Genomic DNA, 57,671 nt, shown 5'->3' on the forward strand with positions numbered 1-57,671 from the left:
TGTAGAAATGCTTGTACTGACAAGAAGAACAGATGAAGCGATTAAGATTGGTGATGACATTGAGATAACCATTCTCGGGATCGAAGGAGATCAGGTGAAGCTTGGGATCAATGCCCCTAAACAGGTGGAGATTCACCGTAAGGAAATCTATCTTTCCATTAAACAGGAAAACAACGATGCGGCGAATCCCAGCCTGAATATCATGGACCAATTAAAGGCACTTAAAAAATAAAAAACTATTAAACATTTAACCCCTAAAGACGATATAAATGGTGAGCAAACGAGAAAGATGTTTGACGGCCGCAATCGTCTTTTTTGTTTGAAAACACACCCAACCACAAGGACGTGGGCGGGCACATTTCAAGGAGGAAATTTAAATGCAAATCAATCACAATATCGCAGCGCTCAACACGTTCAACAAATTAAACAGCGCAACAAACGCTCAATCTAAATCAATGGAAAAATTGTCTTCAGGTCTTCGTATCAACCGTGCTGGAGATGATGCCGCAGGGCTAGCAATATCTGAAAAAATGCGTGGACAGATTCGTGGGTTGGATCAGGCATCTAGAAATGCTCAAGATGGTATTTCAATGATTCAAACGGCTGAAGGTGCATTGAATGAGACTCATGATATTCTTCAGCGCATGCGTGAACTTTCTGTACAAGCTTCCAATGATACTAACACATTAGATGACCGCCAATCTATAGGTGATGAAATTTTTGAACTAAAAAAAGAGATAGATAGAATCTCTGAAACAACTAAGTTTAACGGTAAAGGTTTATTAAATGGTGATATGTCTACTTCTCAGGATGCCACGTCAACAGCTAAACTAGGTGTTGCTATTGGTGCTGCTGTAATATCAAAGGTTGATGTAAGTGGAGCTGTAGCTGGTACATCTTATACTTTTGCAGATGGTACAGCTGCTGATGGTAAACTCACTATGAATGCAACTGTAAATGGAAAAACGGTTTCTGAAACAGTAAATGTTGGAGCCAATAGTCAAACTTTAAACTTTTCAAGTCTTGGAATTAGTATTGAACTTGCCGGTACTGAAACTTCCACAAATATTGAAGCTAATCTAAGTGGTAAAACCATTGTAACTGCTACTGGAAGTGGAAATGCAACTTTCCTTGTGGGAAGCAATGGAGAAGCGGCTGAAAAAATCACTGTGGATTTTAAAAAGATGGATACAACAACTTTAGGTTCTGGTGGTGCTAATAACATTGCTGATAAAGTAACTGATAATACGGCAGTTAATACTGTTGGTAAAGCGGATGCACTTACTGCTGTATTAGATAATGCTATTAAGCAAGTATCTCAACAACGTTCTAATTTAGGTGCTAACCAAAACCGTTTAGAACACACTATTAACAATTTGAGCACATCTTCTGAAAACCTAACTGCTGCGGAATCTCGTATCCGTGACGTAGATTATGCTTTAGCTGCCTAGGCAGTGACAAGCACAGTCGTCCTGGCTGGTAACGGTCGGCGATCATAATCGGGTGAATTGCTGGAAACCCCTTAAGCTTTTCTTGCCACAACGTAGTTGGAAACAACAGGCGTGACGGCTTGAAAAAAAGAAAAGATTGGGCAATCAGCAGCCAAGCTCCTGTCTTGAAAGAGTGGAGAAGGTTCAACGACTAGGATAGACCATCTAAGGCAACTGCTATGATGATGAAATCCGTAGGTGAAACAATGTATCATCAGCATTGTGAATCCGAAGTGCCCGGCCCCTACTAGATTGCTGGAGGGTGAAGATATAGTCTGGTCATTTATGAAAGTAAATGTTCGCACGATGGCGAAAGAAATGATGAACCAAACAAAGAATTCTATTCTTTCTCAAGCAGCACAAGCAATGCTGGCTCAAGCAAATCAGCAGCCGCAAGGAGTTCTTCAACTTCTTCGTTAATTTTTACAAAGGTCCTGGTATTTTCCAGGGTCTTTTTCTTTTCCCTCAATTCCTCCATTGGTCCTACCTCCACCGTCTTCAATTTCCCGAATTTCCGCCGATACAATATGTAGAAACCAAATGGGAGGAGTTCATTTGAGTATTCATCCGATTTCTTCAGTTACGCCTGTCAATCCAGTATATAACCGAACGCAAGGCGAGCCTCAGTCCCAGCAGCAGGATCTGTCATTACAAGAAAATGGCTCAACTCAACCAACCAAAAAGGAACTCCATGACATTATTAATGGGATCAATAACATACTGATTCCCTCACATACGTCATCCAAATTCGTTTTCCACGAAAAGCTGAACGATTATTATGTTCAGGTGGTGGACGACCAGACGAATGAAGTGGTACGAGAAATCCCGTCCAAGAAGTTTTTGGACATGTATGCCGATATGCTCGATTTTATGGGGATATTCGTGAATCGGAAAATTTAAAGCGAGGTGAAGTGAATGAGTACATTGCGCATCAGCGGTTTGGCCAGTGGAATGGACGTGGATTCCATGGTCAAAGAAATGATGAAGGCTCAGCGCCTGCCGCTCGATAAATTGAATCAAAAGAAACAAATCCTGGAATGGCAGCGGGATGACTACCGGTCAATGAATACACTGCTTTCAACCTTAAAGGATCTGACCTTCTCGATGAAGCTAACGTCTTCCTACCGGTCAAGAACAGTATCTTCTTCTGATGAGAGCAAAGTGACAGCAACCGCCAGTTCAGCCGCCAATCAGGCATCCTATACTATTTCTTCTGTTGAAAAGCTGGCGAGTGCAGCAACCAAGGTAAACGGTGGCTCTCTTTCCAAATCCGCTTCTGACAAAATTGATGCCAACGCCGGACTGTATGATCAAATGGCGAAATTCGAAAGCTATGCCGACAGCACCAGCACGGGCTTTGACTGGAAGCAGGGAAGCATTGAAAAGGAATCGATTGCAGTAACTTCTGCAACCGACACGCTGCAGTTCAAACAAGCCAATCTCGACAGTTCACTGCTCTCCAGCAGCATTATCAAAGTAAACGGTAAGGACTTTCAGGTAGTAGATTCGTTAACAGATCCGAAAACACCAGGACAGGTCATGGTCGGCCAGGACGGCAGGCTGACGTTCAGCGAGCAGCTGGCACCAAACAGCTCAGTGTCTGTTACTTATTTCACGCCTGACCATACAGATACCTTTACAGCCTCCGGGGAAACAAAAGTTTTTCAGCTGACGAAGTCCTCCATCGCCCAGGGATCTTTATCTTCCGTAACCGTAGAAAAAGCAGATGGAACAAAAGACTCCTACAGTATTGTGACGGATAAAAGCCTTCTAACGAGTGGTTCCAACAATGTGTATGTAGACGAAAAGACAGGCAAGCTTTCATTTGCAGACAACGTTGAAAAGGATGCAAAAGTATCCGCGACCTACAAAGAAAACTTTTTTACCTTTGGCATTCAAACATTCAATACCGAAGGAAAAGCGGTCAACCAAACCTTTGCGGTCAATGGAGCAACCTCTTTAAATACAGTCATCAATCAAATAAATACGTCCTCTGTTGGGGTAACTGCGTTTTATGATACCCAGACCGACCGGATGACACTTACCCGGTCACAAACCGGGAACTTCAATCCTGCTGGTGATGAAATTATTACATCAGGCGCATTTTTAACGTCTGCGGCCCGGTTTGATGATACGGCAACAGAGAGCGGGGGAGAAAATGCCGTTTTTACGGTCAATGGACTCAGAACGGAGAGAAACGCCAATACGTTTGCCATGAACGGCGTTACCTTTACCTTGAAGCAAACCTTTGACACAGGAACGGTTTCCCTTGCGGTTGGAAATAATGCCGATGATGTGGTAAAAAACATCAAAAACTTTGTCGATAAGTACAATGAGACGATTTCCAAGATCAAGGATAAAGTCTCGGAAGAACGCTACAGAAGCTACCAGCCGCTTTCCGACGAAGAGCGGCAAGGAATGACCGACAAACAGGCAGAGCTTTGGGATGAAAAGGCGAAGAGTGGCTTAATTAAGGGCGATACAGTTCTTAATTCCGCTTTAAATGACATGCGCCAAAACCTGTATGCAACGGTATCTGACAGCTCGATCAGTTCAAACTACAATCAGCTTGCGAAAATCGGGATTACCACAAGCGCCAATTATCTTGAAGGCGGAAAGCTCGTCCTTGATGAAGCGAAATTGAAAAAATCGGTCGAGGATGATCCGTCATCGGTGGAAAAGCTGTTTACAGCAACAAGCTCTGTCAGCAGTGAAAACGGCTTGATGCAGCGTTTGTACGATACACTAAATAATTCGATGAACAGCATAAAGGATAAAGCGGGATCGTCTTTGCTTGTAAACAATCAGTTTGTGATCGGAAAGGAATTAAATGATTTGAACACAAGAATCGATGCCTTCAATAAGCGATTGACGCAAATTGAAGACCGTTACTATAGCCAGTTCACGGCTATGGAGCAGGCGATTCAGCGTTCGAACCAGCAGAGCACGTACCTCTCCCAGTTTTTTAGCAGCTGATTCTAACACCCAATAAAGGAGTAAGATCATGAGTTTACCCAATCCGTATCAGTCGTATCAGAACAACTCGGTTCAAACGGCATCGCCCGGCGAACTGACGCTGATGCTGTATAACGGCTGTTTGAAGTTTATACAACTATCAAAGCAAGCCATTCAACATAAAAACATCCAAGAAAAGAATATGAACTGCCTGAAAGCACAAAAAATCATTCAGGAGCTGATGGTCACCCTGAACATGGATGCTTCGGTCTCCGGCACACTTTTGCCGATGTATGATTATTTGAACCGCCGGCTGATCGAAGCCAACATTCAAAGCAATTTAGAGATTTTGGATGAGGTGGAAGGTTTAGTGAAGGAATTGCGTGATACGTGGAAGGAAGTTATCCAGATCAACCGACGCCAGCAATATGGACAGGGTGGTCGTGTCTGATGGGAACGATTTCACGTCTTCTTGAAATCACCCAGCAGTTGAGCGCTCATGTGATGAAAGGACTCCCGAAAGACGACCGCGAGCCTTATATCCAGCGTGTGAATGAACTTCTTGATCAGCGGGAAGCCTTGCTGGAGGATATTCCGGCCCATTTTACAGAGGAAGAAAAGCGTCTCGGGCTCGTCATTCTTCAATTGAATGAAGGCTTTGAACCAGAACTTGATCGTCAGCTGAATGAAATTAAACGAGATATTGTGCTGATGAACCAAAAGAAAACCCAGTCGGCGCACTATGCCAATCCGTATGCCTCGGTTTCGGGTGACGGGATGTTTTTTGATAAAAAGAATTGAACATGAAAAAAAGAGCAACAACCTCAATGGCCGTTGCTCTTTCTCTTATTGGTGGTTTACCAGGTTCACATGATCTGCTTTTCCATCTTTGCCGATGATAAATTCCAGTTCAAAATCACCGGTTTCATAAATGTAGCCCGTTTCTCCCGTGTTTGGAAGATGACGGATGTGGTCCGCGCTACCAATTTCATCACCGAGCATTTTCACAGTAAGCACTGTAATAGATGGTGTTCAGTTTTTCTGCAGCCTCCTTTTTCGCTGTGCTCTGATCGGACGCTGTGGCAGATGCAGCATGTGCTGTGTCGTTAAAGGAGATCATGCCTGTTCCTAAAACGGAGCCTGTGAGCAGTGAAGCTGTCATCAGTAAATTTGCTCGTTTTTTCGGTAACATTGTATCCCTCCTATAGATAGTTCCTTCCACGTTTGTTAAAAGAATTGAAACTTTAATTTACTGCCCGTTCCACCAGTCTTGCGTAGGCGAGTGCACCTTCTGGTTTAAGATGCACTCCGTCTTCATAAAAATAAGATGATTGACCGTTGCTCGCCTGGTTCCAATTGACAAGCTTGGTGTGCGGATGATGGGAAGCCACTTCCTGAATGGTTTGGTTGACTTCTTTTTCCCATGGACGCGGCACCTTGCTGTTAATAAGGACAATGTTCTTATCCTTGCCTGCATCATTCAGTACACTGATCAGCTGTTGTTTAGAAAAAGGGCCATTTGTTCCGAGTCCAATCACAATGGTATCACCGAGACTGCCCTTTGCCTTCATCTGATCAATGACTTTTGGCGCGTCTGTCAGCTGCCTTCCGATTTTTGCATCCACCGTGGCGTCCGGGAATTTTTTCTTCAGATAAGGAGCCACATTGACCATGACGGAGTCGCCAATAACTGTAATTCTGTGGTCTTCTTGCTTTGGAGCAGGTGAAGGCTTCGGATCCTTTTCAGGGTGCTCCTTTTCATTATGTGATGGTTTTTTCTTAGGTGTTTCTGGTACAGGATGAACATATTTTTGAGCTTCTTTTTTCTCCTGCGCAGCTTCAAGTTTTTGAATGCCGGGCACAACAACCGTATATAGCATGATCAGAACAGCAACGGCTGAACATCCCAGAATGGATTTCTGAAATAGGGTGGCCCTTTTCCATGAAAATGCTGTTACTTCCCGTTTTTCCTGACCCGTATTTAATGCACTTCGCCGCACAGGCTCTTCAATAAAGTGCCAGGAAATGGCTGCTAAAAGAATAATTATCCCAAACTGTACCCATCCAAGCCAAGAGGAGTGCTCTGCCGCCTGTGATGGTTGGGTGAGCACAATGACCGGAAAGTGCCATAAGTAAATGCCGTATGAACGGACACCGATCCAGCGAAGCGGCTGCCACCCCATGATAGCCCCAAGCTTGCTTGCGGGGTGGGCAAGTGCTGCGACAAGAAGAGCCGTACATATGGATAGCAGCACCATGCCGCCCCGGTACAAAAAGGAATCAAACTGGCTGGTCAGCATAATCAGCAGCAGAATACCAACAAGGCCAATGGTTCCTGAAATGTCCAACGCAATCCTGGGTTCTCTTGGCAGATGAATGGAAAGCTTTCGGCTTGGCCAGATCAGAGCCAGTGCGGCACCAATAAACAGTGAAAAAGCTCTCGTATCGGTTCCATAGTACACACGGCTTGGATCCTGTCCGGGTGTATAAAGAACTGCCATCAAAACGGCAGAAAGTACTGCAGCTCCAAGAATGAACCGCAGGATGATTTTTCGATTACCAATAAACCGCAAGCCAGTCAGAAGCAGAAGCGGCCATATTAAGTAGAACTGTTCCTCTACCGCCAGGGACCAGAGATGGTTAAGTGGTGACGGCGGTCCGAATTGGGCAAAATAGGAGACTTTATGAAAAATAAGCCACCAGTTGCTGACGTATAAAAGAACAGAAAGCACATTGCCCCAGAGGTCGAGCAAAAAGGAACGCTCAAACATCAGGATCCATAAAATCACAATGAACAGCATGGACAGCAAAGCCGGCAGCAGTCTTCGTGCTCTTCTGATCCAGAACTTCTTGAAATCTATTTTTTCAGTCCTGAGGTATTCGGTTGCAATGATGTCTGTTATCAGGTAGCCGGATAAAACAAAAAAGATACCCACACCCAGCAAACCGCCAGGCGCAAAGCCAAGGTTCAAGTGATAGGCGATCACCGCCAGCACTGCCAATGCTCGTAACCCGTCTATGCCGGGCATATACCTTTTGCTTTTTTGGGTAGGTTCAGGCATGCAATTTCCCCCTAACCAAAAAAAGGTTGTTTTGATTATATGTAAACGCTGCTTCCGCTATATTTACGCTGTTCATTTTTTGCGGAAAGCCCTTGGTGATCAACATCATCGTTCTCCCTTCAAATAAGCAAGTCTTTTAATCTCCCATAATAGTTTAGTGCTTTTTAGAGAGGATGGAAACAAACCGTTTCTACTATTTTCGACAAAAGTTTTTGCTAAAAACTGCCGAAATTCAGGGGAATATTTCCTATCACCCACTATAGTTCATTTGGTTTTTAACATTCAAGGATTATAATGCCCATCCAGCGGGAATGGGAGAAATGTCATGCGTAAGAGGTAAAAATATCTAAAAGATGCAAGATATTAGTAAAAATGACTAGTTCATAAGGCAATATTCCTTCTTTACAATAGGAAGATAGAGAGAAGGCAGGCGGTGAAACGGATGTTAATTGATAAACAAAAGTACAGAATGCAGGCAGAAATGCTCGATTGGTATTCGGGAAAAGTATCCGAATCCATGAACCAGCTGGATCAGTTGGGAAGAGAACGGACAAATGTTCTTGCGAAAGCTCAGAGCTGGGAGAGTAAAAGCAAGAAAACCTACCAGCAGATCATGTCGGAGGCAGGAAGCACCCATTATTCAGCAGCAGGTACGGGAGAGCAGTTGAAAGAAGCTTTGAAGCGTGAAGCCAATCACTTGAGGCAGTTTGCAAGCGAATTGGAGAGGAAGGAAAAGCTGGAAGAAGCAAAAAAGCTTGAAGAAGCAAAAAAGAATCATAGCTCTAGATAAATTTTGTTCTGGGGTTATTGATTTACTACATAGGTGTTAGGAAAGAAAAACAAGCATGGGTTGTTTAGGGTCAATTTTTCGCTTCACCTTATTGTTGGTCTGTCTGCTTCCCTTAATGTGGACAGGCTTTTTATCTATTTATACATTCTTTACCGCTTTGTTCGGCGGAAGCTGGGGCAATTTTGGCAAGGCGTTTTTCATATGGATGATTTTAAGTTACATCATCGGCTGGCTGTTTGATGCCAAGTGGGAGGATACCGATATGGGAGATCCTTTTTTAGGTGTTGTCCTGGAACTCTGCAGCATCATGGTCTATCGTACGGTCAACCGGGTGGGCAGGATGGTAACCAGAGGGTAATTAATAAAAAATGCAATGGTAGCAAGAAGTTGTCTTAGGGAAGAGTGTCTCTAAGACTTTTTAATTTTCTCTAATTTCACCTTCGTTTCTACCCATTTAATTTCCAAAAGTGATGTATAATGTTGAGGATACATAAAATGAATAAGGATTCATCTGCTGGAGATGAGGCAAAGCGAGGTGTGACATGAAGGGTTCAGAAATCATTAAGGACTTATTCGAACTAAAAGAAAAGGGATATATAAAGTATGACGATTATTTAAAAGTGGTGGAAGGGATCAATCGCTACGAAAAAGACCAGCGGCGAATTGCTGAAGGAAAAGAACCATCTATACAGACGAGGGAGGAACAGGAGCCACAGTTTGAGAAAGAAAAGGATTTTGTTCAACCCGTTCAACAGCCCATTCTCTCCAGTACTGCGCCGGCTGCTCAGCCTTTGCCAAAGTCAAGGCCAAGGCCTGTTCCGACAGCTCCACCAAAACCAGCGCTGAGTGCTGAACAAAAACGCGAGCGCAATCTGACACTGCTTATGGCAGCAGGTGTCATTCTGTTGTTGATTGGCGGTCTTACATTGGCAACCAGCCAATGGGAAGTGTTTACGCCGTTGGCCAAAACGATGCTTGTTGGCGGAATTGCCGCTTTGTTTGGCGGATTGGGGGCTCTGTCTCAACGCGTGCTGCACATTAAAAAGACGGCGTTTGCTTCCTTTGTGCTTTTTGCGCTCTTTCTGCCAATCACGATCTTGTCTGCAGGGTTTTTTAAGCTTTTCGGCAGCTGGCTGAGTTTTTCTGGTGACGGGAAGTATGTACTGGGTGCTATTACAAGTCTGGTATGTCTGCCGATTTATTGGAAGTTTGCTAAGTCCTTCGGCTCCAGGCTGTTTGTCTGGTTTACGCTCATTGCTTCGGGCATCTGCTATGGATTTATTCTTCTCGCGCTTGGTGCGGAGAAGAATGTGTTTTACTTTTTGTATGCGCTTGGAAACGGGGCTTATATTTATCTGTATCATTTGCGGAAAACGAAGGACAGGGAAGATATCTATCAAAAGGTCCTTCCTGTCTTTATTCAGACGAACCTTATTTTATCATCGGTCCTCATTATTGTTTCCTTTGAACAGCCGCTGTCCCAAAGCTTTAATTTAATTTTGACCGCTGCACTGTATTTGGCGATGAGAATGGTCAACAAGCGGGTGGAGTATGAACTGCTTTTTATGGCATTTATCTCTTACGGTTTGTACCAGCTCGTTGAACAGGCGGCAGTAGCAGGCTTGGCGCTTGTACTGATTCCTGTGGTGCCGGTTGTTCTGCTTGCGGTGGCGCGCTTTTCAAAAGGCGATTTGAAAAAGTACTACCACGTCTCCAACGCAGTCGTATCGGTCATTGCTTTTTTACTCGTGACAGGCAAAGGACTTATGCTCTCTGGGGGAGAAGGAAGCGTATGGATGCTGCTGGGGTATCTTGTGGTTGCCGGAAATTTCATTTATCTAAGCTATAGCACGGCGTTTCGTTTGTTTTCGTACCTGGCGTCCTTTTATATTTTTATTGCGTCTTCTGAGGTATATCACCTCACCAGCTCAAACGATATGAAGCATTGGGCGCTGGCAATTGGATTATCAGGACTGGTGACCTATGCGGCAGGTCAATGGATCAAACCTCTCCGGCGTTCGGGATTGTTTGTAGGAGGCGCCTTTCTTCTGGTCGGTTTTGGGTTTACCCTTTTAATTCCGGAATATTGGCAGATGGCACTGCTCTCGCTTGTTCTGACAGGGTTGGCAGCACGGCACTACCGGCTTGAAGAGGATCTTGCCAAAAAGATGGCCAGTGCAGGCGTTTCCGTCTTTGGCTTTTTCACAGGATTTTCGTCGGGGATGGCCTTGATCCCTGATCCGGACAGGGCACTATCGATCGGGATTGGAACCATTCTTCTGGCGGCTCTTTATTATTGGAGAAAGAATGACAGAATCCTTGGACAATATGCGGTGATGGGAGCCATCTTTGCTTCCTTCATCAGCTTCCTGGCTTCGTTCAGTACGGTGGCCGATTGGGTTCGGCTTTTGTGCAGCGTGTTGTTTGCGTTTATGGTGTTTGTCGGTACACGTTATTTTAAGCAATATATTGGGTTTGGCATCGTGCAGGCGGGCTTGTTCTTTGTGTTTTACTCTTTCCTTCACTTGATTGCAGAACCCGTCAATGAACGGCTCACGCTTATTATTTTGTCCGCTCTGCTGTTTGTTTCGGGAGAGGCATTAAAACGTGCGGACCGGCAAAGCCATCTTCCAACGCTGGTGGTCAGCCAGGCGGCTCTGCTGTATTCAGTGTTTTATACGTTTATTACTTCAGGGGAAACCTTGCCGTATTTTCTTCTTACGGTTCTTTACGGACTGTATGTCTGGCGCTCTGTCCATGAAGCAGAATTAAAATACAGCCTGTATGCGGGACTGACCGTGTTATCCATGGCCTTCGGTTTTACCGTAAACGAATGGTTCCCTAATGAGATTCGTTTGTTATACAGTTTGGTGATGCTCGCTGCTTACTTTGTTGTTTCAGTGATCTGGAAGGAACGGCTCAGGTGGTATATTGTTCCATTTTCGATTCTGGTCATGGCCGAGTATCTTGCGGATTCGTATTATGCAGGAGAGGTTTTGCCTCTGTGGTTTTATGTAGGTGTGGTCCTTGTATTCATGGCGTTCTTTCAATCTCTTAAAGGAAATTGGAGAATTGCTGTGGCGTTTCCGCTAATCTACTTTTGGCTGATGATGGCCAACATGATTGACCTGTACAGCTTATCCGCACAATTAAGTGCGCTTGTCTGGTATGCGATTGGGCTTCTGTTCACAGCTGTAGGAATGTTTATCTATGAAAAACTCTACCATCCTGAAAACGGCGAAAAAGTAGATTTGTACGGAATTGCAGGACTCATCTATGTATGCACCGGCTGCCTGCAGGCAGTGGATTGGGTATTTATTGGCGGGCTGTTCGTGGTTGCGGTGCTTCTGTACCATCATTCTTTACGGATTGCAGCTTTTCCGATGGTTCAAAAGAGCCTTCAAACGGTCTCTTTGGCGGTCGGACTGCTAACCTATTATACAATTCTTGATATGTTCCATGTTCCAAGTGTGATCATCACGGAACTCTATGTGCTTCCCTGGATTCTTTTAAGCTATTTAATTACACAAAAAACGTGGAACCTGAACGAAAAGTCGGTCATGATTGTTCAATACAGCCTTATCGGCCTGATATCCATCATCTTGATGGTCGATGCCATGTACAGCTATAAAATTGCTGATGCCGTCATTTTGGGTTCTCTTGCTGTGCTTAGTATTCTGTATGGATTTATCTCCAAGCAGAAAAGCTATTTCTTCAGTGGTCTGATTGTGCTCATCGTAAATGTGTTCGTGCAGACCCGTCCTTACTGGGGCAATATGCCATGGTGGGTGTATCTCCTCATGGCCGGAATTTTGCTCATCGGGTTTGCGGGCTACCATGAGTTCAAAAAACAAAAGGGGATTGAATCTCCATCATTGAAAGAGCAGTTTCAGCGAAAATGGGGCACATGGTTTGGTGCCTGGAAATAAGGAAAAAGGACAGTTCCGTGTGAGGAACTGTCCTTTTTTGTATCAGCGGGTCCACCCGCTTGCTTCCAAAATGAGATTCTTCAATCATAAGTAGCCTCCTCTAAATAAACGAGCTTTCTACCTGGTTGGCGGAGCAGTAGTATTCACTGGACCGTTTGTATTGTTTTTTTCGGTAATAATAATCGCCAAGCTGTTCATAGCACATCCGGATATACATAAACTCATCTTTTTTCTGAAAGATGGGAAGGGCGATTTCTTCCAAAAATATTTTGTAGTCTTCGTCGTTTCGGCGCTTTGAAACCTGAAATTGAAGAATCTTAAGCAGACAATAGGTTTCGTTCAGTTCGCCTTTTAACAGCTCAAGTCCTTTGGTGATCCAGCGGGTGGCATCTTCGGTTTCATTGAGCTGAAAAAGGTTGTTGGCCAAAAGATAGATGGTCAGTTCTCCGCCTTGGAGATCATTGCGTGCATTCAGAGATTTTAAAAAGTATTCAATGGCTTCCCATGGTTTCTTCATTTTGTGATAAACGATTCCCATATTGTGATAGATATGTATTCGTAAATGGCCGATATCCGGCAGTGATTCAATGCCTTTAAGCGCTTTTTCAAAGTATGTAATGGCGGTAGAATGTTCATTGATCCGGTTATAATCAATCCCAAGAAGAATATAGCAATCAATGACTTTCTTGAATTGAATGTTTTTATGAAATTCCTCCATCGCCCTTTCGGAATGGAAAATGGAAAGGGTGATTTTGCCCAGCCGGCTGTAAATCAAGGCGAGCTGGTAATGGTATTCTGGTTCACTGACATAATCCTTTGCTTTTAAGTAGAGTTCAAGTGCTTTTTGAAAATGGCCTTTCAAATATTCGTAAAGCCCGGAAAAATAATAGTAGTAGGCTGCTGTTTCTTTCGGCGTGTATTCAATGTATTTTTCCGCATGAGCTAATTGTTCTTCCGCACTGTCGAATTCTCGCAACAAGAGAAAGTGCCGAGTGGCGCACAAGTGAAACATGGATAAAAGCTCAATATCCTTAATGCCTTTCATTTTTTTTTCGATATTGATGTAATGGTCCTTTGTCGCAGACCGCTTCCTCGCTTTTATGTCGTCATACCAGCAGTAGATTAATTTTTTTATTTCATTGGTGGAGGAGGACTGCAGCAATTCGTCGTATTCTATGTTTAGTTTTTTGCAAAGCAACTCAAGGATCTCTTTGGAAGGAACAATGCTGTTGTTCTCCACTTTACTAAGGTAGGGAACGGAACAAATTCCCGATGTGAGTTGTTTTTGGGTTAGTTTATTTTTTTCTCTGAAATATTTGATCTTCTCTCCTCTAATCATAATCCACCTCAATCCCTCTTCATCATTCTCATGATATCACATTAAATAACTGATTTTTCCTATTATATACATAATTTATGGGGCATTAGGCAGTTATTTGTCAATAAATGAGGACGCAGCAGGAAAGAAGAAAGAATATGCCATATTTCCTAGGAAATAGATTGACGAATGCTGTCCTATTCTCCTGTTTTTCTGCTGGCACAGGAAATTTTGCTTTTAAAAAGAAATTAGGCATAAGGCGAATAATGAGAAGGAGTGTGGTCCTTGAAAAAAAAGGTTGGTATCATTGGTGGCGGAACGACTGGATTGCAGCTGGCTTATGCTTTAATGGAGGATTTCGATGTCACGATCATCTCTCACCGCACACCGGATCAGGTGCGAAGCGGGAGAATCATGTCCACGCAGGTCCATTTTGGCCCGGCTCGTGAACGGGAAAAGAGATTTCATATGCCAGATTGGAATAGTGAGCAGATGATTACGAGCATTCATATAACGGTAGGTGACCAAAAGCTGTTTGCAGGCCGGCTGGAAAAGCCAGCATTGTCCGTGGATCAGCGGCTTTCTTATTCAACGTATGCTGAGGACTTGGAGAAAAAGGGTGTTACGTTTCAGCAAAGAAAGATCACCGAACAGGACAGGGAGACATTAGGTGAAGAATATGACCTTGTAGTGGATTGTACGGGAAAAAATGGTCCGATCTTTCCGTTTCCGATTGAAAAAGAACTTACTCCGTTTCAGGGGCCACAGCGAAAATGCATTGTAGGCTACTTTAAGGGAGTTAAGCCGGTCTCTCCCTGCGGAGTCAGTGTAACGGTGATCCCAGAGCTGGGGGAAATGTTTGAGATTCCGGCGGAAGCAGAGTCCGGCCCGGTCACTATCCTGTTTATCACAGCTGTCCCTGCTGGCCCGCTTGATATGTTTAAAGGGATTAAATCTCCGGATGCCTTTACGATTAAAATGAGAGAAGCGGTAGAAATGTTCTTTCCGGAGATTCACAGCCGTATTGTTGATGAACTGTTTGCGCTAAGTGATGAAAATGGCTTCCTCCAGGTTGCCATTACGCCTGAGGTGAGAAGGCCATATGTGATGCAGGAACATCAACTCATACTGGGATGTGGAGACAGTGTGGTGCTGAACGATCCGATTACCGGACAAGGATGCAACTTGTCTTCCTACTGTGCGGAGCAGCTGTCTGAACTGCTGGTCGAACATAAACATGATGACCACTGGGGTGTGGAGCTGGGGATTTTATATTGGAATAGAATTAAGCATTTCGTTAAAGAAGTAACAGAATGGACGAATGCGATGACACAGCCGCTACCCGGACATGTTATTCAGATGCTGCTCGGAGGGGCACAGGATCAGGTAACTGCCGATCAGGTAGCCCGCTGGTTCGAAAATCCCTCGAGTGCCCATCAGGTTTTTCTGGCAAAAGTGTAAAACAACTGAAATTAGTGCCGATCTTCCATATATAGGAGAATCGGCGCTTTTTTGTCGTTTCTAGTCCAAACATCCCGAATGATTACAATTATTAGGAACTTAGTCTAGTACCTCCATCCTTCTTTGTTTTTTACAATAGAAACACAAGAGATTGAGCAGGCGGTGAATGTATGATTTTTGATCAGCAAAAGTATCGGATGCAGGCTGAGATGCTGGACTGGTATTACGGTAAAGTTCAGGAGTCCATGCAAAAGTTGGACCAGCTGAGATGGGATCGCAACCGGGTACTGACGAAGGCGTCGAGCTGGGAAAGTAAGAGCAAGGCGTCCTATCAGCAAATGATGTCGGAAGCGGCAAGCACCCACTTTGCTTCGGCAAGCTTGGGTGAACAATTAAAAGATGCGCTGCGCCGGGAAGCAGCCCGGTTAAGGGAACAGGCAGACGAGATGGAGAGACAGGAGAAGCTTCATGAGTCGAATCAGCGTCAATCCCGATGAACTGGAAGACTTGGCGCGCGGATTACCAGGCAGAAAGTTTATTAAGGTAAGATAGGACAAAGATCATACTCATAATTTAGTGTTGAAAACGTCAAATCCATAATGTAAAAGTTGAAGGCATGTGGACGCACTGAATGATGAACAAAATGAATTTGATGAGGAGAAATCCGATAGCACATGGTTAGATGATTCTAATTGGTATGTAATAGAAGATCACGGTGATCGAAAAGGAATTTATGTACCAGCCATCTACCCTGATGGGAAAATCTATTGGCGTTTTCTATAATGAAAGGTAGAAAAGCCCCAGGATCTTACTCAACCCGGGGCTTTTCTTATTTCTATTTAGAAAACTCTGTTTCCAGCGCCTGCATGATCTGCTCCACGGACAATCCCTGTCCGCTTTGTACGGCAGCCAGAAAGGCTCCTTCCACAAGCGGGACATCCTTGAATTGTATGTTCCGGTCCCCGGTATACAGCTCGAGGGCCATTTCGGCGTTCATAGTGGAAGAGCCGATGTCGGTTAAAATGATGGCATCGTCTGTGAGGGAAGAGAATGCTTTTTCGATCCGGGAGACGTCGGTTCCGATTTTCCCGCCATCAAGCCCGCCGGCATTATGGATCTCCACGTTGGCTGCCATCTCGGCAAGAAGCTCCTTCAAACCGTCAGCTAATTTTTCACTGTGGGAAACGAGGATCAAGTTAACCATTCAGCACCTCCGCAATCTGGCGGAGCAGGATGGAGCTGGACAATGCCCCAGGATCCTGAAGACCTTTGGAGGCATCGCCGAAGTACGAGGCCCGTCCTTTTTCCGCTTTCAATTCTTTTGTATATGCCAGCGCGTTTTCAATCACCGTCTCAAGCGGCTCATCGCTCTTAAGCGCCTCAGTAAAGGGCTCAAACACGTCCAGCATGGTTTTCTGGCCGGCCTTGGATTTTCCGCGTGCAGCCACACCGTCCGCCGCCTCTTTAAACCCGTCGTATAATACATCACCCTCTACTGAGCTTTTGCCATTCCACTTGGTAGCAAATTTTACAAAGACAGTACCGAAAAGAGGGCCGGATGCGCCGCCGACTGTTTTAATCAATGTCATGCCCACAAGCTTGGAAAGCTCCCCAAGATCTGCAAAGGAATCTTTATCCTCCAGTTCTTTTTTTACAGCAGTAAACCCCCGTGACATGTTGATGCCATGGTCGCCGTCACCAATTTCCCGGTCCAGGTCCGTCAGTTCATCTTTTTGCTTTTCAATTTGATCCGCTGTATTCAACAATGCTGTTTTCAGACCTTCTGTGGTCAGTTTCATATTATTCACTCCTCACTGGAAATCCAATGGTTTCTGAAGGGGCATCCAGGTACCCGAGCAATTCATCATCGACAGCCAGCAGGGTAATGGAGAAACCGTGCATTTCTAACGAAGTCATGTAGTTTCCTGTATAGCTGCGGGCAATCGAGTATTCTCTCTGTTCCAATTGTTCACTCACATATTTGTAGGCGAGGTACAGTTCTGAGATGGGAGTACCGCCCATTCCGTTTACCATCAGGGCAATCCGTTTGTCGGTTACTTCTGCGGTCAGCCGGTCGAGCAGCTCCGACACGATCTCATTTACAGGTGCGACAGTTTTCCGTTCAATGCCTTTTTCCCCATGGATGCCAATCCCGATTTCCATTTCGTTTTCGTGTAGCTCAAAGCCCGGCTTGCCGCTCTCTGGCATAAAACACGGGGAAAGAGCCATGCCAATGGAACGAACCTGATTAATGGCTTTTTCTGCCGCTTTTTTGACTTCTGATAGCGATTTTCCTGCTGCGGCGGCTGCACCAGCAATTTTATGAACAAAAACGGTTCCGGCCACACCACGCCGATCTTCTGCATTTTTAATGGCAATATCGTCATTAACAATAACCGTTTCAACCTGTATGCCTTCAAGTTCAGCGAGTTCCTTGGCCATGTCAAAATTCATCACATCACCTGAATAATTTTTGACGATCAGCAGCACGCCTGCGCCGCCGTCAGCTGCCTTGATTCCCTCAAGCACCATATCCGGCGTCGGTGAGGTAAATACTTCACCGCATACGGCAGCACTCAGCATGCCTTCTCCAACGTAACCTGCGTGTGCCGGTTCATGGCCGCTGCCTCCTCCCGAAACCAGCCCAACCTGGCCAGAAGGGGTGCCGTCTTTGCGTTTAATGACATTTACACCTTCTACCTTTTCATAGTAATCAGGATGGGAGCGAACGAGTCCATCAACGATGTCTGTTACAAATTGATTAGGATCCTGCAATAGTTTATCCAACGTCATCTCTCCTTATCAGCATGAAAATTCGAAACGCTTACATTGTATTCCCTTCTGTTTATCTTATCAACCTTCTTGCTTCAAAGAAAAAACCCTGTCTATGCAGGCCGTATTATTGAGTGGATTCCACATCGTCCATTTCAATGTTCGGATCGTCAAGTCCGGCGTGGACACCCCAATAATAAAAAATGAGAGAAAGAATAGCCGCAACAAGGGTATCCCAAGGGGCGTGAATAAGATGATCGGTCTTTGTTCCGGGGCCATAGCTGCCAACAAAAGACATGGCGAGCAGGAACAAATAATAGATAATGAGCCACCATCCGGATTTCAGGTGCAGTTTAACCTCTTCTTTTGAAAACGAAGAGGAGCGGTATGCAGCGATAAAATAAAGGATGAGGGAGAGGATGATGATCGGAATGATAAAAGAAACGACCTTCCACTTGCTCCAATAAATTACCAGGGTTGCTCCGACGAATGCAAGCGGGGTAACCACTTGGGCACCTTTTAACAAGAAGGGGCGTTTAAGTTCCGGAAGCTTCTTTCTGAGCGACATGAGCGACACGGGACCGACCACAAACGTCAGCGCTTTTAACGAGGTGCTCGCATCAACCAGATCAGCCCATGCCTGAAAGCGGTAAGGAAGCATCCAAATAATCGCCAGTACCAAGGTAAGCCAAAGCGCAGCTCTTGGCAGTCCGCTTTTCTTATCGATCTTACGAAAAATTTTAAAAAAGTAGCCGTTTTTCGCCCAGGCAAACAATGAGCGGGCAGTTGCCGAAAAATAAATATTCCCGGTGGCTGAAGGAGAGATGACGGCATCAACAAGTACAAGATTGGCGAGCCAGACAACACCCAGTGCAGTAGCCAAATCTGCCCAAGGAGAATCGAAATGAAGGCCGCTCCAGCCATCGCTCAGCATGCCAGAAGGTACAGCCCCGATATAGGCAATCTGCAGGAGCATATAAACCATCAAACCGATCAGGACCGAATAAATAATGGCAAAGGGGATACTTTTCTCGGGGCGACGGGCTTCACCGGCAAATTCAATCGGCTGACGGAAGCCGTTGAAGGCGAATACTATTCCAGCACCAGTAACCGCTGCAAAGATTCCTTTTGTTCCACCGGGCGATGCGCCGGTGACGGCAAAATTGGAAGCATCAAAATGCATGAATAAAACGATGATGATGATAGAGGGGACAACGAATTTAAAAACAGTAAGAAAGGTGTTGATCTTTCCAAACAACGCGACACTCCAGTAGTTAAGGATAAAGAAGAGAAGAATTAATCCGATCTGTACAGAAAATCCTCCTATGGTCGGTGTTCCATCCTTGTGGCCAAGACTGTCAAACCAATACTCCAAATATCCCCGTACGGCCTGGGATTCAATACTAATGACTGCCGAGTAGGCAAGCATGGATATGAAACCGATCAAAAAGCCGACGACAGATCCATGGGTAAAATCCGGGTAGCGGACAAAACCTCCCGCCACAGGCATGGCTGCCCCGAGTTCAGCGTATACCAGCCCGATCATCATGATGATGACTGCTCCGATGATCCAGGAAATCCAGGCATAGGGGCCCGCATACTGAGCTCCTGTGGCTGCAGCATACAGCCAGCCCGAACCAATGATGGAGCCAAGCCCGAGAAACGTGAGATCGAGTGTGTTTAACCTTCGTTTGAATGTTCCATTGTTTTGATTGGACGCCATACCTTTCATCTCCTGAACGGTTAATGTTGTGTAATGATTAGTTTGAAAATTCCCTGAATCATCCAGCTATAAACACGGCAGAAAATAGAAAAACCAGCTTCTCAGGTCTGGGTTCTGAGAAACTGGTTTTTTTATCTTTTTATCATATTGAAATGCGCGTTCAACTGCCCCCTAATCATCGTATCCCGCAATTTTTCCTTTTGGATTTGCTCCTGTGCTTTTTTCAGCTCCTTCCTGATCTCATGCGTCTGAACCCCGTCTTCTCTCTTGTCTGCTATGCTCATCAGCATCTCCACATCTGAAAAGGAATACTTGCGTGTGCCTTTTTCCGTACGGGCGGGAAAGATTAAATTCCGCTCTTCATAATACCGGATTTGTCTCACTGATAACCCTGTTAAGTCCTTAACCGTGCCGATGGAAATCACTTTTTTCTCTTTATATGATGAACTCTCATAAGACACCCACATCACTCCTTTATCAGTGGTGGCACGAAGTTCTTTCCATTACTATAAAGCTTTCTGAATAGAATGAAAAGTAGTATGTTAGATTTTCTAACATACGTTTTGGGGGTCTGAAAAAAGGGCGGAAGGTTATCTTACAGGTTGAGAGATTTCTTCCTGTTCCTTTCGTATACTGAAATCAATCATTCCGGACGAGGGGAGAGAAGCCTTTGTTACGTTTCATCGGACAGTTTGTGATCATCCTCGCCACCCTGGCTGCCGGAAATGCACTGTCATCCTTTTTTCACTTGCCGGTTCCCGGAAGTATACTGGGGATGTTTTTGCTGTTTCTCGGCCTGCTGACAGGAGTTGTGAAATTAAGATGGGTGGAAGGTGTCGCGAACTCCCATCTCCGTCATATGACCTTGCTTTTTATTCCGCCAGTAGTGGGTTTGTTTTTAAACTGGGGAGCGGTTCACATTCAGCTATGGAAAGTGCTCCTTGTTCTTTCATTAAGCAGTTTGTGCATTCTGTTAGGAACAGGATACTCAGTGGAATTATATGAAAAGAGAAAAAGGAGGAGAAACGAATGAGCATCACGTTTGGCAACACTCTGTTAAGTATTGTGGCTACAGCATTGACCTATCTGTTCGGTCTGCGAATTTACCGCAAATCCAATCAGAAGTCCTGGCTCAACCCTTTATATACGGTAACGTTACTTCTTTTTCTTTTACTTCCATTCTTGCATATGGACGTGAAATCTTATGAAAAGGGAAGCAAAATCTTTTCCCTTCTGCTCCAGACGGGAATCGTATCCCTGGCCATTCCTATTTACAAGCAATTTCCTCTGATTAGGAAAAATATCAAAAAAATCACCGTGGGCATAGTAAGCGGCGGGATGGCAGGTATTGCCTCTTCTGTAGCATTTGCGTTTCTTCTTGGATTAAAGGGCGAAGTAGTGGCGTCCCTGCTGCCGAAAACAGCCACATTGCCAGTCGCTTTGTCTGTGTCCAGTTCCCTTGGCGGAACAGCACCGCTTACCATTCTTTTTGTGTTGATTTCCGCTCTTTTTTCGTTGATCGTCGGTCCTCATGTGCTGGATGGTTGCAACATCAAGAGCAAAACGGCACGCGGTCTTGCGATGGGAATTTCCGCCCAGGCGCTTGGCGCAAATCGTTCCTTTCAATGGGGAGAGGAAGAAGGGGCAATGGGAAGTGTAGGAATGACAACGACCGCCATTCTGGTTTCAGTGACAATTCCAATGGGCATGCTGTTCATAGCATATCTATAGAGAAAGGGGATTTTTTGTAATGGAACAGAAAAAGGAAATTCTGATTACAAAACTAATCGAAGCAGGTTTTTATAAATCCGAAAATGGGCATCTTCATGAACTGACATTAGAAGAGCTTTTGAAAGAATATCAAACCTTAAAAATGAAGCCATTTTGTTAATGGAATAATAGATCCCAATAAAAGAGCAAAGATTCTTGTTGGGTGCTGTCCTGGTGGAACGGCCTCCAATGTTATGACCTATTTGGCAAAAGGAGACACTGCGCTGTCTGTTGCCTTAACATCTGTATCCACAGTGCTTGCCCCCATTTTGACGCCATCATGTTTTTTTATTTGCAAGCAAATGGCTTCCTGTTTCACCGGGAGATTTATTCATATCTATAGCCAAAATGATCATAGGTCCTTCCCTTTGTTTCGGTTATCTGTATTGTGGCCATCGTTGGGGCGGTTGTCGGTGGAAGCAAAGAGCAGATTGCATCCACTGGGCTTGCTATTTTCGGCGACCTATTATAGAAAGCAAGCTGAAAAATTGGAGGCAAAGGGAGACCGCTCTCCATCTAAAGCAGCGTAAAACTGCCGAACCTACGGCAGTTTTTCTTTGTGGTCTGTAACTTTTTTCTCTTTCATCCGTATATATGGTATGGTTTTAGAAGAATGACAGTTTCTTACTTTCTTTCCGTGAATTTTATTGGAGGAATGATGAATGGCTGAAAGAGCTGAAAAGAAAAACCAGTCCAGGATTTGGACGGTTTTGGCTGGAATCGGATTGTTTATTTTAGGTAAATTAAAATGGGTTTTTGGATTATTAAAGCTGGGGAAATTTGCAACATTGGCTTCCATGTTTGTATCCGTTGGTGCGTATGCCATGTTTTTCGGTTGGAAATTTGCCGTAGCCCTGGTCTATTTGCTGTTTGTTCATGAGATGGGTCACCTGGTGGCCATGAAACGGAAGGGGATACCGACCTCACCTGCGATTTTTGTACCGTTTATGGGGGCGGTCATCGGCATGAAAGAAATGCCGAAAGACGCGAAGGATGAGGCGTTTGTGGCTTATGCCGGCCCGTTGTTCGGCCTGCTTTCGTTCCTTCCTGCGGTTTACCTGTATGAAACGCAGGGGTCGCCTTTCTGGGGATTGGTTGTCTTTTTGGGTGCATTTATTAATCTGTTCAACTTGTTCCCGGTCTCTCCGCTTGACGGAGGACGAATTGTTGGAGTCCTTTCTACCAAACTATGGCTGATCGGCCTCATCTGTATGATTCCTTACATGTTTATTTCTCCTGACCCGATTATCTTTCTTATCTTCCTGTTTGGGATTGCTACCTGGTGGAGAAGAGTTAGAGAGGATTATGTCTTGCAGGAAAGCAAGCAGTCGCTGGAGCTTCATCAGAAGGAAGAAGAAAAAATTCACGAACTGGTCCGGGAGATGGAGGAATATCGTGATCTTCCCAATTTTCCTTATATCGTGGATACCTTTATCGATGAAGGGAGAGTTGAAAAGGAACGGTTTATCCGTAATCTTCCTTCAGGTTTTACCTGGCCTTTTGTTCATGATAAAAAACGGCTGAAAAAAGACGCGATGCTGACGGAAATTAACCTGCTGCAAAAGCGGGAAAAATATTTTCTTTTTCTATACAAGCATGAAGTTATGAAAGAAAAGGAAATGGAGCGGCTGCTTGCTGAGCAGGAGTTTCATACCGGGGAAGATATGGGTGCTGAGCCTGAAGGCGGTCGTCCTGAAAAAGTTGTTGAAGCCTATCTTATGGCAGTAAAAGACGAGGCCCAAACCCAGCAAGAGGAAGTGGATCGCCGCAAGAATTATTATGTGGCCAGCTTAAAAACAAAAATTGTGGTCCTTCTTTTGTATCTTGCTCTGGCAGGTGTCTTGTCTTATTTCGCAATGTATGGACATACCATTATGGAAGTTCACCGCGAACTGCTTCAGCGGTAATTAAAAAATGCCCGGCACACCATTGGAAGCCGGGCGTATTTTATTATTTTCGTATTCCATAAATGATCAGCCCCAGACCGGCCACAATCCAAAGCAATTTTGCCGTGCTGATCTTGGCTGTGATGCCGACTAACCCTAAGGACATGGTCGAAAAGAAAATAAAAGGTCCGATAATGGACAGCGTGGAATTGATCAGCAAGGCTTTTTCAACTGAATTAAAACGGAGCATTAAAAATGCGGCACTTACTTCGCATACCCCGGACAGAATCCTGATCATGGCCATGCCGAGGACGATTTTCTCAAATACTTGAAACATACAGTCAACCCCCATGAAGTGCATGCTGCACGTAGTCGCCGGCCGTTATGTACCCGTACAATAAATGGCTGTCCATATACTATATGTTGTCCACCCCAAAGTAGAAGTTGAAAGCAAGTGCCTTTTCAAAGGGCTGAAATCACCTGTGAAATGTGTAAATTTATTTGGTATTTTACAAAATAGTTAAAGAAAAAGATTATTCGACAAAACTTCTTACTATTCGCTAAATGATACGTTTGACAACATTTTTTTAAATGTGTAATACTATGAATGTATAGGGCTCCTATACAGATTGTCATGACGAAGGGATAGTGAAAGTACATGCAAGGAAAAGTAAAATGGTTTAATGCAGAAAAAGGATTTGGCTTTATCGAAAGAGAAGATGGAGATGATGTATTCGTACATTTCTCAGCCATCAATTCAGAAGGTTATAAGTCTCTTGATGAAGGCCAAGAAGTTGAGTTTGAAATCGTTGACGGAGCTCGTGGACCACAAGCAGCTAACGTAACCAAACTATAATAATAACTAGCCGATACTTCGGATAATAACCCAGCATTCTTAGAATGCTGGGTTATTTATGTGAATCAATATTCTTCTTCAGATTTGTGAACCTTTTTAAATTTGCCAAACCGTGAACCGAGGTAATAGGCGCCGAGAATGATGGCTACAAAGCCAAGACTGATAAAAAATCCTACCCGCTGATTAGTGTGCAGGAGAGACCCTGCGATCGTAAAGGCAATGAGAGCAATACCCAGATAAGAGGTTAACGGATAGGATGCAGATCGGTAATGCTCTTCGCTGGAGCCAATTTGTTTTCTTTTTTTGATATGGGAGGACAGGATGATCACCCAGTTCAAAATCAGCATGATACCAGCAGAGGTTGTCATATATTCATATACTGTGTCCGGCAATAAAAAGGAGAAAAGGACAGAGATCGCAAGGCCGATACCGCTCAAGCCGAGAGCACCTGCAGCAACTCCGCGGCTGTTCTTTTTCTGAAGGCGTCCGGGAGCATCACCGTCTTTGGCCAGGGAAACCATAATGCTGGTTATGGAGAACAGAGCTCCTACCATGGTAGAAAATGCAGCACTGATCAGTATGACGTTGAATATCGTGTCCAGATAAGGAATAGGGAAACTTGCCAGCGCTTTGACAAACGGGCTTTTGTCCTCATTAATGATGTGAAAGGAAACCATCATCAAAATAAATAGAATACTAACGGCGTACAGCACTGTTAATGCGATGACGAGAAATGTACCGGCTTTTGGTACATCTTTTTTATTTCTTAACTCTGTGGAGAGAACCCCCAGCACTTCAATTCCACCGTAGGAAAATAAAATAAAAATCATCGCGGACCAGAAACCTGAGAAGCCGTTTGGAAACCAGCCGTGTGCAAAGGAAGCAGAAGAAAGACCTGCCTTCGCACTGTTGGGGGAAATGACGCCCGTCACAGCGAGAATCCCAAATCCAATAAACGCCACAAGAGTGGATATTTTGATCACCGCAAAGAACGATTCAATGCTGCCGAAGTTTTTTACGCCGAGCAGGTTAATACCAAGCGCAAGTATAGAATAAACAACGGATAAGAGCCAGAGGGGCACATGGGGCAGCCAAAGCTGTGTAAAGATGGCCAGGGCTGTTACTTCACTGGACATGATCAAAACACCGGCAGTCCAGTAGATCCAGCCGCTCATAAATCCGACAGGATGGCCGAATGCCTGACCGGCATATGTCCGGAAAGAACCGGGCTGTGGATCCTGTACCGTCATTTCAGCAAGTGCACTAAAGACAAAATAGGCCGTTAAACCGGCAAGGAGGTAGCCAATCAGCACGGAAGGCCCTGCTGAATGGATGGAAAGTCCAGACCCCAGAAAAAATCCCGCACCGATCACTGAGCCAATGCCAATCAATGAAAGCTGCCACCAGGCGAGTTTATGGGATTTCCCTTTCTTAACCTTGCTTTGTTGGACGTTTTTCACACTTTGTTTAACAACATTTTGGTTATGCATATCGATCCCTCCTATACCTTACATCCCCATTGTGCCCGAAACTTAGCTTTCTATTGGCTGAGTCGAAAATTGTCGAGAAAGAAATTTTATTGTCAAGATATTTTAAAGTTTATGAAGGAATTGTTAACGGGTATATCGAAATATATATACATCACGGAAGGAGGAGTTAAGATATGCAATTTAACATTCGTGGAGAAAACATTGAGGTGACTCCAGCTTTAAGGGAATATGTTGAAAAGAAAGTTGCAAAACTTAAGCGCTATTTTAACGAAACTCCGAACACTGACGCATATGTCAATCTAAAAGTTTACAACAATACTCAATCAGTCGAGGTAACCATTCCGATGACAGGGCTGCTGCTAAGAGCAGAGGAAAGCCACACCGATATGTATGCGGCAATTGACCTCGTAATTGAAAAATTAGAGCGTCAGATTCGTAAACATAAAACAAAGGTGAACCGTCGTTCCAAACAAAATGGAGGCATTCATGAAATGATTGCCAACAGTGCAGATGCCACTACAACCGTTGTTTTGGACGAAGAGGAAGACGAATTTGAGATTGTCCGTGAAAAACGTTTTGACCTTAAGCCAATGGATACCGAGGAAGCCATTCTTCAAATGGATCTGCTTGGACATAACTTTTTTGTTTACAATCATGCAGAAACCGGCACGACCAACGTGGTGTATAAACGAAAAGATGGAAGATACGGCCTGATCAGCCCGGAATAATCATTAACTCTGAATAACGAAAAAAACAGCCGGCAAAAGAGCACACAAATGTGTTCCTTTGCCGGCTTTTCTGCTCTATTTCTTTTTTATCAGAAAGGACTTTTCTGTGTGAGGCGAGAAAACAAAAGGATACAGAAATGGAGGTTTTTCATGGAATTGCAACAGCAGCTGTCAGAAATAAAAAAACTTCAGCAGCAATGCCAAGCGGAAGAAAATTTGCAACTAAAACTGAACTGGGACATGCTTGAACAGCGTGATGGCAATAGAAAGGAGGACTTTTTTCATTATGAAGAAGGGGAGCTTTGCGCCTTCCTTGGGATCTATGGATTTGGAAGCAAAGCTGAACTATGTGGAATGGTGCTTCCCACCTGCCGCAGAAAAGGAATTTTTACAAAGCTTTTAACGGAAGCCATAGAAGTTGCCAAACAAGAATATGATGAAATCCTGCTCAATACACCGGCAAATTCAACGTCCGGCCTTGCCTTTTTAAAACAAGTGCCATGCGGATACGCTTTTTCCGAACACCAGATGAAGTGGCAGGAAAAAGTCGTTGAAGCATCACATGACGTTTCTTTAAGACCAACGAGGCCCACTGATCTTGAGTTTGTGATGCAGTTGGATGTTGAATGCTTTGGCTTTTCGCTTTCAAAAGCCCAAGAGTATAATCAGCGGATAAAAAATGAAAAAGGACAGGACCGGTATGTGATTGAGAAAAACGGAAAAGCCGCAGGAAAGGTAAGAGTGGCCGCAGCAGCGGGGGAAGCCTGGATTTACGGATTTGCAGTTACTCCGGCGGAGCAAGGAAAAGGGATTGGCCGGAGTGTACTGAATTCTCTTATTTCCTTGGAACAGTCGAAAGGTCATTCGCTGTTCCTGGAAGTGGAAACACAAAATGCACACGCCCTGAAACTTTATGAATCCTGTGGTTTTACGTCCTATAACACACAGGACTATTATCGCCTTTCGCTTTAGAACATGAACGGCTGCGCATTGTTTTTTTGACAATGATGTTTATAATCTACATGAACATGAAAAAGGGGATATTGAGATGAAAAAAATTCTAAAGACCTACCGTTTTCCGCTCATACTGTTGTTATCCATTGTGATCGGAAGCATCATCGGTTTTACACAGGGCAAGGAAGCCGCTGTTTTGAAGCCGTTTGGTGATTTATTTTTGAATGCGATGTTTATGATCGTTGTTCCGCTTGTCTTCTTTTCCATCTCATCAGCCATTGCATCAATGGGCGGTGTCAAGCGATTCGGAAAAGTAATGGGTTCAATGATGGTCGTGTTCCTTTTTACAGGGGTTGTGGCTTCTGTCATCGCGATGGCCGGTGTGAAAATTTATTCACCGTCCAAAGGAGTAAACATCGATCTTGTTAAACCGGAAGATGCCGGTGATAAGGTTTCCATTGGGGATCAAATTGTACAAACACTGACGGTTTCGGATTTCTCCGAGCTGTTTTCACGCAACAACATGCTTGCTCTTATCTTATTTTCAGTACTAATGGGTATCGCTGTTACCATGATTGGCGAAAAAGGAAAACCGTTCGCATCCTTCCTGAAATCAGGCAGTGAAGTGATGCTGAAGATGGTCAGTCTTGTCATGTATTATGCACCAATCGGGCTTGGCGCGTACTTTGCTGCCCTGATCGGTGAATTTGGGCCAACGCTGCTTGGTTCCTATTTCCGTGCGGTCCTTTACTATTATCCACTTGCGATTATTTATTTCTTTGGAATTTTTACGCTTTATGCACTTATGGCCAACGGAAAAGACGGTGTTCGCCTTTTCTGGAAAAACATGCTTTCTCCATCGTTAACCGCTCTGGCCACCTGCAGTTCGGCCGCTTCCATCCCTGTTAACCTGGAAGCCTCGAAAAAGATGGGTGTTCCGGATGACATTAGCGAAACGGCTGTGCCGCTTGGTGCAACGCTTCATAAGGACGGCTCAGTTATGGGCGGTGTCCTTAAAATTACGTTCCTTTTCGGGATTTTCGGCCATGATTTTTCGGGTATAGGAAACTACCTGCTTGTGCTGGTCGTTTCCCTGCTTGTTGGCATGGTGATGGGTGCGATTCCACAAGGCGGAATGATTGGCGAAATGCTCATTCTTTCCTTGTTCGGATTTCCTGTGGAGGCACTGCCGATCGCAGCTGCCATCTCCACCATTATCGATCCGCCGGCCACCCTTCTTAATGCAACAGGTGACAACGTAGCCAGCATGCTTACTGCACGTCTGGTGGAAGGTAAAAAAAGGATGAAAGAAACCGTCATGAGACTTGGCGAACAAAAGGGAGCATAATCCCTTCGGGCACGGCCAATTACGGCTGTGCCTTTTTTACATAATTTGAGGGTTTAAAAGGTCCTGTGAACGTCCATCCTAGATGGAAATTCCCTTTCAAAAAAAGGAGGACAGGGCAAAAGTCACGTTAAGGTTTTTTGTAAATTCTTTTACATTTCCCCACCTGTATCGTTTTTTCTTTATACTGGGAATCAGAGAGTTTGTGGAAGAGCGTGTAAAATAATTGAATTGACAGCCATAGAAGTTTCGCCTTTCTTGTCGTAAAATTCACAAACTGATAGAATAAGTAATAGCACTTATTTCCTGAACAGAGGAGCGTTAGCAGATGATAGGATTGCTTAAAAAGATTTTTCCGGGCACGAACGAACGAAATTTAAATAGATACCAAAAAATTGCCGACCAGGTGGACGGACTGGGAGATGCCCTGAAAGGTCTTTCGGATGAGGAACTGAGCCAAAAGACCGAGGAATTTAGAGAGCGCGTCTCCAACGGAGAATCTCTTGATGCTCTTCTTCCTGAGGCATTCGCGGTAGTACGTGAAGCGGCTGACCGTATTCTCGGATTACGTCCTTATCCTGTTCAGATCATGGGGGCAACTGCTCTTCATGAAGGCAACATTGCCGAAATGAAAACAGGTGAAGGTAAAACGCTTGTGGCGACCATGCCGGTGTACTTGAATGCACTTGAAGGCAAGGGTGTCCATGTTGTTACGGTTAACGAATATCTTGCACGCCGTGACTCCGAATTGATGAGCCCGTTGTATAACTTCCTTGGCCTTACTGTGGGGTTGAACATTTCCGATATGTCCAGAGAAGAAAAACAGGAAGCGTATGCTGCGGACATTACTTATGGAACAAACAACGAATACGGATTTGATTACCTTCGGGATAACATGGTGGTCTATAAGGAACAAATGGTTCAGCGTCCTCTCAACTTTGCGATTGTCGATGAGGTTGACTCCATCCTGGTCGACGAGGCGCGTACACCGCTGATCATTTCCGGTTCGGCTCAAAAGTCAACTGAGTTGTATATGATGGCTAACATGTTTGTCCGTACACTGAAAAAAGAAGAAGATTACACAGTCGATATTAAAACGAAAAATGTTCAGCTTACAGAAGAGGGAATTACGAAAGCTGAGCAATATTTCAATATTGATAACTTGTATGATTATAACCATGTTACGCTGAATCACCATATTAACCAGGCATTGAAGGCCAATGTCATCATGGTATTGGATGTTGATTATGTAGTTCAGGATGGCGAGGTTGTTATCGTTGACCCGTTCACAGGCCGCTTGATGGCAGGGCGCCGTTACAGTGAAGGGCTTCACCAGGCCATCGAGGCAAAGGAAGGTCTGGAAATCCAGCGTGAGAGCATGACGCTTGCGACTATTACGTTCCAGAACTATTTCCGTATGTACAACAAACTTTCGGGTATGACGGGTACAGCGAAGACGGAAGAAGAAGAATTCCGCAATATTTACAACATGGAAGTCGTGGCAATTCCTACGAACCGTCCGATTGCCCGTGTTGATAATTCTGATTTTGTCTATAAATCCATGGCAGGGAAATTCCGCGCCATTGTTAAAGAAATTCAGGAACGCCATGAAACAGGCCAGCCGATTCTTGTAGGTACGGTTGCTGTTGAAACGTCAGAACTTCTTTCCCAGATGCTTCGCAAAAAAGGAATCCCGCATAATGTTTTGAATGCGAAAAACCATGAACGTGAAGCAGAAATCATTGAGAACGCCGGCCATAAAGGCATGGTGACCATTGCGACCAACATGGCCGGCCGTGGTACAGATATCAAGCTTGGAGAAGGAGTTCGCGAAGTCGGCGGCCTTCATATCCTTGGTACGGAGCGCCATGAATCCCGCCGTATTGACAATCAGCTTCGCGGTCGTTCAGGACGTCAGGGAGATCCGGGATCTTCTCAGTTCTACATTTCCATGGAAGATGAATTGATGCGCCGATTTGGCTCTGACAACATGATGAACATGATGGAACGCCTTGGAATGGATGAAGATACGCCGATTGAAAGTAAGCTGGTTACCAAAGCGGTTGAATCCGCACAAAAACGGGTGGAAGGCTCCAACTTTGATGCCCGTAAGCAGTTGCTTCAATATGATGATGTTATGAGACAGCAGCGTGAAATCATCTACAAACAGCGCCAGGAAGTTCTTGATGCCGAAAACCTTGGGGACATTGTTCTCCAGATGGTGGATTCCACTATCGACCGCATTGTAAAAGCTCATACGCAGGAAGAAATCGTGCAGGAAGAATGGGATCTTGACGAAATTGTTAACTATTCTGTGGCAACCTTCCTGAATGAGGAGGATGTGACAGCTGATGATCTTAAAGGTCTTGATCAAGAAGAGATCATCGAGCTTCTGAAAGAAAAAGCACACGCTGCTTTTGCTGAAAAGGAAGCACTTATTGAACCTGAGCATATGCGCGAGTTTGAAAAAGCAGTAATCCTCCGTGCCGTTGACTCCAAATGGATGGATCATATCGACCAGATGGAACAGCTGCGCCAGGGGATTCACCTTCGTGCCTATGGGCAGAATGATCCGCTTCGCGAGTACCAGTTCGAAGGCTTTGAAATGTTCGAAGCGATGGTTGCGGCCATTGAAGAAGAGATTTCCATGTATATCATGAAGGCTCAAGTTGAACAAAACATGCAGCGTGAGCAAGTGGCAGAAGGAAAAGCCGTGGTACCGAGCGATAAGCAGGAAACAAAGCGCAAGCCGGTGAAAAAGAAACAAAACATCGGACGCAACGCTCTTTGCCCGTGCGGAAGCGGTAAAAAATACAAACAATGTCATGGAGCGGAGAATTAATTCTCCCGGGATGATATAATAAGAAAAGGTGCAGGGAGAGTCGGAGGATCCAGACTCTCTTTGCTGTGTCTATTTACAACAGCTAAGCATATACTCACGATGAACCAAAAATACGAGGTGGCAGAGATGGAATTAGTAGAAATTAAGCAAGAACTCAATATTATGGCTAAGCGATTAGCGGACTTCAGGGGGTCTCTTTGACCTCGACCAAAAGAAGGCAAAAATAGCCGAGCTGGACGAAAAGATGAGCGTACCGGAATTTTGGGATGACCAAAACGCGGCACAGACCGTGATCGGTGAAGCCAACGGATTAAAGGAGCAAGTCAACCAGTTTGAAGATCTGAACGGCCGTTATGAAGACTTGGAAGTCGCGCATGATATGCTGAAGGAAGAGTTTGATGCTGACATGCAGAAAGAACTGGAACGAGATCTGAAAGATATGGTTGATGCGCTGAATACGTTTGAGCTCTCGCTGCTTTTAAACCAGCCGCACGACAAAAACAATGCGATTCTTGAGCTTCACCCGGGTGCCGGCGGAACGGAGTCACAGGACTGGGCTTCCATGCTTCTTCGCATGTACACCCGCTATGCGGAACGAAAAGGATTTAAGGTGGAAACGCTGGATTATCTTCCGGGAGATGAAGCGGGTGTTAAAAGCGTTACCCTTGGCATCAAAGGCCACAATGCCTATGGCTATTTGAAAGCGGAAAAAGGGGTTCACCGTTTGGTGCGAATCTCCCCGTTTGACTCATCAGGCCGCCGTCATACATCGTTCGTTTCTTGCGATGTGGTTCCTGAACTTAATGATGATGCAGAAATTGATGTTCGTACGGAAGATTTGAAAGTGGATACGTACCGTGCCAGCGGCGCAGGCGGACAGCATGTAAATACGACGGACTCGGCCGTTCGTATTACGCATATCCCGACAAACACCGTCGTATCCTGCCAGACCGAACGTTCACAGATCAAGAACCGTGATCATGCCATGAAAATGCTGAAGGCCAAACTGCTGCAGCGCAAGATTGAAGAACAGCAAGCCGAATTGGCGGAAATCCGCGGGGAACAAAAAGAAATCGGCTGGGGAAGCCAGATCCGCTCTTATGTGTTCCACCCGTACAGCATGGTCAAAGACCATCGCACCAACACCGAGATGGGGAACGTTCAAGCGGTAATGGACGGAGATATTGAATCCTTTATTGATGCATACCTTCGTTCGCAGATTAAATAATTTTTGTAAAAGCCGGTCCTGATCAGGGTCCGGCTTTTTGGTTTTATGAAATGATGAAAAAGCAGCCCGGAGTTTTCACCGGGCTGCTTTTTTTGCATGGATATGTAGTTTATTGAAGGGGCAGGGATTGTTCAGGCATAGGTACACTGCGCTGCAGAACCTCAATTTCATGTTCAAGGTAGGAAATATAATGTTCCATTTGTTCAAAGCGCTGAAGCACCGCCGAATGATAATGATCCAAATCCTGTTCAAACCGGTCAAAATTGTGTTCCATTGTGTCCAGCTTTTTTTGATACACATCCAGTCTGCTCAGTGCTTCCTCCATACGCTGCAAAATGAGAAGATACATCTTTTTCTCATCCATTTTTTAAACATCGCCCTTTCTGTCTCGGAGTTTAGTTCAATTTTAACCGAATCTTGTCCGGAAATGTTAAGAATCTTTCGACAAAAGTAAAATAGTAGGAATACCCCTTCCATTTATTCCTTTACCGCGTCATCGGAATCTCATTCACAGGGCAGACTAGTAGTGATATAATGAGTCGGGTTTTATGGTTTTACAACTAGAGAACGTTCGGAAAGTAGGTAAATGAACGAATGATGACAGCTTTGCGAAGACGCAGAGGAGTTTTGCCGCCAAAAGCAGAACTCGCTTTGGAATATATTTTTGTAGTTATCGGGTCTGCTTTTGTTTCCCTGGCTTTTTCTGTTTTTTTATTGCCCAATAAAATTGCTTCCGGCGGTGTCAGCGGGATCAGCACCATCCTGAAATGGGTGGCCGGCTGGGATCCTTCCTACGTGCAATGGGCATTGAACATTCCGTTGTTTTTTGCCGGTATTATTTTTCTCGGAAAACAATTTGGCGCAAAAACACTGATTGGTACCCTGGTGCTGCCCTTCTTTGTTTTTCTTTTCACTGGCTGGGGAGCTGCAACGAATGACCCCTTGCTCGGTGCTTTATTTGGCGGATTGGGTGTCGGGGCCGGCCTTGGCATTGTCTTCAGAGGCAAGGCTTCAACAGGCGGTGTAGACTTGCTCGCCCAGATTATTCATAAATATTTCGGAATATCGCTTGGAACATGTATCCTCTTTATCGATGGAACCATCGTGCTGACGTCAGCCCTTGTTTTTGGTCTGGAAAAAGCCCTTTACGCACTAATTGCCATGTTCTTAACCGCAAAAACGATTGATGTGGTCCAGATGGGGCTTGGAGTGTCCAAAGTCGCTTTGATTATTTCAGACCAGGAAGAAGAAATGAGGCAGGGAATCCTGACTGACCTTTATCGTGGTGTGACCAAGATCAATGCGCTTGGCGGTTATACACAGGACGAGCGCCCGATGCTGATGTGCGTTGTTGCACAATACGAAGTGACAAAATTAAAACAGTATGTAAAAGGAGTGGATCCTTCCGCATTCGTCATACTGCTTAATGCAAACGAAGTGCTGGGGGAAGGATTCAAACGAGCATAAATTTAACAATAAGAAGCGGTTGGATCTCAATTTCAAACGCTTCTTTTTTTTCGGTGAAAAAGGTTGCGGAATATTGAGAAATTATGGATATAGCTTAATTCTTTCACTTCTACCGACAAGACAGGGCTAGTAAAGGCGAAAGGGTATGTTTGTTAACTATAAAAAAAGTCTGTTCAAGTTAAATACCGGCATGGCAAGGAAACAGGCCGTCCCCGCCTGTTTTCTAAAGAATGCGAAAGCTGTCGGATTTTCTTTGGCGGCAGATCTGAAAGATGGGTAAATAGTCCCTTGTTTTGATTCAGGAAGTTACCAACTTGAAATCAAACTGTAATAAAAATCGCAAAATCCGATGTTATAATAGGGATTACGGGAAAAAACACCAGTTTTATATGAATTGGTTAAAAAAGATTGTCGAATGAAAAAAGTGGTTTGGGAAATTAGAGTTCATGAAATAAGGAAGTGAATTACGTTGATAGAAATGAAGGATGTATGGAAAACATATCCCAATGGCGTAATGGCCTTAAATGGGATTGATATCTACATAGATAAAGGTGAATTTGTTTATGTAGTCGGGCCAAGCGGTGCCGGCAAATCCACTTTCGTTAAGTGCATGTACCGGGAAGAAAAACCGACAAAAGGTTCCATTCTTATTCAGGGGACTGATCTAGCGAAGTTAAGAGAACGGCATATTCCGAAAATGCGCAGAAAAATTGGCGTCATTTTTCAGGATTTCAAATTGCTGCCGAAGCTGACCGTATATGAGAATGTTGCTTTTGCGCTTGAAGTCATTGAAGAATCGCCAAAAGTCATTCGCCAGCGGGTTATGGAAGTGCTTGATCTCGTAGGTTTGAAGAATAAGGCACGTTCTTTCCCTGATGAACTATCAGGAGGAGAACAGCAGCGTGTATCTATTGCACGGTCGATCGTCAACCATCCTCCGGTTATCATTGCGGATGAACCGACAGGAAACCTCGATCCGGAAACGGCTTGGGAAATCATGGACATTTTTAAAGAAATCAATGAACGTGGCACAACGGTAGTGATGGCCACCCATAATAAAGATATTGTGAACAGTTTCAAAAAGCGCGTAATTGCCATCGAAGGCGGCAGAATCGTGCGTGACGAACAGAAGGGGGAATACGGGTATGAAATCTAGAACCCTAAAACGTCACTTTGCAGAAGCATTTAAAAGTCTCGGAAGAAATGGCTGGATGTCATTTGCCTCCGTTAGTGCGGTAACGGTTACTTTATTGCTTGTCGGCGTTTTTCTAGTGGTGCTATTAAACTTGAACCATCTTGCCAGCCAGATTGAAGGCGATGTGGAAATTCGGGCGTATATTGACCGCACGACCAAACAAAGCGAATATAACGATTTGCAACAGAAAATGGAGCAAATCCCAAATGTGAATGAAGTCAAATTCCAGTCCAAGGAAGACGGACTACAGGAATTGATCAAGAGTCTTGGAGATGAAGGGAAGGCTTTTTCATCCTTAAAAAATGAGAATCCATTACCAGATGCCTTCATCATTAAAGCCAAGAAGCCTCAGGATACATCAACTGTCGCTTCTGAAATTGAAAAGTATGATCATATCAAGAAAGTAGATTACGGACAGGGAACCGTTGAGCGATTGTTCAAAGTGACAGGCGTAGCCAGAAATGTCGGACTTGTACTGATCGTTGGATTGATCTTTACAGCAATGTTCCTCATTTCCAACACGATTAAACTTACAATTCTTTCCCGCCGCAAAGAAATTGAAATTATGAAACTGGTAGGAGCTACAAACGGATTTATTCGCTGGCCGTACTTTATTGAAGGCTTTACCCTTGGTCTGATGGGATCGATTATCCCGATTCTCGTGGTGATATTTGGATACGAGTTCCTGCATGGACAAGTGAACAACCAGCTTGATACCGTGTTCGTTAAATTATTGCCGGTCTATCCGATGGTGCTTCAGCTTTCTATAATGCTGGCCGTAATCGGCGGATTGATTGGAGTATGGGGAAGCATGACTTCCGTACGCAAATTCCTAAAAGTATAATTCAATTACAGGGGTAGAAAAGGGGAGGACTTGAGTTGAATAGAAAGATCGCAGGATTAACACTATCATTGAGCCTCGCTCTTAGCGGTATTACAGCATACCAATCATCTACGACAGCCAGCGCAGAAACGCTAAAGAGTATTAAAGAGAAAAAAGAGGCGAATAAGAAGAAACAAGACGCAGCAAACGAAAAGCTTAAACTAAATGAAAAGAACCAGGAAGCAACACGAAATGAAATTGCACGCATCGATCAATCAACCGCTGATACGGAAAGCAAGATCAGCAAAAAAGAAACAGAGATTCATAACACAAAAGATCAAGTGGAGCAGCTGAAAAAGGAAATTGAGGTTGTTCAAAAACGAATTGATAAACGGGACAAGCTCTTAAAGGACCGGATCAACTCCATGTATCAAAGCGGCGGAGCAGTCCAGTATCTTGAGGTAGTGCTTGGATCCAAGAATTTCGGTGATTTCCTTGACCGGGTAGTAGCGTTGAATCTGATTGCCGATCAGGACCGCCAGCTTCTTGAAGAGCAAAAGAAGGACAAAGAACTGCTTGAAGATAAGAAAAAGACGGTTGAAGACAAGCTTGCTGCTTTGGAAGATAAAATGAAAGAACTGAAAGATTTGAAAAAGCAGCTGGATGCTCAAAAGAAAGAGAAAACAAGATTGATGGCATCCTTAAAGAAAAAGCATTCCAAGATTGAAGACGACGTTGAAAAATACGAAAATGCGGCTGAGTTGTTAAACAGCCAGGAGCAGGCCATCAAAGAAGAGAAGGCACGCGCCAAACAGGCAAGTGAACAACAGAGCACCAGCGGCAGCGCAGGGAAAAATGCTTCCAATACCGGCTCTGGAATGATCATGAAGCCGGCAGCCGGTGTTTTCACCTCTGGCATTGGTTCACGCTGGAACAAGTTCCATGCCGGCGTGGATATCGCCCAGGCTGGAAAAGTTCCGATTTATGCAGCGGCTGACGGAACAGTGATCCGTTCTGATTACTCTTCCTCTTATGGAAATGTAATTTTTGTTACGCATAACATTAACGGCCAGACCTGGACAACGGTTTACGCCCACATGAGAGAGCGTGTTGTACAGGGCGGTTCGGTAAAACGCGGACAGCTTATTGGCTATATGGGGAACACGGGACATTCATTTGGTCAGCATCTGCACTTTGAACTTCACAAAGGGCCATGGAATGCATCCAAATCCAATGCCGTTGACCCTCGTCCATATATGTAAACAGAAGAAAAATATGGACATAAAAATACAAGCTGTTCATAATATAAAGTAGGAGTTACGCGGACATACATCAGGTCCATCTCTTACTTTGAAAGTGGCATCGCATCCGCAAGGTGTGATGCCTTTTTCTGCAAACAAATGAGGTGAGCGAAATTGAAAAGAAAAGTTGTTGCACTTCTTATGGTATTATCGCTTGTAATTGGAGCGGGGGGCATGTATGGCTGGATGAAGTGGTCACAGAATGACCAGTCCATCGGCAATGCAGGAACGGTCAATGAACTGAAGAGCACGAAAGCACCAGTCAACCAAGATGAGGAATTTGCAAAGCTTCAAAAAACCTATCAGCTGATTTCCTCAAGGTATTACCAAAAGGTGAGTTCGGATAAATTGCTGGAAGGTGCCATTGATGGAATGGTAAAAACCTTGAAAGATCCATACTCTGTCTATATGGATGAAGACACGGCGAGCCAGTTTACCCAATCACTGGATTCATCTTTTGAAGGAATTGGAACGGAAGTCAGCATGGTCGATGGCAAAGTGACCGTCATCGCTCCATTTAAGGATTCTCCTGCCGAACGTTCAGGAGTAAAGCCAAATGACCAAATTGTTTCAGTGGATGGAAAAAGTCTGGAAGGTCTCGACCTGTACAAGGCTGTCCTCAAAATACGTGGAAAAAAAGGGTCAACCGTCACACTTGGCATCAAACGAAAAGGTGTGAATGACACCTTGAAAATTGATGTAAAACGAGATACCATTCCGATTGAAACGGTTTATTCGAACGTTCAGAAAGTCGACGGGAAGAAAATCGGGGTGCTGAACATTACTTCCTTCTCGGAAGACACCGGGTCGGACTTTAAGAAAAAATTGAGTGATCTGGAAGGCCAGGATATTCAAGGCCTGGTCATCGATGTCCGGGGGAATCCGGGAGGGTACCTGGACGCGGTGGACAGCATGCTGAAGGAAATAATTCCTGAAGGCAAGCCGTTTGTTCAGATCCAGGACCGCAAAGGAAACAAGCAGCGCTTTGTTTCCGAACTGAAAGAAAAGAAAGACTACCCGATCGTCGGACTCGTTGACGGGGGAAGTGCATCCGCTTCTGAAATCATGGCAGGAGCGTTGAAAGAAGCGGGCGGATATCCGCTTGTTGGTGAAAAAACGTTCGGTAAAGGAACCGTTCAGCAGACCATTGATCTTGGGGACGGCAGCAATGTCAAGCTGACCCTCGCCAAATGGCTGACTCCTGATGGGAACTGGATCCACAAGAAAGGGATTAAACCGAACTATGCGGTGAAGCAGCCGGCTTACTTCTATTCCAGCCCGCTCAGCATCGAAAAACCACTTGCATATGATATGAACAGCGAACAAGTCAAAACCGCACAAAAAATGCTGAAAGGGCTGGGCTTTGATCCCGGCCGTGCGGATGGATATTTTGATGAAAAAACTGAAACCGCCGTTACAGCTTTCCAGAAAGCCAACAAACTAACTCCATCCGGAAAAATTGATCAAAAAACAGCGGGTGAGATCGAAAGCAAAATCATTACTCAAGTCCGTAACAAGAAAAACGATCTCCAGCTTCAAACGGCATTGAAAATTGCCGCAAACAAAAAGAACTAAAGAGAAAAACCCGCAGGCTCGAGGCTTGCGGGTTTTCTTATGAATGAATTTACAAAATCCACACATTTTCTAACACTCCGACATCTTTTCAGGTTATACTTATAAAGATTAATGAGATAAACTTTTTGAAAATAACATTTCAGGCGGAGGCCGGAATCCATTAAAAATAATTAAGAAAAGATGCTTTAAGGAGAGATTTGTTCCATGGATATTTACTTTAAAGAACTGCTTGATGGAATAGCGGGTCTTTTTTTGCATCCACTTTCATACGTATTTGTGATTGTTGCTTTTGTGATCGGCTTTAAGCGGGTTAAACGGGAAAGGAGAGAATTTAAAGTAAAAGTCCATCCGGTGATTGATAACTTGATTCAATCCTTTTTTCCCGGTCTGTTGATCGGTGTTCTGTTCTCGGCTGTCCTGCTTGTGACAGGTATCGCGATTCCGATGGGAATGGTTGCTTTAATCGGGTTAATGTATTTGCTGCTCGGTTTGACCATGAAAACCAGGTTTCTTAACCCTGCTTATGCGATCGGACTGGCGTCCATTGTTGCCCTGTTTCTTCCGGGGTTTGAGACAGGTACTGATTTTATCGACAAGTGGGTCAGGGATGTACAGAGCACACCGCTTGATTCACTCGGCATCCTGATGGCCATGCTGGTCATACAGGAAGGAATATTGATTATCTGGAAAGGCTCCAGCAGGACGTCACCCCGGCTGCTGAAAGGAAAGAGGGGGCAGTATATCGGTGCCCATGAAGCGACACGGTTTTGGCTTGTACCGCAATTTTTGCTGATCCCCATGGGCGCTATTCCGGCGCAGGGAGACTGGCCGATGTTCGGAATGCAGGCGGTTGGCTACTCCATCCTGCTTGTTCCGTTTGCTGTGGGCTTTCGTCAGCTGAATGCCCATTCGCTGCCACAGGAAGCGATTAAAGCTACAGGTAAGCAGGTTTTGGCGATGGGCGCATTGATCGTGGTTATCACCCTTGTCGGTGTGTTTACCGATCTTCCGCTCCTTGCTGTCATCGCCCTTATTGGTGGAATGCTTGGCCGGGAACTGATTACTGTTATTAACAGCCAGAAGGACGATCACGGGAAACCCTTCTTTACACGCCGCAACAATGGCCTTGTGGTTCTCGGTGTTGTGCCGGGTACCCCTGCTGCAAAGATGGGGATTCAGGTGGGCGAAGTGGTTATGAAGGTAAACGGTGTTTCCCTGAACAATGAGAGCGAATTTTACCAGGCGCTGCAGATCAATGCCGCGTTCTGTAAACTCGAGATTCTTGACCACCAGGGGGAAATCAGGTTTGCCCAGCGTTCACTTTATGAAAACGAACACCATGAATTGGGTTTGCTGTTCGTTCACGAAGTAACCGAGAGAAAGAGTGTGGATGTTTCGTAAACAAGAAAAGCAACAAAGAAAAAGGCATGCCCATGCGCGGGTATGCCTTTTTTGCTATGAACCGTATGGTGGCTGGTAAAGCGGCTGTTGATAATATCGGATGGGGTATTGTGGATCCGGTCGATTGCCGCAGTCCGTTGGAGGGCCGATGAACATGGTGGGCTGCACAGGGTTTACCGTTTGCTGCCACTGATTTTCGTTCAAGCAATAAGTGTGGGCCATGATATTGGCAGGGGTAAACTTGAGCAGATCTGACCCCAAGATGACATCAGGTGTTGGCGAGTTAAAAATGGCCAGCAGATGGGTTTGATCCGTGGTGGCTACTTCATAATGCCACCAGCCTTGAGGAACGTTGGCCACTTGCCCGGGAGCGATGGAAAAATGCATAAATTGTTTGGTGAAAGGGTTGAAAATGGAAACGACAGCAGCACCCGAAATGCAGTACACCAATTCAGCCGCATTTTGGTGATAATGAGGTTCCACCACATTATTGCTGCTCAAAAAAATATCCAGCAGGGATACATTGTCCAGCGTGTTCAGCTCGTTGATTCCCAGCACATTAATGTAATTTTGCCGGTCTTTCGTCACGACGTTCGTATTGATGGTCGCGCTGAATTGCACGGAAGGGGATGTATAATTCAAATTTTGAGCCATATTCCATTCCTTCTTTCCCTCATGACATGATTACATTAGGCTATGCGAATGCCCATATAACGTGAATACTTAATCGACCTGCCTGCATCACGGGCAGGCTTTTTTCATTTCGTTTGTCCACTTTGTGACAATCCGCACACAACAAATAAAAACAGCCTGGAACAGTGACATTTATCACATATGAGATAAGCCCTATCGTTATAGCATGAGATAGTACTTATTTCACATAAGAGAAAACGTAAATAGAAGAAAGGAGAGGTTCATATGAGCAAGCGATTTTCATCCGGCCGCCTTTGGAGGGTAGCCGTTCTGGCGGCAGGTCTGCTGGTGTTTTTGTCCGGTTGTGACCGGCGCTATCTGATCTTCAATCCATCCGGCCCGGTGGCGGAAAAGGAACTACATTTGATTATTTTATCAGCAGTGCTTTGTGCTGTTGTGGTCATTCCAGTGTTGGGGCTGCTTATCTTTATCATTTATCGGTACCGCGATAAACCGGGCAATAAAGCTCCTTATACGCCGGAGTGGAATGACAGCAAAATATTAGAATTTGTCTGGTGGGGAGTTCCGATTATTATTATTGGTATTTTGGGTGTGTACACGGCAAAAACTACCTACTCCCTTGTAAGGCCGCCGGTGGAGGATGTGAAGCCGATCACCATTCAGGTAACTTCTCTTGATTGGAAGTGGCTGTTTCAATACCCGGACCAAAAAATTGCTACCGTTAACTATGTCGAAATCCCAGCCGGTGTTCCGGTCCAGTTTCATTTAACGTCGGATCAGATGATGAACTCGTTCTGGGTACCTGAGCTTGGCGGTCAGGAATACACCATGCCGGGTATGGCGATGAGGCTTTGGCTTCAGGCGGATCAACCGGGAACCTATTACGGCTCCGGTGCCAACTTTACCGGAAAAGGCTTTGCACACATGAAGTTTAAGGTGGTAGCCAAACCACAGGCTAGATTTAATCATTGGGCCAAACAGGTGAAAAAGACCGCTCCTGTACTGACTGAAGCAAAATATCAGCAGCTTGTCCAAAAAGGCCTGGCGGAAAAGCAAACCTACTCTTCATATCCCGAGAAGTTATTTCTCGACACGATCGACCGCAATGGAGGCAAATACATGAAGCCAGGAATGAAACACGGCGGACACGACATGTCGATGATGGACAACGATAACGAATAGAAACGACAGGGGGAAGAACAAGTGGGAGAAAAAGCGAAAGGATTTTTTGTAACGGGTGACCCGCTTATCTATGGCGCAGATGTATCCATAATCATCACGCTGCTTGGCATTCTTATTTTTCTGACGTATTTCAAAAAATGGGGCTGGCTGTGGCGCGAATGGCTCACAACTGTCGATCATAAAAAAATCGGAATTATGTACCTGGTGTCGTCCTTGCTCATGCTGTTCAGGGGAGGGGTGGATGCCCTCCTGATGAGGATGCAGCTTGCGATGCCGAACACTCATTTTCTGCAATCGCAGCACTACAATGAAATTTTCACCACACACGGAACGATCATGATTCTTTTCATGGCGATGCCGTTCATGTTTGCACTTTTTAACATTGTTATTCCGCTGCAAATCGGAGCCAGGGACGTGGCGTATCCGTTCCTGAATGCGATGAGCTTCTGGCTGTTCTTTTTCGGCGCATTGCTCTTTAACTTGTCCTTTGTGATTGGCGGATCTCCGGACGCAGGCTGGCTCAGCTATCCTCCGCTTTCCGAATTGGCCGGAAGCCCCGGCCCGGGACAGAACTTTTATATCTGGGGAATTCAAATTTCCGGAATCGGCAGCCTGGCGACCGGCATCAACTTCCTCGTGACCATTTTAAAAATGCGCGCACCCGGAATGAAATTGATGCAGATGCCGCTGTTCACATGGTCGGTTCTTTCCAGCTGCATCACCATCATCTTTGCCTTCCCGGTATTGACAGTAACACTCGCTTTGTTGTTTGTTGACCGCTTTTTCGGTGCTCATATCTTTACAGCTACAGGCGGCGGAAATCCGATGATGTATGTCAACCTGATCTGGATGTGGGGACATCCGGAAGTGTATATCGTTGTCCTCCCGGCGTTTGGCATTTATTCCGAGATCGTCAGCACGTTCTCCAAAAAGAAAATCTTTGGCTACAAATCGATGGTTTTTTCCATGATGATCATCTCTGTACTCGGTTATTTCACCTGGGTCCACCACTTTTTCACCATGGGGGCTGGAGCCGATGTAAATACGTTCTTTGCGATCACAACGATGGCAATCGGTATTCCGACAGGGGTTAAGATATTCAACTGGCTGTTCACCATGTTCCGGGGACGAATCACGATGACGCAGCCCATGCTCTGGACGCTCGCATTTATTCCGTGTTTTCTCGTCGGCGGAGCAACCGGTGTGATGCTTGCGGCAGCGCCTGCAGATTACCAGTACCATAACAGCTACTTCCTGATTGCCCACTTCCACCAGACGCTGATTGGCGGTGTCGTTTTCGGATATTTGGCCGGACTTTATTATTGGTGGCCGAAAATGTTCGGGTTCAAACTGAACGACCGCATTGGAAAATGGGCTTTCTGGACATGGAACATCGGCTTTTATGTATGCTTTATGCCGCAATATGCCCTTGGATTCATGGGTATGACCCGCCGCGTATACACGTACGGCTGGGATATGGGCTGGGCGCCGTATAACATGGTGTCAACTGTTGGTGCCTTTCTGATGGGAATCGGATTTGTCTTTCAGGTGTGGCAGATTCTCTACAGCATCAAGCATGGTGAGCGGGATCTGACAGGCGATCCATGGAACGGCCGGACACTGGAATGGTCGATCCTGTCGCCTGCGCCACACTATAACTTTGCCCATCTTCCTGCAGTGAAAAGTGACGATGCCTGGTGGGACATGAAAAATCACAGATATGGAGCTGCCGTTCAGGACAACATCAAAGAATATACACCGATTCATATGCCGAAAAACTCAGGGATTCCGTTTCTGATGTCGGCATGCTGGTTTGTGGCCGGATTCGGACTTACGTTCGAGTGGATTTGGATGGGAGTTGCCGGGCTTGCAGGAGTTGGTATTTGTTTGCTGGCCCGTTCCTTCCAGAGAAACACGGATTACTACATTCCTGTAGATGAAATCAAACGGACAGAGGCATCTTTAGGGAGGGTTGTGTGATGGCACAATCAGCTATCTCAGTGGATGCTCATCACGAGCACCAGCACGATACGTTTAAACTGCTTGGATTTTGGATTTTTCTCGTGACTGACTGTATTATTTTCGCTTGTTTGTTCGCCGTATACGCCGTTTTGCGGACACATACGGACGGCGATTTAACCGGACGGGAGCTGTTCGAGGTGAAGGGATTCACCGCAGAGACCTTTATTCTGCTCGCGAGCAGCTTTACGAGCGGTCTTGCCTCACTCGCCATGCATAAAGGCAGCAAAAAGCAGCTCCTTGGCTGGCTTGCGGTTACCGTTTTGCTCGGGTTGTCATTTGTAGGACTTGAGATCACAGAGTTTGCCAATATGGCGTCCGAAGGGGCAAAAATCACAACGAACGGGTTTCTCTCTTCCTTTTTCACACTGGTCGGTACGCACGGCCTTCATGTATCCTTTGGTTTGATCTGGATGATCGGTGTGATGGTGCAGATTGGCCGGCATGACATTGACTCGCTGACTAAAGAAAAGGTCACCATCGTCGGACTGTACTGGCACTTTCTCGATGTGGTCTGGATCTTCATCTTTACCGTCGTCTATTTGCTGGGGGTGATGTAAATGGGCAGTCATGAAAACCACGGTTCAGCCAAAACGTATATTCTCGGATTTTTGTTTTCGCTGCTTCTAACGGCCATTCCGCTGTGGCTCGTGATCCAGCACGTGATGAACAAAACGGCGCTGACCGTTTCAATATTGTTGATCGCCGTGCTTCAATTGATCATCCAATTCTTCTTTTTCATGCACATCAGGGAGGGTGAGAAGCCAAGGTTTCATGTCATGGCACTCGTTCTCGGAGCGGTCATGGTGTTCACCATTGTCGCCGGATCCATCTGGATCATGACCTTCAACTCTCAAGTTCACTAAGGTGATAGACCGTCCCCTTGGTGGAGCCGGAGGTTGGGAGGTTTAGGGCGGTGAGGAGATTAGTAGTCGCTGTTCTTGAAGAAAGGTGGAGGAAGTCTCTGCATTGTTTATTATTGATCGTTTCTTGAAATAAGTAGTAATAGTCTTTTAAAGAGGGAATGTGGGCACTGTTTGAAGAGTGATAGCAGACATTGCAAATCCACTTTCCTCTTTTCCATTGCATGGGGATAGAGTTGCATTTTGGACAATAAACACCTTTGAGAAGGTCTGTGTGGGAAACAGCAAATCGAGTTTGAGGATTTATTGATTCGGGTGTGTGTTGTTGCAGGAAGTATTTTGTAAGCTTCTTTAGTTGTCTATTAGTTAGTACTTCTTTAAGATGGACACTGTCGAAGTGCTCAATATTTTTAGTGAGTACAGAACTCCTTGTGATAAATTTTCTTATGCTCGCACTGCTTTTAGTGTGTACAATCGTTCGTGGACTGCTGATCACAATTAGAGTTTCGATGGGAAGCTGAGGTAAATGCTTCTGTTCCAGCCACTGTGACAATTGCTCTCTTTGTCGTTGTATTTGTAAAACAGGGTCAGCAAATCCTTCTTCAACACCATCTTGAATGCGAATCAGTTGATGAAAGTTCTGATCAAACAATAGAGCTCCCGAGATATTCTTTACTTCAAGGATTAAGAAATAATAGCGTGTTAGAAGGAGAAGGTCAAGCTGAAAAAAGCCGTTGTTACCAGGAAGACGCAGATCATGGAAGATAAAGTGTTTTTTCAGAGGAAGATTCATTAAATAGTAGTCTAGAGAGAGTTCGCCCCGATAGCCTGCAAGGCGCTGAGCCAGTTCTTTTTCAAGTTGGGGGCGTTTGATATGGTTATGTGGCAGCCTGCGTGTTAATGCTTCCAATTTTTTAATAGTAGAAGGGACTAATAATGGTTTGACGATCATAGCAACACTCCTTTTCTCAAAGATTCCTCTTTTCTGTAGATAAATCCTGCTTAAAAAGAATCCAATGATAAGCCAAATTGGTGAATTGCACGAAATTTGTTTGGAATTGCACGAAAAACCAATTAATTGCACGAAATGTAGGATTAATTGCACGAAACTCTGATTAATTGCTTATTACTGGATTTTCACACAACTACCTCATCTCACTCACACCCCCAACAACCAAAAAAACTGTAAATCACCTCCGATAGCTTACAGTTTTTGTCCCATAACCGCGAACTTTGTAACATATTGAAATATAGATGTAATATAACTGTCCAAAAAGTTCAGTTTGTTAATGATATAATTACGGATGGGAATTAACGTGGGTTGTAGGAGTAAGGTTAAGGAGGAAATGTAATTGAAGCAAAGAGTTTTAAAGGCTTTTTTATCACTTAGCATCGGCTTTAGCGTTTTTACATACACTTCAGCGCATGCGCAATCCTTAAGTGATATACATAAGAAACAAGCCGAAAATGACACGAAAAAGCAGAAAAAGAATGCAGAAATCAAGGAAGTTCAGGGACAACAGGATCAGGTGGTCCAGGAACTTGAAAAGATCGAATCAAATCTCGAGCAAACAAAGAAAGATATCGAGACGAAAAAAACAGAAATTGATGATACGAAAAAAGAGATTGATAGACTGAAAGATGAGATTGCCAAGATTCAAAAGCGAATTGAAGAGCGGGACGCGCTTTTGAAAGAGCGTGTACGTTCCATGTATGAGAGCGGAGGCGCTGTAAAGTACCTGGAAGTGGTTCTGGGTTCACAAAACTTTGGTGATTTTCTTGATCGATTGATCTCATTGAATATGATTGCTGAATCGGATAAAGCTCTTCTTGAAGAACAGAAGCGAGATAAAGCCAAAGTAGAAGAAAATAAAAAAGATGTGGAACAAAAACTGGAATCACTCAATGCGAAGCTCCAGGAGCTTAATGGACTAAATGACAAGCTAAAAGCTCAAAAAGAGGCGAAAGACAGATTGTCTGCTTCCTTGAAGAAAAAAGAGACTCATCTTCATGAAGATGTGACAAGCATCGAAGAGAAGAATGACATTCTAGCGGCTCAGGAAAAAGCGATTAAAGAAGAAATCGCAAGAGCCAAGCGCGAAGCAGAACAGCGTAAGCGTGAAGAAGCTGCACGCAAAGCAGCAGCAGAAAAGGCCGCTCAAAAACAGGCAGCGGAAAAACGTGTGGCTGAAAAAGAAAACCGGCAGGCACCAGCACCGGCGCCTGCTCCAAAACAAAGCACGCCACATGTTTCAGCAAACTTCATCTGGCCTGCTAATGGCTATGTTTCATCTCCGTTTGGAACACGTTTTGGAGGAAGTGACTTCCACCCTGGCATCGATATTGCAGAAGCAGGAGCCGGGAATCCAATCGTAGCAGCAGCTGATGGTACAGTGGCACGTTCTTACCTGTCTTCTTCTTACGGAAATTGTGTGTTTGTTTCATCCTACATTGACGGACAGCTTTACACTACCGTTTATGCACATATGAGCGAGCGCATGGTCAGCACCGGACAAACTGTAAAACAAGGCCAGCGGCTTGGAACCATGGGGAATACTGGACACTCTACTGGTCAGCATCTTCATTTCGAACTTCATAAAGGACAATGGAATTACGCGAAATCCAACGCGGTTAATCCAGTTCCATATTTGCATTAATCCACAACACGAGGGAAGCAGGAGACAACTCCAGCTTCCCTTTTTTAATCTGGTAAAAAAGAGGTGAGAAGGGTGAAGGTTGGTGAGGCAAGGAAAAATGGTGCCGAATGGACTAATAATTTTGCGGAGTCGAGCGATTGGGTGCTCGGTGCTTATTTTAGCGGCTCCACGATTGAAATGGACAATGATGAAAATCTCCCCGTGGGTTCGGATGTAGATATTGTTGTGGTTACCACCCTCCAAGATCCGCCTATGAAACTCGGAAAATTTCTCTATAAAGAAACACTGCTGGAAGTGACCTATCTTTCGCAGGAACAGCTTTCTTCTCCGGAAAAGGTCCTCTCTTCGTATCATCTTGTGGGGAGTTTCCGGGTTGATACGATTTTTTATGACCCCGACAACGTTTTGCAAAACTTGCAGCGTGTGGTTTCGACAAAGTTTGCTCAAAAAAAGTGGGTGCTCACACGATGCGAGGATGCGAGAAAACGAGTGGAAACGGGTTTGAATTCTATCGGTTCTAAAGTGCCGTTGCACGAACAGGTGATGAGCTTTCTCTTTGGTTCAGGGGTAACGACTCACATTCTTTTGGTTGCCGCGCTCCGCAATCCGACCATCCGGCTTCGTTTGGTCAAAGCGAAAGAAGTACTTGAAAATTACCGTCTAGAGGGATTTTATGAGGAGTTACTCGAACTTTTGGGATACAGCCATTTCACTCCAAAACGAGTGGAATATCATTTGAACAATCTCGAAAAAACATTCGATGTCACCGTTAATGAATCAAGGACACCCTTCTTTTTCAGTACAGATATTTCAAAGGACAGCCGGCCGATCGTAATGGAAGGGAGCAGGGAACTCATCAAAAAAGGCTTACACAGGGAAGCTTTCTTCTGGATTGCGGTAACATTTACACGCTGCCATACCATTTTGGCAGCCGATGCCGATGCAGATACACAATCCTCGCATCTCCCTGCCTTTCACGAGTTACTGAACGAGCTTGGACTATCATCTCATACAGATATCATAAAGAAGTCCCGGCAAGTCCTCGATTTTTTGCCAGGTGTTTGGGATACAGCCGAGAGGATCATTCACGAAAATCCTGAAATCATAGATAAGTAGGCATGCCTTTTATTGTAAATCACTCGTTAGAGCGATATTTAAATCATTGAAATTTGTCTATACTGAGAATGGCTTTATTATTACGAGATTCAGAGTGGCGCCTTTGCGAGCTGCAGCTGTATTTCTTAGCCTGATCTCACTTATTCTATCTGCCAGAAAACGAAAATGATTGAAAAGATCCGCATACCAGGCGGATCTTTTTTTTATATCACTCCGACCATAAGAGCAAGAATGAGGACGATTTACCGGGTTGGGGACTGTTAGAATAAGAGCAGAATAAGGAAGAGGTGAATGGCAAAATGAACATGAAGCTTCAGGACCGGTATGATTATATTGAACCCGGTGATCCAAAGCATGAAGCATTGTATGAAAGGATGCTGAAAAAGGAGGAGATGTCAGAGTATTATACCGGAGTAACAACGACAGGAATTGCCTGCCGTTTCGGGTGCAGTGCCGCTCCGCCTCAAAAGGATAACACGGTCTTCTCAAAAAGGCTGTTTGATCTCATTACTTTTGGCTTTCGTGAATGCAAGGTGTGCCGGCCTTTGACCTATGGGACGGAACGAGATGAGGTTGAAACGTTCGCTGAGCTGATCCTAAAGGCTGACCATCCGGAAAAATATTTAAAGCAGGTGTCTCCCGGGGATACATCATATCGTGCGGCGAAAAGGTGGTTTGAACAGAAACATGACGGTGACTTGCAGAAGTACATGTATGTTAAACGTGTGAACCATCTTTTAAAAAGTGAGAACAACCAGGACTCTGAATATACGAATATCATTACTTATCAAAGGTACTGGACGCCGATCGGAGTACTTATCGCCTGTTTTTATGAAGGAGAGTGCTGTCTGCTGGAATTTATGGACCGGCGTGCGCTTGAAACCGAACTTCTTTTTTTGAAGAGAAAGCTCAATGCCCATTTTAAAAAAAGAGCTGGCGGAGTAAGCCGGCAGCTGGGGAAAGAGCTGAAGGAGTATTTCACAGGCGAACGTCAAACGTTTACGGTTCCCGTTGCGAGCATCGGAACCGCTTTTCAGCTCCAAGCCTGGGATGCGTTGAAAGAAATTCCCTACGGGACCACACGCAGCTATAAAGGGCAGGCAGAGCATCTCGGACGTCCCACAGCCGTCCGGGCGGTTGCCAATGCGAACGGAAAGAATCGTATTTGTATCCTGATTCCGTGTCATCGGGTGATTGGGGACAACGGAGATCTTAGAGGATATGCCGGGGGATTGGACAGGAAACAGTTTCTTCTTGAACTTGAAAAAAGCAAAGGCTTACAATAAGAGGAAAAAGGGGGCAAAAGGGATGGACAGTCTGTCATTTAATGAAATGTGGGAAAAAATTATGGCGTGTGACAGTTCCTATGATGGGTTATTTTATACGGCTGTTAAAACGACAAAAATTTACTGCCGCCCTTCCTGCCGCTCTAGGAAACCGAAAAAGGTAAACGTAGAATTCTATGATACAAGGGCTGAAGCGATGAAAGCAGGATTTCGGGCGTGCAAAAGGTGCCAGCCGGATACCGGGCTCTCTCCGCAGGCTGAGCTTATCACCAGGGTGAAAGGCTATCTTGTCGATCACTTCAAAGAACCTCTCACCTTGCAGGACGTTGCCCAGCATGCGGGTGTCAGCCCGTTTTATCTGGAGCGGCAGTTTAAGGGATTGACAGGAGACACTCCCCGGACCTATTTGGAAAAGATCAGGCTGGATAAAGCGGTGTACCTGCTTACGCACACCTGTCTAACCAATCTCGAAATCTGCTATGAGGCAGGCTTTCAGAGTACTTCAAATTTCTATAAAGTCTTTCGAACAGCCCACAACTGTTCTCCAAGTGAGTTCAGGAGCATAAAAGAGGAAACATAAAAAAACACTTTCAATGGGAGCGAAAGTGTTCTTTTTATTTTTTAAATCAGTTCGTTTTTCCTGCTACACTGCGGTCAGGTCCTACATATACAGACTCCGGACGGAAGATCGTGTTGTCTTCGGCCTGCTCCAGCACATGTGCGCTCCATCCAACCATCCGGCTGGCGGTAAAGGTTGGGGTGAACAAATCAGGTTCCATCTGGATGGCTTTCATGATGGCGGCAGCATAAAATTCCACATTGGTATACAATGAACGGCCGGGTTTGTATTCTTTTAGCAGTTCAACTGCCATCCGCTCGGTTTCCAAAGCCAGGTCGAGCCATGGATCTTCACCCGCCGTTTGCAGCAAGCGTTCTTTTAAGGCGAGGGCCCGAGGATCGTGGGTTTTGTAAACGCGATGGCCGAATCCCATCAATTTTTCTCCGCTTGTTAATTTGTGTCTAAGCACCTTTTCAATATCGTTTGCCTCGGAGATTTCATTAAGAAGATCAATCACGCCCGATGGAGCTCCGCCGTGAAGTGGTCCCTTCATGGTTCCGATGGCGGATGTGGCTGCTGATACCAGATCAGATTCAGTGGAAGCTGTCACCCGCGCAGCAAAAGTAGAAGCGTTCATTCCGTGTTCCAGCGTCAGGATCATATAGGCTTCAAGCGCGTCCGCATGGGCTTTTAAAGGAAGAGAACCATAAAGCATGTAAAGATAGTTTTCAACATGACTCAAGTCGGGATCAGGAGATACCGGAGCGTTCCCTTCCAATGTGCGTTTGCGGTAAGCAATGATGGAAGGCACTTGTGCTGTCAATCGAATCGCTTGTCCAATGGTAGGCTTCCAGCTGTAATCGACTGTGCCTTCAGAAGAGACCGCTGTTCGGAGCACGCTCATCATGTCCATGTTTTTCGGAAGCCCGTCAATGAGTTTTTTCATTTCTGAAGAAAGCATGCGATGTTCGCTCAGTTCATTTTTTAAAGTGCAAAATTCATGGTCATCCGGCCATTTTCCGTACCATAAAAAATAGGCCGCTTTTTCAAAGGATGCTATTTTCATCACTTCACTGATCTCGAGTCCTCTGTATAAGAGAATGCCATTCTTTCCGTCTACCGAACTGATGGAAGTCTCCACAGCGACAACCCCTTTTAGTCCTTTTGCTGCATTCATTGTAAACCTCTCCTCCTTTTATTCTTTGATCCTATTGTATGATGGATATATAATTAAGAAAATTAAATCTTTCTAAATGAATTAATTAAGAAATATAATAAGGAGAAAATGATGGAGTTTAACTGGCTTTATACATTCATAACCGCAGCTGAGACAGGGAATTTTAGAAAAACGGCAGAGCTGCTTTATATATCGCAGCCTTCGGTCACTGTTCATATTAAGCAGCTGGAAAATGATATCGGGGTGTTACTCTTTCATCGGGAGGGAAAGAAAGTTAAACTGACGGAAGAGGGAAAACGATACTTGGATCATGCGAAAGAACTGATTGCTCTTTATGAAAACGGACTGGAGGATATGGCTACCTTCAGCCAGGGCTTCAGCAGCAAGCTGATTTTGGCCATTTCACCGCTTATTGCGGATACAATTTTGCCATTTGTGCTAAAACGTTACTTAAATCAACATCCGGAAACGGAAATAGAGGTTAAAATTATAGAGTCTGAGCAAATTGAACAAGCCGTTCTGAATGAAGAGGTGGATATCGGCTTGTCATGCCTGCCCACTGCCAATCCCGATCTGATCTGTGATCTTCTCTATACAGACAGGGTGATGTTTGTTTGTGCACATGATGGAAGGGACTTGGAATCAGCACCGCCACTGGATGAAAAAGAGATTTTGGAATCTCAGTATCTGCTGACACACAATCATCCGGGCTATTGGGGAGCCTTAACCAAGAGTATTAAAACCCGGTATCCGGGAGTGCGAATGATGAGAGTATCACAGGTGCATATTACAAAAAGATTTATTGTGGAAGGACTTGGTGTTTCCTTTTTGCCTGCTTCAACAGTCAGGAGGGAATTGCTGGAGGGAAGGATGCTGGAGGTGGACTGCCCCTCAATCCCGCTTCCCGAAGCTAACACCTATGCGCTCAGAAAATACGACCATCGAAAACAAAGGGAGTTCCTTTCCTTTGTAGCCGGCCACAGAATATAAAAAGGAGAGAAAACCAGATATGAAAAAGAAACTCGCGATGTTCAGTTTGGCGATGCTTCTACTTGCCGCATGCTCGTCCAACAATGCCGGCGAAAAGAAAAAGTATCATGAAGGACAAAATATGGAGGCGGCTGAGAGCGTCTATAAGCAAAATTGTGCCTCCTGCCATGGCAACAATTTGGAAGGCGGAACAGGTCCGTCCCTGGAGAAAATCGGAAGTAAATATTCCGAAAAAGAGATCATGAGCGTCATTCTGAGAGGAAGAAACGGCATGCCCGCAGGGATTTTAACCGGTGGGGACGCGAGGCTTGTTGCCGAATGGCTGAAAAAGGAGCATAAATAGGTTTTCCACAAAGAGACACAACAGCAAAAAAACCGCCAAGGCGGTTTACCACAGAGAGATACAACAAGCAAAAAACCGCCAAGGCGGTTTACCACAGAGAGATACAACAAGCAAAAAACCGCCAAGGCGGTTTTTTTGTTTTTTATAAGATAGGAGACAGGAGCCGGGAGATGGACTCCCGGAACCGGATCCAGCGGGATCGGTGCTGATATTCTTCCCAGGTCAGTTTACGGGACAGTTTGACATCCTCCTGGAAGGCATCGGTCAGCTGTTTCGCTACATCTTTATTATAGATAAAAGCATTAATCTCAAAATTCAGCTTCAGACTGCGGATATCGAAATTGGCTGTACCGACAGAGGAGATCTCATCATCTACTACGATAGATTTGGCATGGATAAAGCCGTTGTCGTAAATATACACGTTGGCTCCTGCTTTCAGCAAACCGCCGATATTGGACAGTGAGGCCCAATACACAAAAAGATGATCAGGCTTGTTGGGAATCATGATATTCACATTGACGCCGGAATGGCAGGCAATACGCAACGTGTCCAGCAAGCTCGCATCAGGAATAAAATAAGGTGTTTGTATGGTGATGGACTTTTTTGCCATCGAAATCATTTTGATATAGCCGTCCTTGATCTGCGGCCACTCCGATTCAGGCCCGCTTGTAACAATCTGCATGCCGACCGTTCCTTTGGCGTCTTCATTGGGGTACAATACCGGATCATAATCAATATCATGTCCGTACGACGCCTGGTTCCAATCAAGTATGAAGCGGGTTTGCATGGAAAGGACCGCTTTCCCCTGAATTCTCAGGTGGGTGTCACGCCAATTTCCAAATCTCGGACTGAGGCCAAGGTACTCATCCCCAATATTAAACCCGCCAACATACCCGATTTTTCCATCGATAATGACAATTTTACGATGATTGCGGTAGTTCATACGAAAATTAATAAAGGCAAATTTGCTTGGGAAAAAGACCTCCACTTCTCCTCCTGCTTTTCGAAGGTCGGCAAAGAAGTTTTTAGGAAGGGTTCTTGATCCGAGCTCATCATAAAGAACTCTGACTTTTACTCCCTGTTTGGCTTTTTCAATAAGAGCATCGCGAACTCTTCGGCCGAGATTGTCTTTTTTTATAATGTAATACTGCAGGTGGATATGGTTTTGTGCCTGATCAATATCATGAAGAAGGTTTTTAAACTTTTCTCCGCCTGTCGTATAAATATCTACAGAATTGTCGCTTGTAAATGGAGCTTCATTGTTTAGAAGCTGCATGTAGATTAAATCCTGGCTCGCCCGTTCCGGCTCACTGCTAAATTCAAACGAGCCATCCCGGATGTGGGTGATCTGTTTTTTTAACATCTGCTCCAGTCCAAGCTTTTTGCGGTCATCCCAATGGAAAAGCCGGTGCCTGTTCAAATTTTGGCCGAGCATTAGATATAGAAAGAAGCCGCCTAAAGGAATGAAAACAAGGACAAGGAGCCATGCCCAAGTGGAGCTGGCATCTCTTCGTTCCTTAAAAACGATGATGGCGGCAAGCAGTATATTTAAGATAGAAAAAAACATTAAAACGTAAGAAAATATGTGCATCGAAAATATTTGCATAGTTTCTCCTTACCTAACAGGATCGGTGTAAAAACCTAGATATTTACCATATCATATTCTTCAGACTTAGTCGTAATTCTTTACATATAAATAAGAGGAAACTCCTTCTTTTGCCACCTTCTATTATATATGAACCAGTATTTTTTTCCATTTATTAGGATATAAAGTCCCCTCAGAAGGAAGCATATAAGAGTATTTGGGAGGATAACTTAAGATATGTAAGTATATTATGGCTAATCCTAGGCATTCCTAATAGCACCTGTCACATACTTATATATCCTAGAATACATAATTTGGTGTAACAAGGAAACTTCTATACAATAAAAAAGTTACTGTTATTTGTTGTCGTATAATGTCGAAAGAACAGAGGTGATTAAATGGATGCAAAAGTCAGTGTAAAAAATGTAACGAAAATCTTCGGAAAATCTCCGAAAACAGCCGTACAATTATTAAAAAAAGGAAAATCCAAAAGAGAGATCCTTAAAGAAACAGGCAGTACGGTAGGAGTAAACAATGCATCGTTTGATATCTATCCCGGCGAGATCTTTGTGGTCATGGGGCTATCCGGAAGTGGTAAATCAACCCTGATCCGAATGCTTAACCGGCTGATCGATCCTTCAAGCGGTGAAATTTTGATTGATAATGAGGACATCGTTAAAATGCCTCCAGCGAAATTAAGAGAGGTACGCCGAAAAACCATCTCCATGGTATTTCAAAACTTCGCACTTTTCCCTCACAAAACCGTGCTTGAGAACACAGAATACGGATTGGAAATTCAAAACGTTTCCGCTTCAGAGCGAAATGAAAAAGCAATGAAATCCCTTGAGATTGTTGGATTAAAAGGGTTTGAAAACCAGTTTCCATCCCAGCTGAGCGGAGGTATGCAGCAGCGGGTCGGTCTGGCAAGAGCATTGGCGAGCGATACAGATATCCTTTTGATGGATGAAGCGTTCAGTGCACTGGATCCGCTTATCCGTAAAGATATGCAGGACGAGCTTCTTGAAATTCAAGACTCCATGCATAAAACCATCATTTTTATAACACACGATTTGGATGAGGCTCTTCGAATTGGCGACCGGATCGCCCTTATGAAGGATGGAAGCATTATTCAGATTGGAACTCCTGAAGAAATCATGATGAATCCTGCCAATGAATATGTAGAACGGTTTGTTGAAGATGTGGACTTATCACGTGTACTTACCGCTTCGCATGTTATGAAACGTGCAGAGAAGATCTCGCCGGACAGAGGACCGCGTGTGGCGCTCCAAATCATGAAAGATCAGGGATATTCCAGCATCTTTATCGTAGACCGCAAGCAGCGCCTGCTTGGAGCAGTTACTGCTGATGCAGCGTCCATGGCAGTAAAAGAGGGCAAAACGATAGAAGATGTAATGCATAAAGACGTGTTGACAGTAAAGGAAGACACATTGCTTTCCGATTTGTTTGAACCAATGACCAACACCCAAATTCCGCTTGCCGTCATAGATGAAGAAAAACGGCTGAAAGGAATTATTATTCGAGGTGCGGTCATCGGGGCACTCGCTGGAAACCGTGATGGGCTGAATGGAAAGGAGGATGACGAATGAATTTTCCGAAAATCCCTTTAGCACAATGGGTTGACCACTTAGTAGACTGGATTACCAGCACGTTTGACCCGCTTTTTAGTGCCGTTACAAGTTTTATTGAAGGACTGCTGGACAATCTTGTTAAGGTTCTTGATATCGGTCCTCCTATCCTGCTGATCTTGATCATTACACTTTTCGCGCTCTATACATGCCGATGGGGTGTAGCCATTTTTTCTTTGATCGGATTGTTATTGATCGATAACCTTGGGTATTGGGATGCGACAGTTCAAACGATCGCACTCGTGCTATCATCAGTCGTTCTTACGATTATTATTGGTATTCCGCTTGGAATCTGGGCATCCCAGAACGATACCGCGAAAAAAATCATTACTCCTATTTTGGACTTTATGCAGACGATGCCTGCATTTGTTTACTTAATTCCTTCGATCCTGTTTTTTGGAATCGGAGTCGTGCCTGGTATTCTGGCATCCGTTATTTTTGCGGTACCGCCAACCATCCGTCTGACGAACCTCGGAATTCGGGAAGTACCTGGCGACCTGATTGAAGCGTCAGAGGCATTTGGTTCAACCACAGGTCAAAAGCTGTTTAAAGTACAGCTCCCGCTTGCCGCTCCAACCATTTTGGCAGGGGTTAACCAAAGTATTATGCTGGCGTTATCCATGGTGGTTATCGCTTCACTAGTTGGTGCACCCGGACTGGGAGCTGAAGTGTACCGGGCTGTTACTCAGATTAAAGTGGGACAAGGTTTCGAAGCGGGTCTGTCTATCGTTATCATTGCGATTATTCTTGACCGTGTTTCACAAAACCTTCGTAAACCGCTTTTGGGCAACGTCATCAACAAGAAATGGGTGTATTCTGTTCTCGCAGCAGTTCTTGTGATTGCTTATGCAGTAACAGCATTGAGCCAAGCTGCTGTCACAAACCAAACAGGTTCTAAAAATGTCGGTGACCAGGTCAACTATGAAATTACAGGTATTGATCCTGGGGCAGGCCTAATGAAAGCCACTGAAAAAGGGATGACGGATTATGGCTTGAAAAACGAATGGACGCTGAAAGAAGGTTCATCCGCAGCGATGACTGCAGAATTGAAAAAGGCGTATGAAAAGAAAGAACCCATTATCGTTACCGGCTGGACACCGCACTGGATGTTCAGTAAATATGATCTGAAGTATTTGAAGGATCCTAAAGGTTCGTATGGTAAGGGTGAATCCATTCACACGCTAACCCGTAAAGGATTTAAACAGGACAATCCGGGCGCCTACAAAATTCTGG

The 57,671-nt window shown here is 44.8% G+C and carries 55 protein-coding genes and 3 pseudogenes (2 of these 58 cut by a window edge); 42 read left to right on the forward strand and 16 right to left on the reverse strand.

The window, feature by feature from the left end:
• From fliW to fliT, 8 genes and pseudogenes are all read left to right on the forward strand, one after another.
• Positions 1-5 carry the final stretch of a flagellar assembly protein FliW gene (gene fliW / locus AS030_RS10975; protein ID WP_061971898.1) on the forward strand. The gene continues 439 nt to the left of window position 1, outside the view, so 5 of the gene's 444 nt are visible here — the last part of the coding sequence; its start codon lies off the left edge, out of view; the stop codon is at positions 3-5.
• Between the two features lie 2 nt (positions 6-7).
• A complete protein-coding gene (gene csrA, locus AS030_RS10980; protein WP_061971899.1) occupies positions 8-232 on the forward strand; it encodes a carbon storage regulator CsrA in 225 nt (74 codons plus the stop codon).
• A gap of 145 nt (positions 233-377) precedes the next feature.
• Positions 378-1,451, forward strand: coding sequence for a flagellin N-terminal helical domain-containing protein (locus AS030_RS24560; protein ID WP_061971900.1), 1,074 nt, complete (start codon positions 378-380; stop codon positions 1,449-1,451).
• Between the two features lie 345 nt (positions 1,452-1,796).
• Positions 1,797-1,910 (forward strand): annotated as a pseudogene (locus tag AS030_RS23020) (flagellin); the annotation flags it as partial.
• A gap of 135 nt (positions 1,911-2,045) precedes the next feature.
• Positions 2,046-2,390 carry a flagellar protein FlaG gene (gene flaG / locus AS030_RS10990; protein WP_061971901.1) on the forward strand — a complete coding sequence of 115 codons (345 nt, stop codon included), beginning with the start codon at positions 2,046-2,048 and terminating at the stop codon, positions 2,388-2,390.
• A gap of 15 nt (positions 2,391-2,405) precedes the next feature.
• Entirely contained in the window at positions 2,406-4,466 is a 2,061-nt protein-coding gene (gene fliD, locus AS030_RS10995; RefSeq protein WP_061971902.1) for a flagellar filament capping protein FliD, read from the forward strand.
• A gap of 28 nt (positions 4,467-4,494) precedes the next feature.
• On the forward strand, positions 4,495-4,896 hold the full coding sequence (gene fliS, locus AS030_RS11000; protein WP_061971903.1) for a flagellar export chaperone FliS: 402 nt from the start codon (positions 4,495-4,497) through the stop codon (positions 4,894-4,896).
• The gene (gene fliT / locus AS030_RS11005) at positions 4,896-5,246 is read left to right on the forward strand and encodes a flagellar protein FliT (protein ID WP_061971904.1); all 351 of its coding nucleotides are present in this window, start codon (positions 4,896-4,898) and stop codon (positions 5,244-5,246) included. Before fliS ends, fliT begins: the two co-directional genes overlap by 1 nt.
• A gap of 45 nt (positions 5,247-5,291) precedes the next feature.
• Here the strand turns inward: fliT and AS030_RS24300 are convergent, their stop codons facing one another.
• The 3 genes from AS030_RS24300 to AS030_RS11015 are packed head-to-tail and all read right to left on the reverse strand — an operon-like array spanning position 5,292 to position 7,507.
• The gene (locus AS030_RS24300; RefSeq protein WP_420889649.1) at positions 5,292-5,453 is read right to left on the reverse strand and encodes a hypothetical protein; all 162 of its coding nucleotides are present in this window, start codon (positions 5,451-5,453) and stop codon (positions 5,292-5,294) included.
• Complete coding sequence (locus AS030_RS24305) at positions 5,437-5,637, reverse strand: hypothetical protein (protein WP_061971905.1); 201 nt, start codon at positions 5,635-5,637, stop codon at positions 5,437-5,439. Before AS030_RS24305 ends, AS030_RS24300 begins: the two co-directional genes overlap by 17 nt.
• Before the next feature lie 52 nt (positions 5,638-5,689).
• Positions 5,690-7,507 (reverse strand): acyltransferase family protein, encoded by a 1,818-nt coding sequence (locus AS030_RS11015; protein ID WP_061971906.1) that lies wholly within the window; start codon positions 7,505-7,507, stop codon positions 5,690-5,692.
• A 433-nt stretch (positions 7,508-7,940) separates the two neighbouring features.
• On the opposite strand from AS030_RS11015, the gene AS030_RS11020 reads away from it, so the two are divergent.
• The 3 genes from AS030_RS11020 (at position 7,941) to AS030_RS11030 (ending at position 12,226) form a co-directional block, all read left to right on the forward strand.
• Positions 7,941-8,297: a hypothetical protein gene (locus tag AS030_RS11020; RefSeq protein ID WP_141687070.1), complete on the forward strand. Its 357-nt coding sequence runs from the start codon at positions 7,941-7,943 to the stop codon at positions 8,295-8,297.
• 205 nt (positions 8,298-8,502) lie between these two features.
• A complete protein-coding gene (locus tag AS030_RS23585; RefSeq protein ID WP_156412568.1) occupies positions 8,503-8,655 on the forward strand; it encodes a hypothetical protein in 153 nt (50 codons plus the stop codon).
• Positions 8,656-8,839: 184 nt separating this feature from the next.
• Positions 8,840-12,226 (forward strand): hypothetical protein, encoded by a 3,387-nt coding sequence (locus tag AS030_RS11030; protein WP_061971909.1) that lies wholly within the window; start codon positions 8,840-8,842, stop codon positions 12,224-12,226.
• Positions 12,227-12,326: 100 nt separating this feature from the next.
• On the opposite strand, the gene AS030_RS11035 is transcribed toward AS030_RS11030, so the two are convergent.
• Positions 12,327-13,565 carry a tetratricopeptide repeat protein gene (locus tag AS030_RS11035; RefSeq protein WP_061971910.1) on the reverse strand — a complete coding sequence of 413 codons (1,239 nt, stop codon included), beginning with the start codon at positions 13,563-13,565 and terminating at the stop codon, positions 12,327-12,329.
• 264 nt (positions 13,566-13,829) lie between these two features.
• On the opposite strand from AS030_RS11035, the gene AS030_RS11040 reads away from it, so the two are divergent.
• The gene (locus AS030_RS11040; protein ID WP_061971911.1) at positions 13,830-15,005 is read left to right on the forward strand and encodes a styrene monooxygenase/indole monooxygenase family protein; all 1,176 of its coding nucleotides are present in this window, start codon (positions 13,830-13,832) and stop codon (positions 15,003-15,005) included.
• Between the two features lie 170 nt (positions 15,006-15,175).
• Positions 15,176-15,502, forward strand: coding sequence for a hypothetical protein (locus AS030_RS11045; RefSeq protein ID WP_061971912.1), 327 nt, complete (start codon positions 15,176-15,178; stop codon positions 15,500-15,502).
• Positions 15,503-15,840: 338 nt separating this feature from the next.
• On the opposite strand, the gene dhaM is transcribed toward AS030_RS11045, so the two are convergent.
• From dhaM to AS030_RS11070, 5 genes are all read right to left on the reverse strand, one after another.
• Positions 15,841-16,209, reverse strand: coding sequence for a dihydroxyacetone kinase phosphoryl donor subunit DhaM (gene dhaM, locus AS030_RS11050; protein ID WP_061971913.1), 369 nt, complete (start codon positions 16,207-16,209; stop codon positions 15,841-15,843).
• On the reverse strand, positions 16,202-16,804 hold the full coding sequence (gene dhaL / locus AS030_RS11055; protein ID WP_061971914.1) for a dihydroxyacetone kinase subunit DhaL: 603 nt from the start codon (positions 16,802-16,804) through the stop codon (positions 16,202-16,204). The genes dhaM and dhaL overlap by 8 nt, the downstream gene beginning before the upstream one ends.
• Before the next feature lies 1 nt (position 16,805).
• Positions 16,806-17,792 (reverse strand): dihydroxyacetone kinase subunit DhaK, encoded by a 987-nt coding sequence (gene dhaK / locus AS030_RS11060; RefSeq protein WP_061971915.1) that lies wholly within the window; start codon positions 17,790-17,792, stop codon positions 16,806-16,808.
• Positions 17,793-17,904: 112 nt separating this feature from the next.
• A complete protein-coding gene (locus AS030_RS11065; protein WP_061971916.1) occupies positions 17,905-19,500 on the reverse strand; it encodes an APC family permease in 1,596 nt (531 codons plus the stop codon).
• Positions 19,501-19,631: 131 nt separating this feature from the next.
• A complete protein-coding gene (locus AS030_RS11070) occupies positions 19,632-19,961 on the reverse strand; it encodes a MerR family transcriptional regulator (RefSeq protein ID WP_061971917.1) in 330 nt (109 codons plus the stop codon).
• Positions 19,962-20,170: 209 nt separating this feature from the next.
• Here AS030_RS11070 and AS030_RS11075 point away from each other — a divergent pair, with 209 nt between their 5' ends.
• The 5 genes and pseudogenes from AS030_RS11075 to AS030_RS24810 form a co-directional block, all read left to right on the forward strand.
• On the forward strand, positions 20,171-20,533 hold the full coding sequence (locus tag AS030_RS11075; protein ID WP_061971918.1) for a CidA/LrgA family protein: 363 nt from the start codon (positions 20,171-20,173) through the stop codon (positions 20,531-20,533).
• Positions 20,530-21,231: an LrgB family protein gene (locus AS030_RS11080; RefSeq protein WP_061971919.1), complete on the forward strand. Its 702-nt coding sequence runs from the start codon at positions 20,530-20,532 to the stop codon at positions 21,229-21,231. Before AS030_RS11075 ends, AS030_RS11080 begins: the two co-directional genes overlap by 4 nt.
• A gap of 19 nt (positions 21,232-21,250) precedes the next feature.
• Positions 21,251-21,391 (forward strand): Fur-regulated basic protein FbpA, encoded by a 141-nt coding sequence (gene fbpA, locus AS030_RS23030; RefSeq protein WP_082635796.1) that lies wholly within the window; start codon positions 21,251-21,253, stop codon positions 21,389-21,391.
• Between the two features lie 31 nt (positions 21,392-21,422).
• A pseudogene (locus AS030_RS23035) lies at positions 21,423-21,727 on the forward strand (bile acid:sodium symporter family protein); the annotation flags it as partial.
• 205 nt (positions 21,728-21,932) lie between these two features.
• A pseudogene (locus AS030_RS24810) lies at positions 21,933-22,476 on the forward strand (site-2 protease family protein); the annotation flags it as partial.
• 744 nt (positions 22,477-23,220) lie between these two features.
• On the opposite strand, the gene AS030_RS11090 reads toward AS030_RS24810, so the two are convergent.
• On the reverse strand, positions 23,221-23,493 hold the full coding sequence (locus tag AS030_RS11090; RefSeq protein ID WP_061971921.1) for a YqhV family protein: 273 nt from the start codon (positions 23,491-23,493) through the stop codon (positions 23,221-23,223).
• Between the two features lie 321 nt (positions 23,494-23,814).
• Here AS030_RS11090 and AS030_RS11095 point away from each other — a divergent pair, with 321 nt between their 5' ends.
• Positions 23,815-24,012, forward strand: coding sequence for a cold shock domain-containing protein (locus AS030_RS11095; protein WP_061971922.1), 198 nt, complete (start codon positions 23,815-23,817; stop codon positions 24,010-24,012).
• 65 nt (positions 24,013-24,077) lie between these two features.
• Here the strand turns inward: AS030_RS11095 and AS030_RS11100 are convergent, their stop codons facing one another.
• Positions 24,078-25,502, reverse strand: coding sequence for an amino acid permease (locus tag AS030_RS11100; RefSeq protein ID WP_061971923.1), 1,425 nt, complete (start codon positions 25,500-25,502; stop codon positions 24,078-24,080).
• 173 nt (positions 25,503-25,675) lie between these two features.
• Here AS030_RS11100 and hpf point away from each other — a divergent pair, with 173 nt between their 5' ends.
• The 5 genes from hpf to prfB all read left to right on the forward strand — a co-directional run bounded on the left by hpf (position 25,676) and on the right by prfB (position 32,599).
• Positions 25,676-26,230 (forward strand): ribosome hibernation-promoting factor, HPF/YfiA family, encoded by a 555-nt coding sequence (gene hpf, locus AS030_RS11105; protein ID WP_061971924.1) that lies wholly within the window; start codon positions 25,676-25,678, stop codon positions 26,228-26,230.
• Positions 26,231-26,380: 150 nt separating this feature from the next.
• A complete protein-coding gene (locus AS030_RS11110) occupies positions 26,381-27,202 on the forward strand; it encodes a GNAT family N-acetyltransferase (RefSeq protein ID WP_061971925.1) in 822 nt (273 codons plus the stop codon).
• 76 nt (positions 27,203-27,278) lie between these two features.
• On the forward strand, positions 27,279-28,532 hold the full coding sequence (locus AS030_RS11115) for a dicarboxylate/amino acid:cation symporter (protein ID WP_061971926.1): 1,254 nt from the start codon (positions 27,279-27,281) through the stop codon (positions 28,530-28,532).
• Positions 28,533-28,857: 325 nt separating this feature from the next.
• A complete protein-coding gene (gene secA / locus AS030_RS11120) occupies positions 28,858-31,371 on the forward strand; it encodes a preprotein translocase subunit SecA (protein WP_061971927.1) in 2,514 nt (837 codons plus the stop codon).
• Between the two features lie 126 nt (positions 31,372-31,497).
• Positions 31,498-32,599 (forward strand): peptide chain release factor 2 gene (gene prfB / locus AS030_RS11125; protein ID WP_129479856.1). Its coding sequence is split into 2 segments (ribosomal slippage): positions 31,498-31,569 and positions 31,571-32,599, totalling 1,101 coding nucleotides; the frame shifts between segments, so codons are not numbered across the junction.
• Between the two features lie 109 nt (positions 32,600-32,708).
• On the opposite strand, the gene AS030_RS11130 is transcribed toward prfB, so the two are convergent.
• Positions 32,709-32,948 (reverse strand): hypothetical protein, encoded by a 240-nt coding sequence (locus AS030_RS11130; RefSeq protein ID WP_141687071.1) that lies wholly within the window; start codon positions 32,946-32,948, stop codon positions 32,709-32,711.
• Between the two features lie 245 nt (positions 32,949-33,193).
• Between AS030_RS11130 and AS030_RS11135 the strand changes: the two genes are divergently transcribed.
• The 6 genes from AS030_RS11135 to AS030_RS11160 all read left to right on the forward strand — a co-directional run bounded on the left by AS030_RS11135 (position 33,194) and on the right by AS030_RS11160 (position 40,361).
• The gene (locus AS030_RS11135; RefSeq protein WP_240482322.1) at positions 33,194-34,066 is read left to right on the forward strand and encodes a YitT family protein; all 873 of its coding nucleotides are present in this window, start codon (positions 33,194-33,196) and stop codon (positions 34,064-34,066) included.
• 469 nt (positions 34,067-34,535) lie between these two features.
• On the forward strand, positions 34,536-35,222 hold the full coding sequence (ftsE, locus tag AS030_RS11140) for a cell division ATP-binding protein FtsE (protein ID WP_176716388.1): 687 nt from the start codon (positions 34,536-34,538) through the stop codon (positions 35,220-35,222).
• The gene (gene ftsX, locus AS030_RS11145; RefSeq protein WP_061971930.1) at positions 35,212-36,105 is read left to right on the forward strand and encodes a permease-like cell division protein FtsX; all 894 of its coding nucleotides are present in this window, start codon (positions 35,212-35,214) and stop codon (positions 36,103-36,105) included. The genes ftsE and ftsX overlap by 11 nt, the downstream gene beginning before the upstream one ends.
• A gap of 35 nt (positions 36,106-36,140) precedes the next feature.
• On the forward strand, positions 36,141-37,346 hold the full coding sequence (locus AS030_RS11150; protein ID WP_074440545.1) for a murein hydrolase activator EnvC family protein: 1,206 nt from the start codon (positions 36,141-36,143) through the stop codon (positions 37,344-37,346).
• A gap of 153 nt (positions 37,347-37,499) precedes the next feature.
• Positions 37,500-38,960: a S41 family peptidase gene (locus tag AS030_RS11155; RefSeq protein ID WP_061971931.1), complete on the forward strand. Its 1,461-nt coding sequence runs from the start codon at positions 37,500-37,502 to the stop codon at positions 38,958-38,960.
• Positions 38,961-39,164: 204 nt separating this feature from the next.
• The gene (locus AS030_RS11160) at positions 39,165-40,361 is read left to right on the forward strand and encodes a PDZ domain-containing protein (protein ID WP_061971932.1); all 1,197 of its coding nucleotides are present in this window, start codon (positions 39,165-39,167) and stop codon (positions 40,359-40,361) included.
• Between the two features lie 54 nt (positions 40,362-40,415).
• On the opposite strand, the gene AS030_RS11165 is transcribed toward AS030_RS11160, so the two are convergent.
• Complete coding sequence (locus tag AS030_RS11165) at positions 40,416-41,015, reverse strand: cupin domain-containing protein (RefSeq protein WP_061971933.1); 600 nt, start codon at positions 41,013-41,015, stop codon at positions 40,416-40,418.
• A gap of 264 nt (positions 41,016-41,279) precedes the next feature.
• Between AS030_RS11165 and AS030_RS11170 the strand changes: the two genes are divergently transcribed.
• The 4 genes from AS030_RS11170 to cyoD are packed head-to-tail and all read left to right on the forward strand — an operon-like array spanning position 41,280 to position 45,082.
• Positions 41,280-42,197: a ubiquinol oxidase subunit II gene (locus AS030_RS11170; protein WP_061971934.1), complete on the forward strand. Its 918-nt coding sequence runs from the start codon at positions 41,280-41,282 to the stop codon at positions 42,195-42,197.
• Between the two features lie 21 nt (positions 42,198-42,218).
• Entirely contained in the window at positions 42,219-44,177 is a 1,959-nt protein-coding gene (locus AS030_RS11175; protein ID WP_061971935.1) for a cbb3-type cytochrome c oxidase subunit I, read from the forward strand.
• Entirely contained in the window at positions 44,177-44,776 is a 600-nt protein-coding gene (cyoC, locus tag AS030_RS11180; RefSeq protein ID WP_061971936.1) for a cytochrome o ubiquinol oxidase subunit III, read from the forward strand. The genes AS030_RS11175 and cyoC overlap by 1 nt, the downstream gene beginning before the upstream one ends.
• Entirely contained in the window at positions 44,777-45,082 is a 306-nt protein-coding gene (gene cyoD, locus AS030_RS11185; RefSeq protein WP_061971937.1) for a cytochrome o ubiquinol oxidase subunit IV, read from the forward strand.
• On the opposite strand, the gene AS030_RS11190 is transcribed toward cyoD, so the two are convergent.
• The gene (locus AS030_RS11190) at positions 45,063-46,031 is read right to left on the reverse strand and encodes a nuclease-related domain-containing protein (RefSeq protein WP_061971938.1); all 969 of its coding nucleotides are present in this window, start codon (positions 46,029-46,031) and stop codon (positions 45,063-45,065) included. The genes cyoD and AS030_RS11190 overlap by 20 nt on opposite strands.
• 400 nt (positions 46,032-46,431) lie before the next feature.
• On the opposite strand from AS030_RS11190, the gene AS030_RS11195 reads away from it, so the two are divergent.
• The 4 genes from AS030_RS11195 to AS030_RS11210 all read left to right on the forward strand — a co-directional run bounded on the left by AS030_RS11195 (position 46,432) and on the right by AS030_RS11210 (position 50,718).
• Positions 46,432-47,736 (forward strand): murein hydrolase activator EnvC family protein, encoded by a 1,305-nt coding sequence (locus tag AS030_RS11195; RefSeq protein ID WP_061971939.1) that lies wholly within the window; start codon positions 46,432-46,434, stop codon positions 47,734-47,736.
• A gap of 72 nt (positions 47,737-47,808) precedes the next feature.
• Entirely contained in the window at positions 47,809-48,852 is a 1,044-nt protein-coding gene (locus AS030_RS11200; protein WP_061971940.1) for a hypothetical protein, read from the forward strand.
• A 299-nt stretch (positions 48,853-49,151) separates the two neighbouring features.
• A complete protein-coding gene (locus AS030_RS11205) occupies positions 49,152-50,138 on the forward strand; it encodes a methylated-DNA--[protein]-cysteine S-methyltransferase (RefSeq protein ID WP_061971941.1) in 987 nt (328 codons plus the stop codon).
• A 22-nt stretch (positions 50,139-50,160) separates the two neighbouring features.
• Positions 50,161-50,718 carry a bifunctional transcriptional activator/DNA repair enzyme AdaA gene (locus AS030_RS11210; RefSeq protein WP_061971942.1) on the forward strand — a complete coding sequence of 186 codons (558 nt, stop codon included), beginning with the start codon at positions 50,161-50,163 and terminating at the stop codon, positions 50,716-50,718.
• Positions 50,719-50,764: 46 nt separating this feature from the next.
• On the opposite strand, the gene AS030_RS11215 is transcribed toward AS030_RS11210, so the two are convergent.
• Positions 50,765-51,874, reverse strand: a complete 1,110-nt coding sequence (locus AS030_RS11215; RefSeq protein ID WP_061971943.1) for a citrate synthase/methylcitrate synthase — start codon at positions 51,872-51,874, stop codon at positions 50,765-50,767.
• Positions 51,875-51,985: 111 nt separating this feature from the next.
• On the opposite strand from AS030_RS11215, the gene AS030_RS11220 reads away from it, so the two are divergent.
• Positions 51,986-52,864 carry a LysR family transcriptional regulator gene (locus tag AS030_RS11220; protein WP_061971944.1) on the forward strand — a complete coding sequence of 293 codons (879 nt, stop codon included), beginning with the start codon at positions 51,986-51,988 and terminating at the stop codon, positions 52,862-52,864.
• A 19-nt stretch (positions 52,865-52,883) separates the two neighbouring features.
• Positions 52,884-53,207 carry a cytochrome c551 gene (gene cccB / locus AS030_RS11225; RefSeq protein ID WP_061971945.1) on the forward strand — a complete coding sequence of 108 codons (324 nt, stop codon included), beginning with the start codon at positions 52,884-52,886 and terminating at the stop codon, positions 53,205-53,207.
• Between the two features lie 142 nt (positions 53,208-53,349).
• Here the strand turns inward: cccB and cls are convergent, their stop codons facing one another.
• Positions 53,350-54,798 carry a cardiolipin synthase gene (gene cls / locus AS030_RS11230; protein ID WP_061972898.1) on the reverse strand — a complete coding sequence of 483 codons (1,449 nt, stop codon included), beginning with the start codon at positions 54,796-54,798 and terminating at the stop codon, positions 53,350-53,352.
• Between the two features lie 392 nt (positions 54,799-55,190).
• Here cls and AS030_RS11235 point away from each other — a divergent pair, with 392 nt between their 5' ends.
• Together AS030_RS11235 and AS030_RS24565 are read left to right on the forward strand one after the other, a co-directional pair.
• Entirely contained in the window at positions 55,191-56,399 is a 1,209-nt protein-coding gene (locus AS030_RS11235; protein ID WP_061971946.1) for a quaternary amine ABC transporter ATP-binding protein, read from the forward strand.
• Positions 56,396-57,671, forward strand: the 5' portion of a protein-coding gene (locus tag AS030_RS24565) for a glycine betaine ABC transporter substrate-binding protein (RefSeq protein ID WP_061971947.1). 467 nt of this gene lie beyond the right edge of the window; only the first 1,276 of its 1,743 coding nucleotides appear in the window; the start codon lies at positions 56,396-56,398; the stop codon falls past the right edge of the window. The genes AS030_RS11235 and AS030_RS24565 overlap by 4 nt, the downstream gene beginning before the upstream one ends.

Source organism: Fictibacillus enclensis, assembly GCF_001457035.1.
Taxonomy (GTDB): domain Bacteria; phylum Bacillota; class Bacilli; order Bacillales; family Fictibacillaceae; genus Fictibacillus_C; species Fictibacillus_C enclensis.

Coding starts and splice junctions, on each gene's coding strand:
- csrA (WP_061971899.1), top strand. CDS start 8: ATGCTTGTACTGACAAGAAGAACAGATGAAGCGATTAAGATTGGTGAT.
- AS030_RS24560 (WP_061971900.1), top strand. CDS start 378: ATGCAAATCAATCACAATATCGCAGCGCTCAACACGTTCAACAAATTA.
- fliD (WP_061971902.1), top strand. CDS start 2,406: ATGAGTACATTGCGCATCAGCGGTTTGGCCAGTGGAATGGACGTGGAT.
- fliS (WP_061971903.1), top strand. CDS start 4,495: ATGAGTTTACCCAATCCGTATCAGTCGTATCAGAACAACTCGGTTCAA.
- fliT (WP_061971904.1), top strand. CDS start 4,896: ATGGGAACGATTTCACGTCTTCTTGAAATCACCCAGCAGTTGAGCGCT.
- AS030_RS24305 (WP_061971905.1), bottom strand. CDS start 5,637: ATGTTACCGAAAAAACGAGCAAATTTACTGATGACAGCTTCACTGCTC.
- AS030_RS11015 (WP_061971906.1), bottom strand. CDS start 7,507: ATGCCTGAACCTACCCAAAAAAGCAAAAGGTATATGCCCGGCATAGAC.
- AS030_RS23585 (WP_156412568.1), top strand. CDS start 8,503: ATGATTTTAAGTTACATCATCGGCTGGCTGTTTGATGCCAAGTGGGAG.
- AS030_RS11030 (WP_061971909.1), top strand. CDS start 8,840: ATGAAGGGTTCAGAAATCATTAAGGACTTATTCGAACTAAAAGAAAAG.
- AS030_RS11035 (WP_061971910.1), bottom strand. CDS start 13,565: ATGATTAGAGGAGAGAAGATCAAATATTTCAGAGAAAAAAATAAACTA.
- AS030_RS11045 (WP_061971912.1), top strand. CDS start 15,176: ATGATTTTTGATCAGCAAAAGTATCGGATGCAGGCTGAGATGCTGGAC.
- dhaM (WP_061971913.1), bottom strand. CDS start 16,209: ATGGTTAACTTGATCCTCGTTTCCCACAGTGAAAAATTAGCTGACGGT.
- dhaL (WP_061971914.1), bottom strand. CDS start 16,804: ATGAAACTGACCACAGAAGGTCTGAAAACAGCATTGTTGAATACAGCG.
- AS030_RS11065 (WP_061971916.1), bottom strand. CDS start 19,500: ATGGCGTCCAATCAAAACAATGGAACATTCAAACGAAGGTTAAACACA.
- AS030_RS11080 (WP_061971919.1), top strand. CDS start 20,530: ATGAGCATCACGTTTGGCAACACTCTGTTAAGTATTGTGGCTACAGCA.
- fbpA (WP_082635796.1), top strand. CDS start 21,251: ATGGAACAGAAAAAGGAAATTCTGATTACAAAACTAATCGAAGCAGGT.
- AS030_RS11090 (WP_061971921.1), bottom strand. CDS start 23,493: ATGTTTCAAGTATTTGAGAAAATCGTCCTCGGCATGGCCATGATCAGG.
- AS030_RS11095 (WP_061971922.1), top strand. CDS start 23,815: ATGCAAGGAAAAGTAAAATGGTTTAATGCAGAAAAAGGATTTGGCTTT.
- AS030_RS11100 (WP_061971923.1), bottom strand. CDS start 25,502: ATGCATAACCAAAATGTTGTTAAACAAAGTGTGAAAAACGTCCAACAA.
- hpf (WP_061971924.1), top strand. CDS start 25,676: ATGCAATTTAACATTCGTGGAGAAAACATTGAGGTGACTCCAGCTTTA.
- AS030_RS11110 (WP_061971925.1), top strand. CDS start 26,381: ATGGAATTGCAACAGCAGCTGTCAGAAATAAAAAAACTTCAGCAGCAA.
- AS030_RS11115 (WP_061971926.1), top strand. CDS start 27,279: ATGAAAAAAATTCTAAAGACCTACCGTTTTCCGCTCATACTGTTGTTA.
- secA (WP_061971927.1), top strand. CDS start 28,858: ATGATAGGATTGCTTAAAAAGATTTTTCCGGGCACGAACGAACGAAAT.
- AS030_RS11130 (WP_141687071.1), bottom strand. CDS start 32,948: ATGTATCTTCTCATTTTGCAGCGTATGGAGGAAGCACTGAGCAGACTG.
- AS030_RS11135 (WP_240482322.1), top strand. CDS start 33,194: ATGATGACAGCTTTGCGAAGACGCAGAGGAGTTTTGCCGCCAAAAGCA.
- ftsX (WP_061971930.1), top strand. CDS start 35,212: ATGAAATCTAGAACCCTAAAACGTCACTTTGCAGAAGCATTTAAAAGT.
- AS030_RS11160 (WP_061971932.1), top strand. CDS start 39,165: ATGGATATTTACTTTAAAGAACTGCTTGATGGAATAGCGGGTCTTTTT.
- AS030_RS11165 (WP_061971933.1), bottom strand. CDS start 41,015: ATGGCTCAAAATTTGAATTATACATCCCCTTCCGTGCAATTCAGCGCG.
- AS030_RS11170 (WP_061971934.1), top strand. CDS start 41,280: ATGAGCAAGCGATTTTCATCCGGCCGCCTTTGGAGGGTAGCCGTTCTG.
- cyoC (WP_061971936.1), top strand. CDS start 44,177: ATGGCACAATCAGCTATCTCAGTGGATGCTCATCACGAGCACCAGCAC.
- cyoD (WP_061971937.1), top strand. CDS start 44,777: ATGGGCAGTCATGAAAACCACGGTTCAGCCAAAACGTATATTCTCGGA.
- AS030_RS11190 (WP_061971938.1), bottom strand. CDS start 46,031: ATGATCGTCAAACCATTATTAGTCCCTTCTACTATTAAAAAATTGGAA.
- AS030_RS11205 (WP_061971941.1), top strand. CDS start 49,152: ATGAACATGAAGCTTCAGGACCGGTATGATTATATTGAACCCGGTGAT.
- AS030_RS11210 (WP_061971942.1), top strand. CDS start 50,161: ATGGACAGTCTGTCATTTAATGAAATGTGGGAAAAAATTATGGCGTGT.
- AS030_RS11215 (WP_061971943.1), bottom strand. CDS start 51,874: ATGAATGCAGCAAAAGGACTAAAAGGGGTTGTCGCTGTGGAGACTTCC.
- AS030_RS11220 (WP_061971944.1), top strand. CDS start 51,986: ATGGAGTTTAACTGGCTTTATACATTCATAACCGCAGCTGAGACAGGG.
- cccB (WP_061971945.1), top strand. CDS start 52,884: ATGAAAAAGAAACTCGCGATGTTCAGTTTGGCGATGCTTCTACTTGCC.
- cls (WP_061972898.1), bottom strand. CDS start 54,798: ATGCACATATTTTCTTACGTTTTAATGTTTTTTTCTATCTTAAATATA.
- AS030_RS11235 (WP_061971946.1), top strand. CDS start 55,191: ATGGATGCAAAAGTCAGTGTAAAAAATGTAACGAAAATCTTCGGAAAA.